Source organism: Micromonospora sp. ATLC16, from assembly GCF_057196645.1.
In genome coordinates this window covers 1-45,559 of the sequence record NZ_JBXUOW010000042.1, presented here as the reverse complement: position 1 = coordinate 45,559, position 45,559 = coordinate 1, and the positions used below count along the sequence as shown (strand labels likewise).

Genomic DNA, 45,559 nt, shown 5'->3' with positions numbered 1-45,559 from the left:
GGCGCGCTTCGCGGCGGCCAGGGCGCCGCGCGCCTGGCGGAGCCGTTCGCGGGCCGATGGTGAGCTGATCACGGCGAGCACCTGGCCCCGCTTGACCCGCTGGCCCGGTTTCACCCGCAGGCGGGCCAGGGTGCCGTCGGCCGGGGCGGTCAGGGTGGCCGCCGCCCGCGCGACGACCGTGGCGGGAGCGTCGATCTCCTCCGTCACGGCGGCACGTGCCGCAGCGGCGAGCGTGATCGACGGTTCGTCGCCACCGCACGAGGCGGCGGTGGTGACGGTCAGGACGGTGACGGCGAGCAGGACGGTGAGCAAACGGAGCCGCGGGGCTGGCAGCCGCGGCGAGTCGGAGCGGCGCACGCGACACATGCTACGAGCCCTTGTCGATGTCGGCCCGGCCAGGGCCTCTGGTCAGCGCACCGCGCCGCGGATGTACGCGACACACTCCTTGTGCAGGTCAGACCAGGGGGCGTCGAAGATCTCCTCGGCGGTCTGCCGTGGAATCCGGCGGTCGTGCAGCACGACCTTGGCGAAGGCCAGCAGGCGTTCCTCACCGAACCGCTCAAGGAAGTAGCGGGCGGCGAGGTACGCGATGCCGTAGCTGCCGGTCACCGCCTTGTCCGTGGTGTCCCCGTCGGGAGCGATCGTGTCGAGCTTGCCGTCCCAGTCCCCCTTGACCAGCCGCCGGGTGTCGCTCAGTCCGGCGTACCGGGCCAAGGGCTGGCCGTCGACCGCCGCGAGTTCCGCCAGGCCCTCGACCAGCCACCAGGTGGACTCGTCCGAGTAGTCCCGTTTCTGGGGCAACGTGGCGGCGTGGGCCAGCTCGTGCCGGAGCACCTCGTCGAGGCCGGTCCCGTAGACGAAGCTGTCGGGCGCGAGTACCAGCTCGTAGTGCCCACCACCGACGTTCACCGCGTACCCGGCGCTCCACTCCGGATGGTCTCCGCCGTACCAGCGCCTCCACTCCTTCTGCCCGGCGTAGAAGATCCGGTACCGGTCGGGTTTCGTGCCGCCCACCACGTACTCGTCGGCTACCTTGGCCGCGGCTTCGGCCCGCCGTGACAGGCCCGGCAGGCGGTGCCGGTGCGCCGGAGGAACGGCCACGATCGTCCGCTTTCCCGTCTTGGTGACCAGCGCGCTGACCTCCCAGGGCAGGCTGCCGGGCTGCCCGTTGGCCCGGTCGCCGACGGTCGGTGCGGGCTTCGACCTACCGATCGCGAGCAGCCGGGGCTCGGCTCCGTCGCGCCACCGGGTCTCGACGATGAGTGGGCTGGGCCGGCAGTCCGGCGTCACGAAGCAGTACTGGAACTCGACCGCCAGCCGCCACTCTCCGATCTTGCCGGCCGTCATGGGCAGGCCGCTCGGGCGGGCCGCCCAGCGGGTCACCCGCAACGCCCGTAGCGCAGCGAACCGTTGGCGCAGGTCGTCCCGGGCGGCGGAGCCCGCGATCTTCAGGAAACCGGACCGGTCGCCACTGAGCAGCGCCGCGGACTGCTTGTCGAGCTGTGCGGTGATCCGTTCGGCGAGCTGCCGGGCAGCGACGGTGGTCGGGTTCTCCGTCGGCGAGGCGGCCGTGGCCGGCTCACCGACCTCCACGTCGGACAGCAGCACCGCCGGTATGCCGCCGCTCAGCGTCAGCAGGACGGCACCAAGCGCCGCCCACATTGGCCACCGCCGCCGAGGTCGACTCGCGGGCACCGGAACGTCGACGGGCGCCGGGATCTCGGCGGGCGTCGCCGTCATCGGCGGATGCGTCGTCTCGGACGCCGGCATCGATTGGTCGTCGCCCGCAGGGCCCCCGTGATCCACCGGCGAAGGGTACGGCTTCCGGCGGCGGCAGCGAAAGAGTGATCGACCGGAAGTCGCTGCCGTACGCCGGGTCAGCCCGCGCCGGGCTCCCCCGGGGCGGGCCAGGACGAGAACGCCACGCCCAGCGCGGCGATCATCTGGTCGAAGGAACGATCGAGTTCGCGAGGCAGCCCGAAGTCGCCGGCCGCTTCCAGGGACACGAAACCGTGCACGGCCGCCCGGAACATCCGGACCCCGTCCACCGCGGCGTCACCGTCGATGCCGTAACCCCGCAGGATGGCGTAGACGACGCCGACCGCCCGCTCCCCGGCAGCCAGGTGTGCCGGGTCGGCCGGATCCGGTACCCGTTGGGTGGCGGGATAGCGACCGGGGTGCCGCCGGGCGTACGAACGGTAGGCGGCGGCGACGGCCCGCAGTGCGTCTTCGCCGCTCCGGCCGGCGGCGGCGGTGGTCATCTCGTCGGCGATCTCGGCGGTCGCCAGCGCGGACAGTTGCTGCGCGAGCGCCTCGGCGCCCTTGATGTGCTTGTAGAGGCTGGGCAGCGCCACGCCGAGCCGGTTCGCCAGCGCGGCGAGGGTGAGCCGCTGATACCCGACCTCGTCGACGAGCCGGGCCGCCTCGCGCACCACGACCTGCGCGTTGAGCCCGGCCCTAGGCATGGTTGGCCGCCGCCAGGAAGCCGACCAGTTCGTTCGCCATCGCCTCTGGACGGTCGGCGTGCGGGTAGTGCCCGGCGTCGCTGAGCATCCGCGCCTCGGCGACCGGAAAGAGCCGCCGGGCGGCCCGCGCCTCGGCACCCGGATCGGGGAAGTCGGGGTCCTTCGTGCCCATCAGCACCAGCACCGGCTGACGCACCTGCGGGGCACGGGCGGTCCAGTGCGGCTGCACCGGGTGGATGACGCCCCGCACGGGCGCCATCCGGCCGGGGCGACGCAGCGCCGCCACCAGGTGCCGGCGGTACTCCGCGTCGTCGGCCGGACGGTGCACCGGGAAGAGCGTGCGGTGGAACAGGCCGAACAACCGTGGACTGCGCAGCACCACGGGTTGCGCGAGCCGCAGGAAGGGGTTGAGCTTCGGCTGGTTGACGAACGCGCCGACCAGCACGATGCCGTTGACCAGGTCCGGTGCGTCGGCGGCGGCGAAGACCACGGCCGCGCCGCTGGACGAGTTACCGACCAGGACGGCCGGACCACCACCGAGGTCGCGAACCACCGCGAGCAGGTCGCCACCCACCTCCGCCGGGGCGTACGACGGCCAGTCGGCGCTGGAGTCGCCGTGCCCGCGTACGTCGATCGAGGCGACCCGGTAGCCCGCCGCCACCAGCAGCGGAATCAGATGCCGGTAGGAGTGCCGGTTCTCTCCCATGCCGTGCGAGAGCACCACCAGCGGCCCCTGCCCGTGCACCTCGTATGCGATCCGACCGCCGGCACGCTCCACCAAGCTAGCTGTCATAACCAGAAGGCTAATGGCATTAGCCAACGGCGTCAAGGCTGCGCCGCGTACCGCCGACCGGGTCGATCGGCGGTACGGGCGGGGGTTACTTCGTGGAGGCGAGCGCGCGGGCGAAAAAGGCCAGGTTGGCGGGGCGCTCGGCGAGACGGCGCATCAGATAGCCGTACCAGTCGTCGCCGTAGGGCAGGTAGGTGCGCACCGTGTAGCCCTCGCCGACCAGGCGAGCCTGCTCCTCCGGCCGGATGCCGTAGAGCATCTGGAACTCGAAGCGGTCGGGGTCACGGTCGTACCACCGCGCCCGGTCCACACCGATGGCGATCAGACGCGGATCGTGGGTGGCCAGCATCGGGTAGCCGTCGCCGGACATCAGGATGTTGAGGCACCGGACGTACGACTTGTCGACCTCGCGGGCCGACTGGTAAGCCACCGACTCCGGCTCCCGGTACGCGCCCTTGCACAGCCGCACCCGCGACCCGGCCGACGCCAACTCGCGGCAGTCGGACTCGGTACGCCGCAGGTAGGCCTGCAGCACCGCCCCGGTCGACGGGTGGTCCTTACGGAGCTTGGTCAGGATGTCCAGGGTCGAGTCGGTGGTGGTGTGGTCCTCCATGTCGAGGGTGACCGCGGTGCCCGCCGCCTCGGCGGCGGCGCAGATCGCCCGGGCGTTGTCGTAGGCGAGTTGCTCGTCGAACGCCTGGCCGAGCGCGGAGAGCTTCACACTCACCTCCGCCGCGGGCGTCAGCTTCGCCTCGGCGAGCATTCGTAGCAGCGTGAGGTACTCGTCCCGGGTGGCGTTGGCCTGTTGACCGGTGACGGTGTCCTCGCCGAGATTGTCGAGGGTGACCGCGAGACCGTCGTCGACGAGTTCGCGGGTCGCGCGCAACGCGTCGGCGGTCTTGGCGCCGGCGACGAACCGGCGGACGACGTCCCGGGTGAACGGGGCCGTCGCGACGAGCCGCTCCACCCGGGATGACCGGGAGGCGGCAAGGATGACGGAACGGAGCATGAGCCGAGCGTAACGCCCACCCGACCGCCAGGTACGGTCCCCGTCCGCCCCGGGCCCGGGACGGACGGGATGGCTTTCATCGGTTACAACCATGTCGTGGAACAACGCCCTCGCCGCCGACTCCGATCGGCCACCGTACAGCTCGGTGCGATCACCGCCCTGGCGCTCGCCCTCTCCGGCTGCAACATGACCTCCGACGACGACGATGACGACTGCGCCCTCGGCCCGACCGGTGGCGGCGAGACGGTGGCCCTGGCCCTGCGGGTGCCGGCCCCCGCCGCCGAGACCAGCGTCGGCCGGGTCGCGCCCGAGCCGGTCGGCGCGGCCGTGCCCGACCGCGGCGGCTTCGGCACCCACCTCGCCGCCTGCGGCGGCTGAACGTGCGTCGCGAACCGACCACACCGCGCCCCGACTGGGACACCACCATCCGGGAGCAGGGCCTGGTCTACGTCGACACGGAGCTACCCAACGGTGGGGTGATGTCGTACTGGGACGAGACCGCCGCGTACGCCTTCGAGCTGGACGAAGTGCTGCGGCTGGAGGAGGCAACCGAGGAACTGCACCGGATGTCGGTGGCCGCCGCCGAACACGTGGTGGCGCGCAACCGTCACGCCGAGTTCGGCATCCCGGCGTGGGCGGCCGAGGCGGTCGCCCGCTCGCTGCGGGAGACGCCACCGACCCTCTACGGCCGTTTCGACCTCTGGTACGACGGCAGCTGGCCGCCGAAGCTGCTGGAGTACAACGCCGACACCCCGACCGCGCTGGTCGAGGCGAGCATCATCCAGTGGTATTGGCTGGAGCACACCCGCCCGGACCTGGACCAGTGGAACAGCCTGCACGAACGGCTCGTCGGCAGCTGGACGAAGATCGGCGCCGGGCTGCACGACCGGCGGGTGCACGTGGTGTGGTCGAACGAGGAGGAGACCGGCGAGGACCACATGACCGCCGGCTACCTGGCCGAGACCGCCCGCCAGGCGGGGCTGGACGTCGAGCTGCTGCCGATTCAGGATCTCGGCTGGGACGGCCGACGCTTCATCGACACCGACGACCGTCCGGTCACCACCTGCTTCAAGCTCTACCCGTGGGAGTGGATGCTCGCCGAACCGTACGGTCCACTGGCGTTGACGCCGGGCACCCCGACCACCTGGATCGAACCGGCCTGGAAGCTGCTGTTGTCGAACAAGGCGTTGCTGGCCGTGTTGTGGGAGTTGTACCCGGGGCACGAGTTGCTGCTGCCGGCGTACCTGGACTCGCCGCGCGGGATGCGCGAGTACGTGGCCAAGCCGCTGCTCGGTCGGGAGGGGGCCGCGGTGCGGATCGTCACCCCCGGCGAGGAGATCAGCAATCCGGGTGAATACGGCGACGAGGGCTTCTGCTACCAGGAGTTCCGGGCGTTGCCCGAGTTCGCCGGGAGCCACCTGGTGCTGGGCAGTTGGATCGTCGACGGGGAGTCGGCGGGTGCCGGGCTGCGGGAGAGCGCAAGTCTGATCACCGACGGCTACGCGCGGTTCCTGCCGCACTACATCGATGCGCCACGCCCGGAGTGAGTCGTCTACCGTGGGAGCGTGAACTTCGACGCGTACGCCCGCACCGGGGTTGACCTCGTCAACGCGCGCCTGGACGATCTCGACGATCTGCGGGCCATCTTCTGCGACGACCAGGAGTGGATGCGCGACGAGGCCGCGGAGCGGGACCTGCCGGCCTTCCGGCGCGCGCAGAAGCGATTGCGTGACGTCTTCGAGTACGGCACCTCGGGGCGGGACGTCGAGGCGGTGAGCGAACTGAACTCCCTGCTGGAGGCGTTCCCGGTGCAGCCGCGCATCTCGGGGCACGACTCCAGCGACTGGCACGTGCATGTGACCAGCCGGGGCGCCTCGGTCAGTTCGGAGTATCTGGCCGGCGCGGTCTGGGGTCTGTCGGTGTGGCTTTGCGAGTACGGCAGCGCCCGATTCGGCGTCTGCGCCGACGACCGCTGCGGCAACGTCTACCTGGACACCTCGTCAAACTGCTGCCGGCGGTTCTGCTCGGAGCGCTGCGCCACCCGCTCACACGTGGCCGCACACCGGGCCCGCAAGCGGGCCGCCGTGCCCAACCAGCCGGATCCGCTGACACCGGTCTCCTGATCGGCCAACGGTCACGACGGTCAGGCGTCGACCGGGGACGGCGTGCTGAGGTGCTGACGGGCGAACGCCAGCGCCTCGCGTAGATCCGCCTCGCGGACCTGTCGGCTCTTCGCGCCCCGGGTGGTCACCTCCACCGCCACCGAGCCGGTGAAGCCCCGCCCGGCCAGCGAACGCAGCAGCTCGGCGCAGGGCTGGTTGCCGCGTCCCGGCACCAGATGCTCGTCGCGGCCCTCGCCGGTGCCGTCACCGAGGTGCACGTGCGCCAGACCGTCGCCCATCCGGTCGGCCATCGCCAACGCGTCGGTGTGCGAGGCCGCGCAGTGCGACAGGTCGAGCGTGTACGAGGCGTAACCGGCCTCGGTGGGATCCCAACCGGGCACGTACGGGACGAACTGGCGGCCGGCCATCCGTACCGGGTACATGTTCTCCACCGCGAACCGCAGGCCACCGAACTCGCCGGCCACCCGGTCGAGCCCCTCGGCGAAGCCTCGCGCGTACTCCCGCTGCCAGGTGAACGGCGGGTGCACCACGACGGTCGGCGCCTCCAGCGTCTCGGCCAGCACCGCTGCCCGCCGCAGCCGCTCCCACGGGTCGGGGCTCCACACCCGCTGCGTGACCAGCAGGCACGGAGCGTGCACGGAAAGCACCGGCACCCCGTAGTGATCGGAAAGTCCGCGCAGCGCGCCCGCGTCCTGGCTGACCGCGTCGGTCCACACCATCACCTCAAGGCCGTCGTAGCCGTGCGTCGCGGCCAGCTGAAACGCCGCCGCGGTCCGCTCAGGGAAGACCGAGGAACTGGACAGGAGCACCGGGACACGGGAAGTCACACCACCGAGGGTAGCCGCCGTGCGGTTCGAACACCCTGACGAGAGTTCGTGAACCGGGCAGCGAGGACGACGGGGATCACACCGGAGCGAGTCGATCCATCCGGCTGAGGATCACGCCCTCCCGCAGTGCCCACGGACACACGTCCACGGAGTCCACGCCGAGTCGACGCATCACCGACTCGGCGACCACGGCGCCGGCCAGCAGTTGGTGGGCGCGCCCGGCGCTGACCCCCTCCAACCCGACCAGTTGGACGGGTGGGATGTGCCGGATGAAGCCGAGCACCTGCCGCAGGCCGGACCGGGTGAGTCGACGTCGGGCCCAGAGCCCGGCCCCGCTGGGTGCCGCACCGGCCAGTCGGGCCAGCGTACGAAAGGTCTTGGAGGTGGCCACCGGCCGTTCCCAACCCACCTCGGTCATCCGCTCGACCACCGGATCGAGGTGGGCGTCGACGTACTGCCGCAGCCCCTCCACCGTCTCCGGTGCGGGCGGGACGGTGCTCTCCGGATCCACCCCGAGCCGGTCCCGGGTCAGCCGACCGGCTCCCAGGGGCAGCGACACCGCGACGTCCGGGTTCTCGTCGATACCGGCCGCGATCTCCAGCGAGCCGCCACCGATGTCCAGCACCAGCAGCCGCCCGGCGGACCAGCCGAACCACCGGCGGACCGCGAGGAAGGTCATCCGCGCCTCGTCGGCGCCGGAGAGCACTTCCAGCCGTACACCGGTGGAGTTCCGTACCCGGGTCAGGACGTCGGCCGCGTTGGTGGCGTCACGCACCGCGGAGGTGGCGAAGGCGATCAGGTCGTCGACCTCCAGACCGGCGGCCGACGCACGCGCCGCCTCCACCGCCTTGACCAGGGCGTCCGCGCCGGCCTCGCGGAGCGCGCCGTCCGGTCCGATCTGCTCGGCGAGGCGCAGGACAGCCTTCTCCGAATGCGCCGGCCACGGGTGTGCGCCGCGGTGGGCGTCGACCACCAGCAGGTGCACCGTGTTGGAACCGACGTCGAGGACACCCAGTCGCATGGGGAAACCCTAGGCCCATCCGGTTCGCGCCACTCGGCGACCTACCCGCCACACCACGCGTACGCTGGCCGGGTGACAGGGCAGATCGAACTCCGCGTGCTGGTGGACGACCCGGCCGACCCGCGCAGCCGGGAGGTGCCCCTCGACTTCCCCCGGGAGTGGGTCGAGTTCGTCGACCCGGCGGACGAGCAGCATCTGATCCGGGCCGACCTCACCTGGTTGCTGTCCCGGTGGACGTGCATCTTCGGCCGGGGCTGCCACGGCATCATCGCCGGCCGGTCGGCCGACGGCTGCTGCTCGCACGGCGCGTTCTTCACCGACTCCGACGACGAGTCGCGGGTACGGGCCGCGGTGAAGCGACTGACCCCGCAGACCTGGCAGCACTATCGGCGCGGGTTCAAGAACTGGACCGAGAACGACACCGTCGACGGGAAGAACCCGGCCCGGCGGACCGCCACCCAGGACGCCGACGGGCCCTGCGTCTTCCTCAACGACGCGGACTTCCCGGGCGGGGGCGGCTGCGCGCTGCATGCCCAGGCGCTGCGCGACGGGGCACATCCGCTGGAGTACAAGCCGGACGTGTGCTGGCAGCTGCCGATCCGCCGTGATCAGGAGTGGGTGAAGCGGCCGGACAACACCAAGGTGCTGGTGTCCACGCTGGCCGAGTTCGACCGGCGCGGGTGGGGCGCAGGCGGGCACGACCTCGACTGGTGGTGCACCTCGTCCACCGACGCGCACGTCGGTGCCGACCCGATGTACCTGTCGTACGCCCCGGAGTTGACCGCGCTCATCGGCGAGCCGGCGTACGCCAGGCTGGCCGAGCTGTGCGCGGCACGGACCCGGCAGGGCCTCGTCGCCCCGCACCCGGCCGACGGTGTCTGACGCGGAGCCCGCGTGCCGGTCACTGACCGGGCACGTCAGAGTAAGTCATCCGTCACGCTGGGTAGGCCGATGCGCCATTACCCAACGCGACCACGCCAAGCCAGTGACAGATCGTCACCAGCGATGGCAGTCACGAGCCGGTGCGGCTCGGCCCGATCAGGGTTCGAACTTGTAGCCGAGACCGCGCACCGTGACGATGTGGCGCGGAGTGGACGGCTCCGGCTCGATCTTGGAGCGCAGCCGCTTGACGTGCACGTCGAGCGTCTTCGTGTCGCCGACGTAGTCGGCGCCCCAGACGCGGTCGATCAACTGCCCCCGGGTGAGCACCCGACCCGCGTTGCGCAGCAGCAACTCGAGCAACTCGAACTCCTTGAGCGGCAGCTGCACCGCGCCGCCGTCCACGGTCACCACGTGCCGCTCGATGTCCATCCGGACCGGACCGGCGGCGAGCGTCGGCGCGCCCGACTCGGGTGCCTCCGGGCTCTGCCGGCGCAGCACCGCGCGGATCCGGGCGACCAGTTCCCGGGGGGAGTACGGCTTGGTCACGTAGTCGTCGGCCCCGATCTCCAGGCCGACCACCTTGTCGATCTCACTGTCCCGAGCGGTGACCATGATGATCGGCACGTGCGAGCGCTGGCGCAGCTGCCGGCAGACCTCGGTACCGGACATCTCCGGCAACATCAGGTCGAGCAGGACGATGTCGGCACCGGTCCGGTCGAACTCGGTGAGAGCCGAGGTTCCCGTGGCGGCCACGGAGACCTCGAACCCCTCCTTGCGGAGCATGTACGACAGCGCGTCCGAGAACGACTCCTCGTCCTCGACCACCAGAACGCGACTCAACGGCGTTTCCTTTCATCGGTCGGACCGGACGGCGCCCGGCCAGATCCAGGTGCGGTTCAGACCTGCCGGAGCTCGGCCGGCCCGGCCTCGATCCCAGCAGGCGGCAGTGTCGCCAGCAGGTCGTCCGGCGGGCGGGCGGGCAGCCGGAGGGTGAACGTCGACCCACCACCAAGAGTGCTCGCCACCTCCACCCGGCCGCCATGGTTGCTCGCGATGTGCTTGACGATCGCCAGCCCGAGGCCGGTGCCGCCGGTTGCCCGCGAGCGCGCCTGATCGGCCCGGTAGAACCGCTCGAAGATGCGGTCGACGTCGGTGGGGGCGATGCCGATGCCCTGGTCGGTGACCGCGATCTCCACCTGCTCTCCGGCGGCCCGGGCGGCGATGCGTACCGTCGTGTCCTCGCCGGAGTAGTTGAGGGCGTTCTCCACCAGATTCGCCACCGCGGTGGCGAGTTGGTTGTCGCTGCCGTACACGGTCAGGCCCCGCTCCGCTTCGACGGTCACCTCGATCCGGCGGGCGGCGGCGGCGGTCCGGGTGCGATCGATCACCTCGGAGATCACCCATTCCACCTCGACCGGCTCGGGAGCCGGCTGCGGTTCGGCGCCCTGGAGTCGGGTCAACTCCAGCAGTTCCTGCACCAGCCGACCCAACCGGGTCGACTCGTGCTGGATGCGTTCGGCGAACCGCCGGGCGGCGACCAGGTCCTCGGAGAGATCCGGGCGCCCCTCGTCGGCCGGCTCGGTGGCGTCCAGCAGTGCCTCGGCGAGCAGCTGCAACGCGCCGATCGGGGTCTTCAGCTCGTGACTGACGTTGGCCACGAAGTCTCGGCGCACCCGGGCCAACCGGTGCGACTCGGTCACGTCGGCCGCCTCCACCGCGATGTAGCCGTTGCCCAGCCCCATCGCTCGCAGGTGCACACCGAGCGGGTTCTCCCCGGCGTTGTCGCGGCCTCGGGGCAGGTCGAGCTCGATCTCGCGCCGCACGCCGGTGCGCCGGACCTGCCCCGCCAGGGTACGAATCAGCGGATGCGCCATGATCGAGCCCGGCCGCCCACCGGTCCGCAGCAGTCCCATCGCCCGCGCCGCCGGATTGACAAGTACGGGCACATCGTCCGCGTCGAGCACCACGACCCCCGCCCGCAGCGAATCGATCGCGCGGCGGCCGAGCCCGACCTGCACTTCGTCAACGATCGCGAGCCTCCCCTTGCCGAACCGGGACAACCACAGGCCGGCGACGACCCCGATCACCAGGGCCGCAGCCACACCCACCGTCACCGCCCACATCACTCAGCGATCGTATGGTCATTGTTAACCTGGCTATCGCTCAGAACAGGACGAAGCACTCTCACTTCCGGGAAAGTTCACTCGCGCGTCCGGCGTAGTTCATCAGCGTTCACCCCCGATCCGCCCGGGAGTCATAACTTAGCGGCGTACCAGCGCAAATGCCGCCGGCGGGCTCGCCGGCACCGACGGACAGGACGTGACAATGCGCGACGAGTTCCGGGCCGAACTTGAGGCCGTCAGCCAACTGCTTGTCGAGATGGCCGAGGGAGTTCGGGCGGCACTGCGGCAGGCGACCCGGGCCCTGCTCACCGCCGACCGCCGGGCTGCCGAGTCCGTGATCGAGCGAGACGCGGAGATCGACGGGCTGTACCGCCAGGTGGAGGAGCGCGTCTGTGACGTGCTGGCCCGCCAGGCACCGGTCGCCTCCGACCTACGCGCCATGATCACTGCGCTGCACGTGGCCGCCGATCTGGAGCGGATGGGCGACCTGGCCGACCACGTGGCCAAGACCGCGCGGCGGCGACACCCGTCGCCGGCCGTTCCGGCGGAACTGCGCCCGGTCTTCACGGACATGGCGGGCATCGCCGACCGGATGGCCGGGAAGATCGCCTCGGTGCTGGCCCACCCTGACGCCGATCTCGCCGCGGAGTTGGACCGCGACGACGACGCCATGGACGAGCTGCACAAGGGGTTGTTCGAAGTGCTGCTCGGCGCGGACTGGCCGTACGGGGTGGAGACCGCTATCGACGCCACTCTGCTCGGTCGCTTCTACGAGCGCTTCGCCGACCACGCGGTCAACAGCGCCGAACACGTGGTCTACCTGATCACCGGCGAACCGGTCACCTCCCCCTGAGCGCGGCGGGGGGCCCCGGCCAGCGCCGGGGCCCTCGGTCCGTCTCGACGTCCTCGGTCGGCTCAGCGGCCCTGGTTGGCGACGGCGGCGGCGGCCTCCTTGGCGGCCTCCGGGTCGAGGTAGGTGCCGCCCAACGTCTGCGGACGCAGCAGCGGGTCCAGGTCGTAGCGCAGCGGAATTCCGGTGGGGATGTTGAGCTTCGCGATGGCCTCGTCACCGATCTGGTCCAGGTGCTTGACCAGCGCCCGCAACGAGTTGCCGTGCGCGGCCACCAGCACCGTACGGCCGGCCAGGATGTCCGGCACGATCGAGTCGTACCAGTACGGCAGCATCCGCTCGACGACGTCCTTCAGGCACTCGGTACGCGGCATCAGCTCGGTCGGCAGCAGCGCGTAGCGCGGATCACCAACCTGCGACCACTCGTCGTCGTCCTCGATCGGCGGCGGCGGGGTGTCGTACGACCGGCGCCAGAGCATGAACTGCTCCTCGCCGTACTCATCCAGGGTCTGCTTCTTGTTCTTGCCCTGCAACGCCCCGTAGTGGCGCTCGTTCAGCCGCCACGACCGACGCACCGCGATCCAGTGCCGGTCGGCAGCGTTCAGCGCCAACTCGGCGGTCCGGATGGCGCGGCGCATCACGCTGGTGTGCACCACGTCCGGCAACAGGCCGTGCTCGCGCAGCAGCTCGCCGCCGCGGCGCGCCTCGTCCTCGCCCTTCGCGGTCAGGTCGACGTCGACCCAGCCGGTGAAGAGGTTCTTGGCGTTCCAGTCGCTCTCGCCGTGCCGCAGCAGGACCAGCGTCCCGACGGTGGGCCCCTCGCTAGCTGTCATGCCGATCATCCTGCCGCAACCCGCAATGACCCGCGCGAGGAGGGTGGTGACGACCACCACGTGGAAATGCGGGTGACCTTGATTCCGGCACGCCACTAGGTTGGCAAGGATCAATTAGATCACCATGCATTACGAAACGGGGGCGCGGGCGTGCGCGCGATGCGGGGTTGGTTCCGGGACACCACAGGCGGGCTACCGAGGACCTTCTGGTACCTCTGGACGGGCACGCTGATCAATCGACTCGGCTCGTTCGTCCTGGTCTTCCTCGCCATCTACCTGACCCAGGAACGCGGCTTCTCCGCCGCGCAGGCCGGGCTGGTGCTCGGCGCGTGGGGCGTCGGCGGTGCGGTCGGCACCACCGCCGGCGGCACCCTGACCGACCGATGGGGTCGCCGACCGACCCTGCTCACCGCCCACCTCGGCGCCGCGACCATGATGCTCGCCCTGGGCTTCGCCCGCGACCTGTGGACCGTCGCGGCGGGCGCGTTGCTGCTCGGTCTCTTCGCCGAGGCGGCTCGCCCCGCGTTCGGCGCCATGATGATCGACGTGGTGCCGGAGCGGGACCGGCTGCGTGCCTTCTCGCTCAACTACTGGGCGATCAACCTCGGTTTCGCCTGCGCCGCCGTGCTCGCCGGGTTCGCCGCGCAGGCCGGCTACCTGCTGCTCTTCGTGGTCAATGCGACCACCACGGTGGCCACCGCGCTGATCATCTTCTTGAAGGTCGGGGAAACCCGGACGGTCACCGTCGGCATGCCGCGCGGCGGCGTCTCGGCCGGCGCCCTGCGGAGCATCCTGACCGACCGGGTCTTCCTCGGCTTCGTCGCGCTGAACCTCCTCGGGGCGCTGGTCTTCCTTCAGCACATCTCGATGCTGCCGATCGCGATGGCCGACTCCGGCCTGAGCCCCGCCACGTACGGATCGGTGATCGCGCTCAACGGCGTGCTGATCGTGGCAGGCCAGCTCTTCGTGCCCCGGCTGATCAAGGGGCGCAACCGCTCACACGTGCTCGCCCTGGCCGCGGTGGTGATGGGCGTGGGCTTCGGGCTGACCGCGTTCGCCGAGGTCGCCTGGTTCTACGGGCTGACGGTGCTGATCTGGACCCTCGGCGAGATGCTCAACTCGCCGTCCAACGCCACCCTCATCGCCGAACTCTCTCCCGCCGAGCTGCGTGGTCGCTACCAGGGCGTCTTCTCGCTCTCCTGGCAGCTGGCCGGAGCGGCGGCGCCGATCCTCGGCGGCCTGGTGCGGGAGCAGGCCGGCAACGCGGCCCTCTGGGCCGGCTGTGCAGCGATCGGCCTGGTCATGGCGGTGGGCCACCTGCTCTCCGGACCCGCGCGGGAACGGCGTGCCCTCGTGTTGCGTACCGCCGGCGCCGCACCGGTGGTGACGGTGCAGTCGACCGCACCGCAGCCCGCCGCACCGCAGGCGGCCGAGCCGGTGGCCACCTCCCGGGGGTGAACCCCGCCACCCCGAGTCTCTCCCGCCGACCGGCCCGGGCAATATCTGTTAGGTGTCCGAACAGATTGGAAAGGTCGCGGTGCCGGCCGAGCAGCAGCCCGAGCCGCCACCGACCGGGGCACTTCGTCGCTGGCTGACCGACACCGCGGGTGGCCTGCCCGCGACCTTCTGGTACCTCTGGGCCGGCCTGCTGATCAACCGGGCCGGCGCCTTCGCGATGCTCTTCCTGTCGCTCTACCTGACCGCCGCCCGGGGTGCCAGCGAGGCGCTGGCCGGAGTGGTGGTTGGTGGGTTCGGCGCGGGTGGTGCGGTCGGAGTCCTGCTCGGTGGGGTGCTGGCCGACCGGTGGGGTCGACGCTCGACCCTGGTGGCAGCTCACCTGGCCACCGCCGCCCTGATGGTCGCGCTGGCTCTCAGCCATCACCTGGGCGTGATCGCGACGCTCGCCCTGCTGGTCGGGGTGACGCACTCGATGCCGAGCCCGGCCTTCGTCGCCGCGATCGTCGACGTGGTACCGGAGCATCGTCGGTCCCGCGCCTTCAACCTGCAGTTCTGGGCGTTCAACCTCGGCATGGCCGTCGCGTCGCTGCTGGCCGGGCTGCTGGCCGAGGCGAGCTACGTGGCCCTCTTCCTGGTCGACGCGGTCGCCACGGTGGCGACCGCCGCGCTGATCGCCTGGAAGGTTCCGGAGACGCTGGCCTGCCAACAGATGCGGGCGAGTCCGGCCGCTGGCGCCCGGCACCCGCGTCGCCCCGGACTGCACACCGCGTTGACCGATCGACACTTCCTGATCTTCGTCGGGCTGACCTTCGTACTCGCCGTCATGACCATGCAGGCGTCGACGATCATGCCGTTGGCCATGCGTGCCGACGGGTTGGGGCCGTCGTCGTACGGCGCGGTGGTGGCCATCGGCGGCGTCCTGATCGTGCTCGGGCAGTTACTCGTACCCCGGCTCATCGACCGCCACCGGAAGGCCCACGTGCTGGCCCTGTCGACGGCGCTGCTCGCCGTCGGCTTCAGCGCACTCGCCGTCTCCGACGACCTCGTGTTCTACCTGGGCGCCTGCCTGATCTGGACGGCCGGCTCGATGTTGGCCGCGCCACCCAACGCACAGATCAACGCGGACCTGGCCCCACCGGCGCTGCGGGCCCGCTACCAGTCGGTGTTCTACCTGGCCTTCCCGGCGGCGTCGTTCCTCGCGCCGACGCTCGGCGGCTTCAGCCTGCAACGGTGGGGCGACGGGCACTGGCTGCTGGTCGGCGCGCTGGGTCTGCTGGCCGCCGGTGCGCACCTGCTCGCCGGGCCAGCACGGGAGCGACACGTGGCCACCCTCCGGCATCAGGGCGAACGGGCCGAGCCGTCGCTGGCCGGGCGTTCCTGAGCGCACGAGTAATGCCCGGCACGAAATCGTGCCGGGCATTTCACGTCGTACGACCGGCGGCGGCGGGCGGCACTCACCCCCGTAAGCGACGCCCGCTCGCGCCGCCGGTCCAAACAGGTGGGCCACCGTCCCCCAACGGTGTCGGTCCACCTGTCCCCCGCGTCTCACCCGGCTGCACAGATCTGATCGATCCGCCGCTCCCCCGAACGGTACCGAGCATGACGCGGTGCAATAAAGTTAGTGCGGCCCGACCTCGCGATTCAACCTGAGCAGCTGTCTCGCCCGTCACAGCGCGATCCCTTCGAGACGGCGCTTAGGCCCTCGGTCAAGGCCAACTGCGGGTACCCGAGCACTATTCCCGCAAACCTCAGCCGTCCTCCCGATCGGGTGATTCGGTCCGGAAAAAGTTGCTCTGCCGGCCGTCCCGCATCTGCTCCTGATAGATCAGGTTCAGCCGACGCAGGTCAAAGGTGTGAAACCACTGGTCCCAGGTGATCTCGCGGATCCGACTGCTCTCCCGGTAACCCGGCATGTTGAACGTCAGCACCCCGGCCCGACCCGCACGCTCGGTACCGCTGATCGTCGCCGGCTTGGCGCCCCGCTCCCGCGCCCACCGTCGAATGACGTCATGGTTGGTGGTGACCAGACTGCGGCCGGGGCGCTCCGGCCGATCCTGGAGCGAGGAGATCAGCTGCGACGATCGGACCGACCGCGACGTCGACCGACCGGTCCGAGCCGCGCCGCCACGGGCCGGTCGCGCCTCGGCCGGACGGCGGGTGGGTGCCGCCTTACCGGCGCGGGTGGCCGTCGTGCCGCTCGTGGCCGATTTGCGCGTCCGGCCGGAAGCCGCCTGTTTCGTGCCGGACGCCTTCGTGGCGCCGGCCCGTCCGGCCGGACCGCTGCTGCGACGCCCGGCGCCACTGGATCGCAGCGTCTTCGCCAGTGTCTTCACCAGCTCCGGCTTACGCAGGGCCGAGATGCCGGAGACCCCGTGTCGCCGCAGCTGCCCCCGAATGTCGTCCACCCGCATGCGGGAGATCTCCGACTCGGAGATCCGTGGCGTATTCGGGGACTGGTTGCCACCCTGCCGCCTGGTCCTGGTCGCGGTCCCGCCGCGACCCGAGCTGCTTCGCTGAGCCATGGATGCTCACGCTCCTCGCCACTCGCCGTCTCGGCGCGGCGGGTCCCAACGCCGCACCGCGCGCCGCGGCTTACCCGTCAGGAGCGGTCCGAACCTCCGGCTGCCGTCAAGAGGCGTCCGAGTCCCCGGCGGCGGTCGGCGGAGCCGACCGGGTGACCTCCGAGGGATCGAACATATGTGCGAAGGCGGCCAGGTTGGCGGTCGACTCACCACGCTTCACCCGCCACTCCCACTCACGGCGGATCGAGCTGCCGAAGCCGATCTCCAGCATCGTGTCGAAGGACTCGTCGGCGTAGGTCAGTACCGCGCCGAGCAGCCGGTCCAACTCGTCGGCATCCACAGCGTCCGGATTGACTCGACCGGTGAGGTAGACGTCGCCGACCGCGTCGATGGAGAACGACACGGCGTACATCTTGGCGTTGCGCTGCAACAACCAGGCCCACAGCTCCTCGCGCCGCTCGTCCGGCTGACGCATCACGAACGCCTCGATCCGCAGCGCGTGCTCACCGACGATCAGGTTGCAGATCGTCTTGAGCTTGCGCGTACCGGGCAGGGTCACCGCGTACGACCCCGGGCCGGTGGACTCGCAGGCGATTTCCCGCTCCGCGCAGACGGACTCGACAAGTGCACCGAGGTCGCTCATCCGGACAACTCTACGGCGATCATCACCGCGTCGCCCGGCTGCCGGGCAGTCACGGTGCAGGTCCGCACCGCCGGGCGACTTCGGTGCGGCGCCGGGTGGGGCGACGCCGCGCCTCCCCGTGGGGACCGGGCCGGAGCGCCTGGCCCGGTCCCACGGTCAGCAGCAGGAGGCGGTGAGTGCGGCGGTCAGGCCGGCCCGGTGGTCGGCGATCGCCTTACCGTAGACGCTGAGCAGGCCGGCGGCCGTGCGATGCCAGGAGAAGGCCCGGGCATGCTGGGCGGCACCGACGGACATTTCCGCCCGTCGGGCCCGGTCGGGCAACAGGCGGGCCAGCGTACCCGCCCAGTCCGCCGGGTCGTGTCCGTCCACCAGCACCCCGCTGACCTGGTCACGCACCGCGGTGACCAGTCCGCCGACGGCGGCGGCCACCACGGGCGTACCGCAGGCCTGGGCCTCCAGCGCGACCAGGCCGAAGGATTCGTTGTACGACGGCACCGCGACCAGGTCGGCCGCCTGGTAGAGGAGGGGCAGTTCCGCTCCGGTGCGCGGCGGCAGGAAGTGCACCCGGTCGGTGACGCCGAGTGAGGCGGCCAGCTCGATAAGCGCGGTGGGCCGGTCCAGCCCGGTGCCGCTGGGGCCGCCGCAGATCACCACCGCCACCTCGCGGGCCAGATCGGGATCCCGCGCACGGAGGGCGGCGATCGCGCGGATGAGGACGTCGGGTGCTTTCAGCGGCTGGATCCGCCCGACGAAGGCGACCAGATGACCACGGGTCGGCAGGCCGAGCCGAACCCGTGCGGCCGTGGTCGCCACGTCCCGGTCGCCGACGGCGGGACGGAACCGCTCCAGATCCACCCCAGGCTCGACCACCGTGACCCGGGTTGGGTCGGCGTCGTACCGGCCGATCAGATCCCGCGCCTCGACCCGGGTGTTCGCCACCAACCGGTCCGCCTCCGCGACCACCTGTTCCTCACCGATGACCCGGGCCTTCGGCTCCGGCCGGTCACCGGTGGCGAGCTGCGCGTTCTTCACCTTGGCGAGGGTGTGCGCGGTGTGCACCAGCGGTACCCCCCAACGGTCCTTGGCCAGCCAGCCGACCTGCCCGGAGAGCCAGTAGTGGGAGTGGATGAGGTCGTAGTGGCCCGGCGGGCGGGCCGCCTCGGCGCGCAGTACACCCGCGGTGAACGCGCAGAGCTGGCCGGGCAGTTCCTCCTTGGTCAGGCCCTCCAGCGGGCCGGCCATCACGTGCCGAACGTGCACCCCGGGGGCCACCTCCACCACCGGCGGCAGGTCGCCCGAGGTGGCCCGGGTGAAGATCTCGACCTCGACGTTGGCCTCGGCCAGTCGCCGGGAGACCTCCAGGATGTAGACGTTCATGCCGCCCGCGTCCCCGGTGCCCGGCTGGTGCAACGGTGAGGTGTGTACCGACAAGGTCGCGATCCGCCGGGGTCGCGGCCACGGCAGGGCACCTCGCTGACGACCGACACCGGTGTGCTCTTCCGCCACGTCCGCTCCCTTTGCCACGGTTGATGCCGTCCCCGCACGACCGGCGCTCCTGCGTCAACACTCCACGCCGAATGCCATCTTCCCGATCGGCGACGGGTAATACGTCAGGCAGGCCTTCGGGCGTGACCGACCTCATGGCGACCGTGCCGCCCGCCGCCGTCCGGTGGCAGGGGGTGAGAATGGCCGGATGAGTCGTGTCGCGATCGTCACCGGAGCATCCAGCGGGATCGGCGCCGCCACCGCGCGGCGGCTCGCCAGCGAGGATTTCCACGTGCTCGCCGCGGCACGGCGTACCGACCGGCTGGTCGAACTGGTCGCGGAGATCACCGCAGCCGGTGGTTCCGCCACCGCGGTGAGCTGTGACGTCACCTCCGACGAGTCGGTGGCCGACCTCGCCCGGGCCGCGCAGCAGGCCGGCGGGCCGGTGACCCTCCTGGTGAACAACGCGGGCGGAGCACGTGGGCTGGATCCGGTGGAGTCCGGCGCGATCGGTGACTGGCAGTGGATGTACGACGTGAACGTGCTCGGCACGCTGCGGGTCACCCAGGCGCTGTTGCCAGCGCTGCAGGGTTCGGGTTGCGGCACCATCGTCGTCGTCTCGTCGACCGCCGGCTTCACCGTCTACGAGGGTGGCGGCGGCTACACCGCGGCGAAGCACGCGCAGACCGCGATCGCGGGCACGTTACGGCTGGAGTTGTGCGGGCGCCCGGTGCGGGTGATCGAGATCGACCCGGGCATGGTGAAGACCGACGAGTTCTCGTTGACCCGCTTCGGCGGGGACGTCGAGCGGGCGGAGGCGGTCTATGCCGGTGTCGCCGAGCCGCTGCTCGCCGAGGACGTCGCCGACTGTATAGCCTGGTGCGCCACCAGACCGCAGCACGTGAACGTGGACCGTCTCGTGGTCCGGCCGCTGGCCCAGGCCGCCCAGCACAAGGTGCACCGGACGGGCTGACGGTGGTGCCGGCGTCCCGGCCGCTCGGCGCGGCGACCCGGGGGACCACGCATCCCAACCGGCTCCGCCGGGTCGACAACTGGATCGTGGATACCTGTGCCGATCCGCTGCGCGCCGCACCGGACCCGCTGGTGGTGGACCTCGGCTACGGCGCGACCCCGGTGACCGCGGTGGAGCTGCGGGCCCGGCTCGCCGCCCGGGTCCGCGCGGACGTGCGGGTGGTCGGGCTGGAGATCGATCCGGTACGCGTCGCCGATGCGCAGCCCGCCGCCGATCCACCCGGGCTCAGCTTCGCCCGTGGCGGCTTCGAGCTGGCCGGTCTGCGTCCCACTCTGGTCCGCGCGTTCAACCTGCTGCGCCAGTACGACGAGGGCGAGGTGGCCGACGCGTGGGCCACGATGTGCGCCGGGCTCGCGTCGGGCGGGCTGCTGGTGGAGGGGACCTGTGACGAGCTGGGACGCCTCGGCGGGTGGGTGCTGCTCGATGCCGCCGGACCGCGCTCGCTGACCCTGGCCGCCCGGCTGACGACGCTGGGCAGTCCGGCCGAGTTGGCAGAGCGGCTGCCGAAGGCGCTGATCCACCGCAACGTACCGGGCGAGCGGATCCACGACCTGATCCGGGCCCTGGACGACGCCTGGCGTGCCGCCGCCGGCTACGCCCCCTTTGGTCCCCGCCAACGTTGGTTGCACACCGTGTCGGCCGTCCGCGCCCAGGGCTGGCCCGTCCTCGACCGCCCCCGACACTGGCGCCACGGCCGCCTCACCGTCCCCTGGCCCACCGTGGCCCCCACCCGTCTGCCGCGTCGATCATGAAGTTGTCGCCCCGGGCAGGGGCTTGCCGGAGACAACAACCTCGTGATCGACGGGAACCACGGGCGAGAGTGTTAGAGGGCGCAGTTGACGAGGACCGGTTCGGGGTGGAGGGTTACGCCGAAGCGGGACTGGACGCCGTCGCGGATCTCGCGGGCCAGGGTGAGCAGGGCCCGGGTGCTGGCGGTGCCGGTGGGGTTGGTCAGGGCGAGGGTGTGCTTGGTGGAGATGGCGGTGCCCTCGGGGCCGGGATGCCCCTTGCCGAAACCGGCCTTGTCGATCAGCCAGGCGGCGCTGACCTTGACCAGGTCGTCGGCACCGGGCCAGGCCGGCGGCTCACCCAGCCCGGTGGCCCGCTGCCGCAACTGTTCGTAAGCCGCGGCGTCGAGGACCGGGTTGGTGAAGAACGAGCCGACGGAGCGGGTGTCGGGGTCGCCCGCGTCGAGCACCATGCCCTTGCCCGCACGCAGCCTCAGCACCGTGGACCGGGCCTGGGCCAGCGGCACCCGGTCACCGACCTCGACGCCGAGCGCCCGGGCGAGTTCCGCGTAGCGCACCGGGCCGGACAGCGGCGAGCGGGCCAGCCGGAAGTCCACCGAGAGCACCACCCAGCGCTCGTTGTACTTGAAGATGCTGGACCGGTAGGCGAAGCCGCAGTCGGCGGCCTCGATCTGCCCGACGGCGCCGGCCGTCCGGTCGTAGACCTGCACGGCGGTGATGGTCTCGGCGACCTCCTGCCCGTACGCCCCGACGTTCTGGATCGGCGTGGCGCCGGTCGAGCCGGGGATGCCGGACAGGCACTCCAGCCCCGACCAGCCGTTGCGTACGGTCGCGGCGACCAGATCGTCCCACGGCTCGCCGGCCTCGACCCGTACGGTCACGGTCTGCTCGTCCTCGGTAATCACCCGTAGCCCCCGGGAGCGGACGAGGACCACCGTGCCGGGGAAGCCCCCGTCCCCGATCACCAGGTTGCTACCGCCGGCGATCAGGAGAATCTCGGCGTTCGCCTCGCGTACCCGGCTGACGATCTCGTCGGCGGTGGTGGCGCTGACCACTCGGGCGGCGGGTCCACCCAGGCACAATGTCGTGTATTGCGCCAGATCGTCCGTGCTCGCGGGTTGCGCGGCGGCTGTCGGCTGGGCGTAGACGTCAGACACGCCTCTCACCCTAGGCTGAGGGGTAGCCGTGGCACCCACTGGTGGCCCGGTCACCCCCGGGAGGATGGCAATGAGCAGATTGCACGGCACCAAGGATTTCTGGATCGGCGCGCTCCGGGCGGAGGGCCCGGCGTTCGCCGCCGCGGTGGCCGAGGCGCCACCCGAGACACCTGTGCTGTCCTGCCTCGGTTGGACCGTGACGGACCTGACCCGCCATCTCGCCGGCGTCTACCGGTGGGTGCATGCCGTGGCCGGCTCGGGCGATCCGTCGGCGCCGCAGCAGCGCCGGCCACAGCCGGTCGAGCCGGCGGCGGGCGTCACCGCCGTGCAGCAGTGGCAGCAGGCGTACGACGAGCTGATGGCGCTCTTCGACTCCCTCGACCCGGAGGCGCCGGCCTGGAACTGGGCTCCGCAGCCGAAGAAGGCGGGCTTCTGGCCGCGCCGGATGGCCCACGAGACGGCGGTGCACCGCTGGGACGCCCAACTCGCCATCGCCGCGGGTGAGCCGGTCGAGGCGAAGCTCGCGGCCGACGGGGTGAGCGAGGTACTGGACACCTGGCTGCCGGCGGGCCGGCGCAAGTCGGGCGGCCCGTGGGCGGGCGTGGTCCGGTTGACCGCCACTGACGCGGACCAGGAATGGTATCTGCGGCTGCGCGGCGAGGGGGTGGCCCTGCTCGACACCGGCACCATCCTCGATCACGACGACCACCACGCCCGGGTTCAGGTCACCGGCACCGCCAGCGACCTGCTGCTGGCGCTCTGGGGGCGAGTCAGCTTCGACACCCTGACCGTCTCCGGTGACCGCACCCTGCTCGACGGAGTACGCACCGGCTGATCCCGATTCCCTCCCAACCTCGTTGATCATGAGGTTGGCGGCAGAGTCGATCTCCACCGTCGCCGCCAACCTCATGATCAATCGGCGTAGGTGGACGGTGGGACGGGCGTGTGGCCATTTTGTGACGGGTGCTGAGAGAGCGCTCTCTTGACATCGGTCCAGAGCGGACCGCAGGCTACGAGAGAGCGCTCTCAGAACCTTTCACCACCACCCCGACCTGAGAGGGGTCACCAGACAATGGGCACATTCCCGCGTCACCGCCTCGCGGCGGTCGCCCTGGCCGCCACCGGCGTCCTGCTCGTCACCAGCGGCTGCGGCGGCGAAGACGAAGCCGCCGGGGACGGCAAGATAACGCTCACCGTCGACGTCTTCGGGCAGTTCGGCTACGAGCAGCTCTACCAGCAGTACATGGACGCCAACCCGAACATCAAGATCGTCGAGCGGGGCACCGGCGGCAACCTCGACGAGTACTCGCCCAAGCTGACCCAGTGGCTCGCCGCGGGCAAGGGGGCCGGCGACGTGGTGGCCATCGAAGAGGGCCTGATGGTCGAGTACAAGGCCAACCCGGACAACTTCGTGAACCTGCTCGACCACGGTGCCGCCGACCTCAAGGGCAACTTCCTGGAGTGGAAGTGGAACCAGGGGCTCACCGCCGACGGTCAGAAGCTGATCGGGCTCGGCACCGACGTGGGCGGCATGGCCATGTGCTACCGCACCGACCTGTTCGAGAAGGCGGACCTACCGACCGACCGGGAGCAGGTCTCCGCGCTCTGGCCGACCTGGGAGGACTACATCGCCACCGGTGAGAAGTTCAAGACCGCCGACACCGGCGCGTCGTTCCTGGACGCGGCCACCAACACCTTCAACACCATCGTGCTCCAGACGGCCGGCAACGCGCAGGGCTACCACTACTACGACACCAGCGACAACCTGGTGGTGGACACCAACCCGGCGGTCAAGCAGGCCTGGGACATCACCATGAACATCGTCGACGCCGGCCTGTCCGGCAAGTACGGCTCCTGGTCCGAGGAGTGGGTCTCCGCCTTCAAGCAGGCCAAGTTCGCCACCATCGCCTGCCCCGCCTGGATGACCGGCGTGATCGAGGGCAACGCCGGGCCGGAGGCCAAGGGCAAGTGGGACATCGCCCGGGTGCCGGGCAACGGCGGCAACTGGGGCGGCTCGCACCTGGCCGTACCGCAACAGAGCAAGCACCAGGACGAGGCAATCAAGCTGGTCAAGTTCCTGACCAGCGCCGAGGGCCAAATCGGCGCCTTCAAGGCCAAGGGTCCGCTGCCGTCCTCGCCGCAGGCGCTCGACGACTCCGCCATCACCGAAGCCACCAACGCGTACTTCTCCGACGCACCGGTCGGCAAGATCTTCGGCGAGGGCGCGAAGACCCTGAAGCCGGTCTACATGGGCCCGAAGAACCAGGCCGTCCGCACCGAGGTGGAGAACGCGGTCCGCACCGTCGAGCTGGGCCAGCGCAGCCCGGACCAGGGCTGGCAGGACGCGGTCGGCAACGCCAAGAAGGCCGCCGCCAAGTAACCGGCCCGACGGCCCCATTCCCCGCCGCCGGTCCAGGGTCCGCCGCGTATCGACGCGTACGGCGGGCTCGCCCTGGGCCGGCGCGGGGCGGGGGGCGTGGAAAGGAGTCAACGGGTCATGGCGTTGCAGCTCGACGCGCGACCGCCGGCCAGACCGGCGCCGCGGGGCACCCGCCCGTCCCGGGCCGGCCGGCTGAGCCGGATCGACGCGAAGTACTCGCCCTATCTCTACATCGCCCCGTTCTTCGTGATCTTCGCGATCTTCGGGGCCTGGCCGTTGGGGTACACCTTCTGGGTATCCCTGCACGACTGGGACCTGCTCGGCAGCAATCCCACGTTCGTCGGCACGGACAACTACACCCGGCTGCTGGCGGACAGCGACTTCTGGCACTCGGTGGTCAACACCCTCGGCATCTTCGTCATCAGCACGGTCCCCCAACTGCTCGTCGCACTCTGGCTGGCGAACCTGCTCAACCGGCAACTCCGGATGCGTACCGGTTGGCGGATGGCGGTGCTGGTGCCCAACGTCACCTCCACGGCCGCCGTGGCGATCGTGTTCGGGGTGCTGTTCGGCCGCGAGTTCGGCATGGTCAACTGGCTGCTCGACCTGATCGGCGTCGACGGCATCGAGTGGAAGTCCAACCGGTTCGCCTCCTGGGTGGCCATCTCCACCATGGTCGACTGGCGCTGGACCGGCTACAACGCGCTGATCTTCCTGGCCGCCATGCAGGCCATCCCCCGTGACCTCTACGAGGCGGCGGCGATCGACGGCGCGAACCGGGCCCGGCAGTTCTGGGCCATCACCGTGCCGCTGCTCAAGCCGACGATCATCTTCTGCGTCATCATCTCCACCATCGGCGGGCTGCAACTGTTCACCGAGCCCCGGCTGTTCCACTCCGGCACCAACGCGATCCGGGGTGGGCCGATGCGCGAGTCGCAGACGATGACCATGTACATGTTCGAGAACGCCTTCGCGCCGTACTACAACTTCGGCTACGGGTCCGCTGTCGCCTGGCTGCTCTTCGCCCTGATCGCCGTCGTCGCGGCGATCAACGTACTGATCATCCGCCGGCTCGGCGCCGGCGCCCGGCCGGACACCGGCAAGCGGAAGGGAGGTTCGCGATGAGCGAGCGCAGCGAGGTGGCGCGATGAGCCGGTTGTGGCGGGCGAGCCCGCTCACCTACTTCGCACTCGTCGCCGCCGGGGTCCTGTCGGTCTTCCCGATCTACTGGATGTTCGTGGTGGCCAGCCGGTCCAGCGACGCGATGGGCCAGCTGCCACCGCCGGTGAGCCCCGGCGGCAACCTGGGGGCGAACATCTCCCGGCTGTTCGGCAACACCGACGCCTACTTCCTGACCGGCCTGATCAACTCGGCGATCGTCGCGATCACCGTCACCGTCTCCGTGGTGTTCTTCTCCACCCTCGCCGGGTTCGCCTTCGCCAAGCTGCGGTTCCGGGGCAGCAACGCACTGCTGATGACCATCATTGCCACGATGATGGTGCCCACCCAACTGGGCGTCATCCCGTTGTACATCCTGATGACGAAGCTGAACCTGAACGACCGGCTGCCGGCCGTGATCATGCCCGCCCTGGTCACCGGATTCGGGGTGTTCATGATGCGGCAGTACGCCGGGCAGGCGGTCAGCAGCGAGCTGATCGAGGCCGCCCGGGTGGACGGATGCGGCACCGCCCGCATCTACTGGAACGTGGTGGTGCCGGCACTGCGGCCGGCCGCCGCCGTGCTCGGCCTGCTCACCTTCATGACCACCTGGAACGACTTCCTCTGGCCGTACGCGGTGCTCAACGACCCGGAGAATCCCACCGTGCAGCTATCGTTGCGGGCCCTGTCTGACGGCTACTACCAGGACATGTCCCAGGTCTTCACCGGCACGGCCATCGCCACGCTGCCCCTGCTGCTGGTATTCGTCCTGTTCGGCCGCCAGATCATCGGCGGGATCATGGAAGGTGCGGTCAAGGCGTGACTGAGTTGAGATTTCCGGACAACTTTGTCTGGGGTGCGGCCACTGCGGCGTACCAGATCGAGGGGGCGACCCGCGACGACGGGCGCGGCGAGTCGATCTGGGACACCTTCAGCCGTACGCCGGGCAAGGTGCACGCCGGCCACACCGGTGACGTCGCCTGCGACCACTACCACCGGTACGCCGACGACGTCGCGATGATGGCGGAGCTGGGGTTGCAGGCGTACCGCTTCTCGGTGTCCTGGCCCCGCATCCAGCCCGACGGCAGCGGCCCGGTCAACCCGCGTGGCCTGGACTTCTACGACCGACTGACGGACGCGCTGCTGGGCCGGGGCATCGATCCGATCGTCACGCTCTACCACTGGGACCTGCCGCAGACATTGCAGGACCGCGGCGGTTGGACCAGCCGGGACACCGCCGAGCACTTCGCCACCTACGCCGCCGCGTTGTACGCCCGCCTGGGCGACCGGGTCGGCACCTGGACCACGCTCAACGAGCCATGGTGCTCGGCGTACCTCGGCTACGGCAACGGCGTGCACGCCCCCGGGGTACAGGAACCGGGCGCGGCCTTCCGCGCCGTACACCACCTGCTGCTGGCGCACGGCCTGGCGAACCAGGCGTTGCGCGCGGCCGGTGCCGGCCGGGTCGGGGTCACGCTCAATCCCGCCGACGTGCGCCCCGCCGACCCGGACAGCGCCGCCGACGCCGCCGCCGTACGCCTGGTCGACGGTCTGCACAACCGGATCTTCCTCGATCCGCTGCTGGTCGGCGGCTACCCGGTCGACGTCCGGGAGCATGTCGCGCGGTTCGTCGAACCCACCTTCGTCCAGGACGACGACGAGAAGATCATCGCGGCGCCGATCGACCTGCTCGGGATCAATTACTACGCGCCGACCTACGTCGCCGGCCGGCCGGACGGTGCCGGTGGCGGCGGGGCATACCCCGGCACCGAGGGGCAGGTGCAGTTCCTGGCACCGGTCGGGCCGCTCACCGACATGGGCTGGATGATCGAACCGGCCGGACTGACCCGGCTGCTGGAGCGCATCGCCACCGACTACCCGGCGGTGCCGCTGCTGATCACCGAGAACGGTGCGGCTTTTCCGGACAAGACCGCCGACCCGACGACCCCCCTCCACGACTCGGACCGGATCGCCTACCTGGACGGCCACCTGCGGGCCGCGCACGAGGCCATCGCCCGGGGCGTCGACCTGCGCGGCTATCTCGTATGGTCATTGCTTGACAACTTCGAGTGGGCCGAGGGGTACCGTAAGCGATTCGGCATCGTGCACGTCGACTACCTCACTCAGCGGCGTACACCGAAGTCCAGCGCCCGGTGGTACCAGGAGGTGATCTCCCGGAACGGGCTGTGACGAGGTGGTGGTTTCTCCGATGACGGGGGCACAGCGGCCCACTCTGGAGGCGGTGGCACGACGGGCCGGTGTGTCCCGGGCAACCGTTTCCCGGGTGGTCAACGGCTCGACCACGGTCGCCGAGCCGATCCAGGAGGCGGTCCGCCAGGCGGTCGCCGAGCTGGGGTACGTGCCGAACCTGGCCGCACGCACCCTCGTCACCCAGCGGACCGACTCGATCGCCCTGGTGATGCCGGAGGAGGCCACCCGGGTCTTCTCCGACGACCAGGTCTTCCCGGGGATCATCCGGGGCGCCGCGCAGGAGTTGGAGGCCGCGGACAAACAGCTGGTGCTGATGCTGGCCGGGTCGCCGGCCGGGCATGAACGGGTCGCCCGGTACACCACCGGCCGGCACGTCGACGGGGTGCTCTTCGCCTCGCTGCACGGGGCCGATCCGCTGCCCGCCCGGCTGGCCGCGCTGGGCATCCCGGTGGTCTGCAGCGGCCGACCGCTCGACGGGGCGGACGTGCCGTACATCGACGTCGACCAGGTCGGTGGGGTCACCCGCGCGGTACGGCACCTGATCGACGGCGGCCGACGGCGCATCGCCACCATCGCCGGCCCGCAGGACATGGTCGCCGGCATCGAGCGGCTGGCCGGGTACCGGGACACCGTCGCCACCGCCGGGCTGCCCGAGATGGTGGCCGTCGGCGACTTCACCCGCGAGTCCGGAGCCGCGGCGATGCGCGAGCTGCTCGCCGCCCACCCCGATCTGGACGCCGTCTTCGCCGCGTCGGACCTGATGGCGCACGCCGCCCTGCGGACGCTGCGCGAGGCGGGGCGGCGGGTGCCCGAGGATGTGGCGGTGATCGGCTTCGACGACATCGAGACCGCCGCGTACACCGATCCGCCGCTGACCACCGTCCGGCAACCGATAGTGGAGCTGGGCCGGCAGGGCACCCGGTTGCTGCTCCGTCTCGCCGCCGACGAACAGGTGGAGCCGGCGCTCATCCTGCCCACCGAGCTGATCATCCGCGAATCCGCCTGAGCCACGTCGGCGCCCCCGACGCCCCGGAGCTGCGCGGACTGTGATGTTCGGCATTGCGTCCTTATTACGCCTCACGGCCCATTGACGGGGCGGGCCTTTCTCAGCAGGGCGCCGAGACTCCCGATCACCGCCCGACCGGCCGTCGATCCCGCCCGGACCGGGCACGTCCGGCATTGTCTGCATTGATATCCGGTATGTACCGTGGGCGCGTCACGCACAGTGGTTCGTGGCTCGATCCGTGGGGGAGTCGAACGGTGCCCACCGAAACGCCGTTGGATGCGGCCGATCCGAGTCGTCGCATTCTCGGCGGCGTACCAGATCGCTCGACCCGCACCTGGCAATTGGTGGGAGTATCCATCCTGGCCGGCGTGATCACACTGACCGCGATCGCGGTCCCCTGGCTGCTCGCCCCGGACGACAACCGGCAGGACGAGGCCGCGGCCCCGCCCGCGACGGGCAACCTGACCGTTGCCCCGCCGGCCTCCGTCGCCAGCACCTATCCGGCCTCGGCCGGGCCGACCACCCAGGTCACGGCAACGGCCGCCGAGCCGACCGCGCCGAGCAGCGGACCGACCCCGGACCGGTCGGTCGGGTCGGTGACGTCCGCACCGCCGCCGGTCGCGCCAGCGTCGCCACCGGTGTCATCGTCGGCCGCCATCCCCGCCCGCTCCGGCAAGGCGGCATCGTTCAGCCCGGTCAGCGTGGAGGCCGAGGATCCGGCCAACCTGCTCAGCGAAGGCGCCGGCATCGCCGCCTGCGCCGCCTGCGAGAGCGGCGCCCGGGTCCGCTACGTCGGCAGGCTCACCGTCTACCTGACCACGGCCACCGCCGGCAGCCGGACCATAACCGTCAGTTACACGGTCAAGGGGGACCGCACTATCAAGATCTCCGTGAACGGTGCCCCACCGACCGCGCACCACCTGACCGGGACCAACTGGGACGTCCCGCGCACCTTCCGGTACACCGCGATGGTCCCGGCGGGGCGGGTCAGCATGTCCTTCTACAACGACACCGGCCCGGCTCCGGACATCGACAAGATCACCATAAGCTGACTCCGCGCGGATGAGCCGATTCGTCGCGTACGTCGCGCTGTGCCGAGCCATGTTGCTCGGCAGGTTGGCGTTGACGCTGGCGGCGGTCGGCGTCGGTATCGGACTTGCCGACGATCCCTGGCAAGCGGGTGGCGCGCTGGTGCTCGTCGCCGTCACCACCTGCGTGCAGGTCACCGTGTTGGGTAGCTGGCCGAGCGTCATCCGATGGCGGTTGGGCTTTCTGGTCGTCGACGCTGCCGCCATGATCGCGGTACTGGTGGTCAGTCAGGGAAATGTGGCCTTCTTCTGCTATGCCGCCGGCTTCGCCGCGCTCACCGGCGCCCTGTTGGGGATCCGCGCACTACCCCTGTGGATCGCCGACGCCGGGCTCGGGCTCGCCGTGGCGACCCACCTGCTCCGGACCGACGGAACGGCGGACTCCATCGCGGCGCCGTTCGTACTGGCTTTTCCGATGATGAACATCGTCTGCGGGTACGGTGCGGCCGTGCTGACTGCGGCTCTGACCCGCTACCTCGACGCATCGATCGCAGCGGTCGCCGGTGCCTACCACTCGGCGGCGGCCTCCGAGCGGGCACGGTTGGCACGCGAATTGCACGACTCGGTCGCGAAGACGCTGCGCGGTGTTTCGTTCGCTGCCGTCGCCCTTCCCACTTTGCTCCGCCGCCAGCCCGACCTGGCCGAGGAACTCGCCAGCACCGTCTCCGCCGGAGCCGACACCGCAATCCGCGAGGCCCGCGAACTGCTCACCGGACTGCGCCGGGACGCACTCGACCGGCCGTTCCCGGAGCATCTGCGCCAGGTCTGCCGCGCCTGGACGGAGTGGAGCGAGGTGCCCACGCGACTCGATGTCAGTGCCATCGACGAGCCGACACCGGCGGTCAGGTACGAGATGACCCAGATCCTGGACGAGGCATTGGAGAACGTGGCCCGGCACGCGAAGGCGACCGTGGTCCACGTCGCCCTACGACAGCGGGAGGACCGAATGGTCCTGACCATCCAGGACGACGGTGTGGGCTTCGTCCCGCCAGACGAGTTGACCGCGTTGTCCACCCAGGGCAGTTTCGGGATCATCGGCATGGCCGAGCGCGCCCAGACGGTCGGCGGGGCCCTGCGGCTCGACTCACGCGAAGGAGCGGGCACCACGGTGGTGGTTCAGGCGCCACTGACGGTGACCGCCGGCTCCGCGGCTCGCCACGGCAGATGGTCATCATGATCGAAGTTATGATTGTCGATGACAATCCGATCGTCCGGATGGCCCTGCGCGGCTACCTCGCCAGCGCCGAGGATATGACGGTGGTCGGTGAGGCACCGGACGGACGGACCGCGGTGACCGTGGCCCGGCGGCTACGACCGGGCGTGACCCTGTTGGATCACCGGATGCCTATCGCCGACGGCCTCAGCGTGGTCAGCCAGCTCGCGCAATGCACTCGTGTCCTCGTCCTGACCAGCGACGACGCCGACGAGTTGATCGCCGGGATGCTGCGCGGCGGTGCCCACGGATACCTGGTGCACGGTGAGTTCGACCCGGCCGAACTGCTGCGTGCGGTGCGAGCGGTGGCCGCCGGCGAGGGCTGGCTGTCGGCGCGCGGCGCCTCCGTCACCATCTCCATGCTTCGCGAGCAGGCGGCCCGCGAGCAGCAGGACGCCGACCGCACAAAGGAGGCCCGGGCGCGGCGCGAGAAATTCGGCCTGACCCGGCGTGAGCAGGACGTGATGGCGCTGCTGTGCGCCGGGCACGCGAACGCGGAGATCGCCCGGCAACTGCTGCTGACGGAGAAGACGGTCAAGAACCATCTCGCGAACATCTTCACCAAGTTGCAGGCCACCAACCGAACCGAGGCGGTGGTGCGGTGGACGGGCCAGCAGTAGCCGGGCCACGCTACGCAGGGGGCGGCCACCCTGCCGAGCTGACGGCCCGAACGGATCGCGCCTGGACCGGCTGAACGCCACCGCCCGTGCCCGCGTCGTATGGACGACGGGCCCTACCGCCCGCCACAGACCCCTCGGATGGGACGGTTATGGGCGACGGATCGGCGGCGGGCCGATGACCAAGGGACCAGCCGATCGACGGATGAGGGACGCCAGCGAACAGCCGACGATCGGCACCGACCTGGTGACCGCCCTGATCGTGCACCCCGACGCGGCGGAGCGGGCCGCTCTTGGCGCGGTACTCGACACCGGCGAGCGGATACAGGTCGTCACTCTCACCGATGACGGTGACGCGGCGGTGACCTTGGCACACCGGCAGCGCCCCGCTGTCGTCCTGCTGGACGACCGGGTCACCGCGCCGGGCAACCGGGAGCTGATCCAAGCCTTGGCCCGATGGTCGCGAGTGATCGTGCTGACCGGTGCCGCCGAACACCACGCGATCACGGCACTGCTCTGTGCACCGGTGCGTGGCTGTCTGGTGTACGGCCACTTCGAGGCAGCCGACCTGATCTGCGCCGTCCGTGCGGTCGCCGCCGGCCTGGCCTGGCTCTCGCCGGTGGCGGTGGCCGCGGCGACCTGGCGGCTACGGACCGCGCAGTAGGCCCCGGGGTCGTACCGCGCGGTCGCCTTCGCACCGGGTCATGGCATCGCTGTGTCGACCTGGTCGAGGGCTCCCCGCGCGGCCCGCAGCGCGTAGAACGACCGCGACCGGACCGTCCCCTCCGGAATCCCGATCCGGGTGGCCACCTCGGCCACCGAGGCACCGCCGTAGTAGAGCTCGACGAGCACGGCACGGTGCTCGGGGGTGATCCTGCGGAGCGCGTCGGCCAGGGTGATCCGGTCCACGATGCCTTCGAAGGCGTGGTCCGACGACGGCATCCAGCCGACGTCGATCCCGTAGATCTCGGTCGGTCGGGCGGCGCGGGCCCGAGCGGCATCGATCATCAGATGTCGGGCAACTATGAAAAGCCACCGGCGTACGGTGTCCGCCTCCGCCGGCAGCTCCGCCAACCGACGCCACGCCCGCAGCATGGTCTCCTGCATCAGATCCTCGGCGAGCTCGCGCTGGCCTCGGGTCAGGCGAAGCAGAAAGGAGTACAGCGGTTGGGAATTCGCCGCGAAGATCGCCTGCATCCGGCGCGCAGCCTCGGTGTCGGTGCCGACCGATCTCGTCGGGCAGACGTCGGTGGACAGAGCGATCGCCTCCTGCGGCCGGGATGATGTACGCGGCGTACCGGACGCTAGCGACTGACAGGGCCGGGATGCCTGAGGCAAAGGACCCAGGACGTGGCTCGTCACCCGGGCACTGGTTCAACCGACCAGGAAGTCGTCCTCTTCGACCTCGGGTCGCTCCTTCGGGCGGTGCGAGCCGCGTTTGCAGCCCGCGAACGGCCCGTTGGGACTGCGCAACGCCTCCATGGTCGGCCAGAGGTAGCTCTGGTGCCACAGCGCCGGGTCGGACGGCTGCGCTTGCGCGCCGGTCCGCTCCTGCCAGGCGAGCCAGAGTCCGTGCAGATAGGCGATCGCCTCCGGGTGTTCTCGCCACCGGGGACACCACGGCGAGTTGGAGCTGACCTCCCCGCCGTACACCGGAAGCAGGAGGTCTTCCACCCACGTCGAGAGCCGACCGAGTTCCTCGACGTACTCCGCCCCGTCGAGGTACAGGATGAAGAAGGGTTTGTCCTGGCTGGTGGCCTCAGCCTCGTCGCCGTCGGTCGGCGGAGCCGCCGGCGTCGAGGCCGCCTCGTCGGTCGGGATCGTCCGCGTCATGGTGTTCGCTCCACATCGCACTCGTCGGTGTCGGAAACGTCGGCCCGGCCTCCGCTGGGACCCAGCACGTGAGGGTGCCCTCGCTACCCGGATCGACGCCCGGGGTGGCGGTGAACCGCTCGTACGCGTCGACCCGGGCCTGCACCTGTGCGGTGTTCCGGCCGCCGCGCTCCAGGGGGCCGTCGATGGTCCTGATGGAGGGCGGTCTGCCAGGCCACCGAGACGTCGTTGCGGACCAGGTCGGGCTCGTTGAGCAGGTCCAGGCATGGCACCGAACGTGCACTCACCGAGCAACGCTGCGCCTTCGACATCCGGGTCGTCCGCCGAGTCGTTGTCCGGGTCATCGTTCCGAACCGCCGTCCGGATCGTCGTTCGAGGCGTCCTGCGTCGGAGGATCCGTCGGGGAGTCGGACCCCTCGCCGTCGCGGCTGTACTTCGCGAAGAGCCCCCGGATCTGGAACGGGTAGCTGCCCAGGGCGAGGACCGGCATGCCGCCCTGCGCCTCGACCGTCTCCAGGCCCATCTCCCAGGCCATCAGGGTCAGGGTGAGGTGATCGCCGACCACCTTGTCCTCGGACAGCAGCCGGTCGGTCTCCTCAGCCAGGTGACAGAAGTATCGGGCGTGGGCGTGGATCGAGTCCTCGTCGTCGAGTACGGAGGCTTCGCCGCTGTCGTCGTCGTCCTCGCCGTACTCGTCGAACACCTCGGGCGTCAGTTGCGACAGCCCCTTGCGACCCTCGGTGCCCTCCTGGTCCGCGTCGAACCCGGATGCGTACTCGATCTGCGCCGCGATGATCACAGGTGTCAGCAGATCGCACTTGCCGGCGGCGGACCTGATCGGCGCGACCAGATCCTGATCCGGCACACTCGTGGCGTCGAAGCTGCCCCGGCCGTCTCCGCCGGACAACTCGATCAGGGCGTTGGTGTTCGATGCCGATCCACCGCCGGCGGACGAGTCGGGCGAGGACGAGGACGAGGTCATCTGCGACCCGCCGGCCATCGCGAAGATGACGATCAGCACGATCAGGGCCAGCATCGCCAGCATTGCCAACGGCAGCGTCCCGATCATCGAGATGACCATCCATGCCAGCTGCGCCGAGTCGAACTTGGTCAGCGGCTGCGTCGCCCGCCCGGCCGCCTGTACCTTCTGCACCGCCACGCTGCTCAGCCGACCTGGCGGGACTCGCGGCGGCTCCACCGCTCCGCCGCACGTTCGGTGATGGCCTGCACCTCGGCCCTGGCCGCCGCGGAGACCATCTCGGCGTTCGCCTCCTTGTACCAGGGACGCAGCCGGATGAGCGCCGGCCGGACACCGGTGGCCAGCAGCAGTGCGGTGCCCTTGGGCAGGGCTCGGATCTTGTCCGCCGGCAGCACCTGCTCCTGTCGGTACGACACCGACCGGGAAGCGCCGTCCCTGGACCGGGAGTAGGTCGGGGTACGCACGTCGTGCTGGCCAACCAGACGGGCGACCTTGTCGACGAAGTCGGCGTCGTCGAGCCCGGCACCGAGCAGCTTGATGGTGGCGGCGCTCCACAGCGCGTCCATCCCCGCCTCGCCCCAGACCCGTACCCCCTGCCGATAGCTCTGCAACAGGGTGACCACGCTGATGCCTCGGGAGCCAAGGTGGCTGTAGAGATCCGGAAGGTCGGAGATGCGGCAGACGTTCGCGGCCTCGTCCAGCACGGCGGTCATCGGTGGATCCAGCCGCCCGCCCATCCGCTCGGCGGCCACCACTCCGGCACGGATCACGGCATCCGCCAGCCCGGCGATCACCCCGGCGGCGGAGCCGCCACCGTCCTTGGAGAGCAGGTAGAGGGTGTCGCGGCCGAGGACGTGTTCGTCCGGGATGAACTCCGGGCGGTCCGGGTCGGGGCTTACCCAGGCCACGATCTCCGGATCGAGCAGGCAGGCCACACACTGCCGGGCGGTCTCGTAGATGCCGTCGCGGGTCTCGACGGCCCCGCGTACCGTGCCCTGCAACTGGTCAGCCATGGCCGGCATGCCGACGTCGCGGAGCAGGTCCACCGGCGTACGGTCGGCCGGGTCCGCGAGCCAGCCCAGCAGCTCGTTGACGGACTCGCCGCTGCGGGAGGCGGCGAGGAACAGTGCCGTCAGAGTGTTCTGGGCCGCCGCGATCCAGAAGTCCTTCTTCGACGAGTCGTCGTTGACGGAGCTGACGAAATGGCCGGCCAGCCGTCGGGCGCCTTCGATGGTGTCGCAGCCACTGAGCATGTCCCACCACATCTCGCGCTCGGTGTACGCGATGCCCTGCGGGTCGAAGGTCCAGACCCGGCCGACCTTCGTGCGCTCCTGCCGGGTGACGGTGAAGACGTCGGACTTGTTCGAGGTGAGCATGACCGCGCCGGGGGCCCGGAGCACCCGTGGAACGGCTATCCCGGTGGACTTCCCGGCCCGTGGCGCCATCAGGTCCAGCTCCACGTCCTCGTAGGAGGAGCGCAGCTCGGGACCGGCGGGCATGAGGTCGCCGAGCAGGTTTCCGGTGTCGTCCGGGCTCAGCCGGGGACGGTCCTTGAGCGACGGGCGCAGGTCGCGGGCGCGGGACTCACGTTCCTTGCCGATCAGGCCGCTGAGTTCGCCGGACCGGGCCAGACTGCGGGGCTCCCGCAGCCGACGCACCAGCCTGCCCGCGAGTACGACCGCCGGGGTGCTACCGAGCAGGACCAGCGTGACCGCCCCGCCATAGACCAGGTACGGCGGCACCTGCGGCCAGACCTTCCCGGTGGCCCCGCTGATCAGGCTGAGGTAGACCTCCAGGGTGAACGGTGCGGGTTGCCAGCCGTGCCCGGTAACCGCGACGGCGATCGCGCCACCCAGCCACAGCAGGGCGAAGACCACCAGGTTGGCCAGTGCGAAGCCGGGAATCAGCCACGGCAGGTACTCGTTCCCGACTCCACCCGGGCGGCTCATCGGTGCCCCGTCCCCTGCTGCTCGTGGCCGTCTCGGTGCCCGGTGGGACCGGGCGTACCGGGCAGGTCACCGCCGGTCACCGCGCGCACCACGGCGGCCCGCTCGGCCAGCAGCCGTTCCGCCTCACCGTTGGCGATCCAGCGGGTGTTCGTGTCGTGCAGGTGGCGTTCGGTGTCGGTGATCGCGACCCGGATCGGAATGCCGGGTCGACCGCCAACCTTGATCAGGAAGCGGCCCCGGCCGGGCGGCTCCTCGTTGCCACCGTCCTGAGCCCAGCCCGGCGGCGACGACCAGGACGAGACCAGCTCGATCTCGCGCCGGGACAGCCCCACCACCCGCCCCAGGTCCTCCATCTCCGCCCTGGGCAGCCCGGCGCAGGCCACCATGCCGGCGCGCTCGACGAAGCCCCGGGCCTTGGCCTTGTCGGCCTCGTTGCCGATCGCCTCGGCGTCCTTGAGGGTGTGGGTGATCTTCGCGTCGGCGAGGCCGAGGGAACGGTTCAGCCGGGTGAGGGCATCGATGCGATCGACGATGCCGGAGGCGGCCCGCAGCGGTCGCCACAACTCGTCGAGCACGGTGAAGAACCAGCGCCGGGGCGCCAGTCCCGCGTCGGCCAGGGCGTGCGACGCGGCCACCGTACCCAGCCCGTCCGACCATGCCGCGAGCATCGCGGCGGCGGTCAACTGCCCGTCGGCCTCACCGATGCGGGAGATGTCGACGCAGACGGCGGTGGCGTCCGGGTCGATCCTGGTCGAGGTCTCCGCGGCGAAGGTGTCGCCCAACGGACCGTCGAGGATGCCGAGCAGTGATCGGTGCAGCGGGTCCACGGCGTCGCGGTAGCGTGCCTCCTGACCACGGTCGAGCGTCACCTGCCGCACCCGTGGCGGCCCCTCCTCGATCACGTTCAGCAGGTCGGGCAGCCGGAAGGTCCGCCCCACCGCGGTGCGCTCGCGCAGGTGGCGCAGGCAGGCGGAGAGCACCGACTGCTCGTGGTCACTGATCGGCGTGCCCCGGACGATGGTGAGCAGCGCCGCGACCATGTTGAGGACCCGGCCGTGGGTCTCGGCGACCAGCGCCTGCCCCGCCTGCCCGCCGATCCGCGCCGCGGCCATGCCCATCGCGCCCGGGTCCAGGATATTCAGTCCCCCGACGCCACGGGCGATGGAGATGACCTGTCCGCCGAGGGCACGGACGGTGTCGGCGTAGTCGGGTTTCAGGTCACCGAGCACCAACGGCACCACGCCCTGTGCACTCAGTCCGATCAGCATCCGGTTGATCAGCGTCGACTTGCCGAGACCGGGCATGCCCAGCATGAACAGCGACGGGTTGGAGATGTACCGGGCACGGGTGAACCAGTTGAGCGGGTCACCGCAGACGGTGGCCCCGGTGTGCAGGTGCTGCCCGAGTGGGATGCCGGTCATCGGTGCGCCGGATCCGGAGGCGAAGGGCCAGAGCCCGCAGGCCTGCACGGTGGTCGCCCGCCACATGGTGGGCGGGTCCAACGGTGCCACCCGACCCCCGCCGAGGATGTACGAGCCACGGTGCGGCACGCTGTCGTCCGCGTTGGCCTTGGCCAGCCGCCGCAGGTACCGCTGCTCGGCTGCCTCCCGCTGGGCCTGCTGCCGGCGTGCCCGCCGCAGCGCCCGGGGAGTCTGCTTGCCTGTCTCGTCGGGTTCGCGGTCCTGTGCCTCCGCGGCCGGTACCACCACATCGGACATGGCCGTGACCGGACCGGAGGCGTGCCTCGGCCAGCCGGCACCGAGATCCAGCGGCCGGGCACCGCCGGTGGGCGTCACAACGCCTCCCGCAACTCGTGCGGCACCATCGTCTGCTCCCAGGGCAGGATGCCGACCGGAAGGGCGCAGGCGAACGCGGCAGCCTGCATCCGGTCGGCCGGGCGCATCGCGATGCGGGTGGCACCCAGCAGGTTCCGCATGGTCACGTCGGCGTCCCGGGCGTCGGCGACCGAGTCGACGGTAAGCGTCACCAGCATCGAGAACTCCACCAGACCCGCACCGGAGGCCTCTTCGGCCGCCGTCTGCTCGGCGGCCTCGATCTCGGAGAGCGCGCGGGCCCGGACCAGGCCACGGGTCGAGTTGGCCATGAACTGGGCGTTCCGACGGTCCGACTCGACGATCTTGGCCGAGGTCGCCGGGTCGATCGGGCGGTAGACCAGCGCCACCCGTTTGCGGCGGACGCCAAGTGCCGGGTCCAGCAGGCTACGCAGCACGCCGGATCGCACGGTCCCGCGTGGTGCAAGGGTCAGCAGCCAACTGCGGGACACCCCGGAGTCGTGCTGGTAGTGGGTGACCGTCTCCACGGTGGCGGCTGGGCCGGCATCGGCCCACTCCAGGCCGGTGCCGCCGTGCTGGGCCCGTACGTCGAGCACCTCCGCGGCGACGGCCGGGTCGTAGGCGACCCGGACGACCTCGGCGATTCGCTCGGCCGACAGTGGTTCCGCCGACCCGCCGCCCGCCGCGATCAGCCCGCCCAGCACGCCGGGCAGCCGCAGCGCCAGGTCGGCGAGCATGGCGTCGTGGTCCCGCCGGGCACCGCCGGGGGCCGAGTAGGTGAGGGTGAGGAAGGTGTTCATCTCCGACGACGCGTCCGGGTACGTCTGCACGACCTCCTCCATCACGGCCCGCGCCGCGGCCGGCGCGTTCGGGGAGATGCGACCCAGCACCTCGGTGGCGAGGCGGGTGCCCGGGTCCGGCGCTGTCTCGATCACCACGGAGGCTCCCCGCAGTCCCGGCTCGTGCGACAGCCGGGACAGCCACTCACCCCAGAGCGCCACCCAGGTGTCGACCTGGTCCGGGTCGACGAGGGAGCCACCGTCCGGCTCGCAGCCGAGCACGATCGTGTACTGGTTGCGGTTGCGGTGATGGAGCACTCCGAACGGGCGGTCGTACGGGTCGCGGCCCTCGATCATGGTCACCCGGCTGAGCAGCCCGGGTGGACGGAACCGGCCACCCGGGCGCGTCGACAGCGGTCCGGCGGCGTACAGGTGCTGCCGCTTGGACCTGCGGCGCAGCCAACCGATCCGGACGGCCGCCATGTCGTAGACGTTGCGGCCGTCCTGGGTACGGACCGCGAGCGGCGCCAGCAGCAGCGCGAACGGCAGCCCCACCACCAGGGCCGCGTTCAGCGAGACCATTGAGGAGATCAGGACCAGCACCAGCGCACCGAACAGGACGACGGTCCCGACCAGGCCCAGTGAGCCCAGGCCCGCCTTGCGGGGGCGACGCCAGTTGCCGTACGTCGGTGTCTTGAGGGATTCCGCTGTCGTACTCACGATGAACCTTCTCCTTCGTCCCGGGCGTCAGCTAGCCGTCTGAGTCGGGCAGGGCGCCGCTGGCGATGTTCCTGGCGTGCCGGTGGGTGCTGGTCGCGGCGCGGGCGCCCACCTGCACCGCCGAGGCCGCGGCACCGACCGTCGCGGCCGCGACGCCGACCGTGCCCCGGGCGATCTGCCCGGCTCTCGACCGACCGCCGGACCCGCTGGAACCGCCGCTGTCGCCGGAGCCACCGGACGGGCCGCCACCGGAACCGCCGCCGGAGCCACCGGATGAGCCGCCACCGGAACCGCCGCCGGACCCACCGGACGGGCCGCCACCGGAACCGCCGCCGGACCCACCGGCCGGGCGACCGCCGCCCGATGCGCCGCCCGGTGACGAACTGCCGCCGCTCGGCCCCTTGGACCTGCCGGAGCGAGCAGCCGAGCCCGCACCGCCAGCGATCTTCTTCGCCCCACTCGCGACCGCTCCGGCCCCGGCGGCACCGGCGCCGGCACCCGCGCCGACGCCGTCGCGCGAGCCGAGGCTCGACATCGCGGGTACGACCAGACGCATCAGCGCGGGGAGCGCGACCGCGGCCATCAACAGGACGGCTACACCGGCGAGCTTGTAGTGCTTGGCGCTGTCCGCGTCTGCCACGTTGTCGGCGGCACCGATCATGGCGGCACCCGAATACATGATCAGCCCGACCACCGGTTTGAAGGCCAGCCAGGCGACCATCCAGGCGATGTGCTTACGCCACCACCCCCCGCCCCATTCGGACATCGAGGCCGCCGCGGCCAGCGGCAGGGTGCCGGTGAGCAGAACCATCACCCCGAGCCGGATGTACATCAGGATGACGTGGATGCAACCGGCGATCAGCAGGAGCAGCCCGATGATGATCAGCAGAAAGGCGGTGAGGCCGTCCGTGCCGCAGTTGGCGATCAGCTTGAGCTGCGCCTTGATGCCCTCTTCGTAGAGATGCTGCGAGTAGGCGTCCGCCTCGCTGGCGAGCCAGTTGACCACCCACCAGGCGGCCATCACGGTGAGCACCATCCGGACCAGGCCCATGAGCGCCACCACGAGGGGTTGCCCCTTGCGTTCCAGTGCCGTCCGGAAGGCCGCCGCCAGCAGCGACGCCACCGCGATAGTCACGACCAGCCAATCGGTCTGCAGGTGGATGCTGTCACTCAGGCTTTCGTCGCCGACGGTGGGGATGTCGCCGAGGTTGGCGAAGAGTTCGACCGCCGCACCCAGGATGGCGGCGGCGATGTCGCTGAGAATGCCGTCGATGCCCCGTTCGAAGAAGCCGACGACCTGGCCGATGGTGCCGATGTAGACGGCGTCACCAGTAGCGCACTCCGCCATGTCACACCTCGTTCCACAGCACGAAGCCGACGAGGGAGACGACGGGGTTCACCTGGCTGTACAGGCCGCCGGAGTTCAGCGGCCGGAGTTGCCAGTCCACCCCGTCCCAGTCGACGATGTAGTCGACCGAGGCATAGAGCGCCTTCGCCTGCCGGACCAGCACCCGGATGCTGGCGGTGCTCGGCGAGTACTTCAGCACGAGAAACCCGGCCAGGGCGTTCGTGGTCTGCACCGGTCCGGTCTCCGGCATCGAGGCCCGCATCGCGTCGAAGTAGTCCCGCCCCAACCCTGGCACGAGTTGCTGCTGGCTGACCGTCCGCCAGTCAGGTCCACTCATCTGGCGGGAGATGGTGTGCGCCGCCATCACCGCCCCCATCGGGGTGTGCGCGAAACACCACAGCAACGGACCGGTGGTCTTCAACGGACCTGCCGAAGCGGAGACCGGAGTCTGCGCGCCGTTCAGCGGCCGCCAGGTGATGTCCCGTGGTGCCTCGCTCGGCAACCGCTGTGCGGAGTCGTCGGTACGGCAGTCCTGCGGCCGGGAGCCGTCCGGACCGAGTGCGCCGATCACCGGCCCAGCGGGAGCCGCGACGCTTGGGTCGGCGTCGCGGCCGCCGCTCAGCGCCGCGACGGTGCCGGTACAGAGGGCAAGGGCGAGAAAGGCGGCCGACAGCTGCCAGCGACGGTGCTGCCAGAACGGCTTGTCCTCGTCCGTCTCGTCGTCGGATGCGTATCTCAGTCTCATGGCACCTACCGTGTTGGACGGATTCGGGTACGCGGTCGATGGGTGGCGCCCTGGCTCGACCCGGCCGAGCCGGGCGGGGTCAGTTGCTTTCGCCGCCGCCGCCATCGCCGAAGACCCAGGTGACGATCGGCCCGGCCAGGGCCACCAGGATGCAGCCGCCCAGCACCATGCCGAGGCGGCTCATGTGCTCCGAACTCTCGCCACGCTTGTGCGAGATGGCCATGACCGCACCGGTGGCCAGGATGCCGACGACACCGGCCGCCGTACCCACCCAGGCGATCAGGCCCAGCGCCTGCTCGACCTTTGCGGCGAGACCGCTCGGCAGTGATCCACCGGTCTTGGGCTGCGGAACCGTCCCGCCATCATCGGGTTCGGCGGGCGCCCGGAGCACGGTCAGAAGCAGAAGGCTCCGGTAGTAGACGTCGGGGAGGATCATTGGGTCTCCTTCAGAGATCAGGACAATCGTTTCGGTCACGGCTCGGGCTGGTGCCCGCACGGGCGTCATCCGGTCACGTCGAGCCACGCGATGATCGGGCCGGCAGTGGTCGCCAACAGGCACGCAACCAGCACGAACGCGAGGTGCTTCACGTATTCGGTCCGCTCTTCGAGTGAGCCGCGCCGCACCTGCGACGCCATCGCGGCGGCGGTGATGAGCGTGCCGGTCACGGCGGCGGCGCTCACCAGCCACGCCATGAAGTCGAGCAGTTTCGACACTGCCCTGTCCGAATTGGTGTTGATCGTGTACGGATCGATGGCCGGCGGTGAGAACTTCACGCTGTTGATCGGAGTGTCACACTCGAACTTTCCGGCGTGTACGACGCCCGAAATCGTGCAGCTCGTCGCCCCGGTGATCTCGACGTTGTCGTTGGTGACCGACTCGCCGGCGAGACCGGTGTGCATCTCGATGTCCATCTTCACCGTGTCGCCCGACGTGTACGGGGCGGACAGGTCGTAGGACCCATGCGTCGAATTCTTCTGTCCGGTGCAGATGCGGTCACTGCCGTTGCCGCGCGGCCTGGCCATGGTGGTGGTCGTCTTGAGGCAGAGGGTGTAGATGTAGACGGCATGGCTGCCGTGGATCCTCACGGTGTAGGTGTCCTCGGCCGCCAACGCCGCCGAGGGTGCCAGCAGGCCCATCCCCAGCAGGCTGACGATGACGGCCGCCGCGCTCCGGGCAGCCCTGGTCACGGCTGCCTCCGTCGCTCGCCGTGAGCACCCACCACGGTGGACAGGCGGGACAGTTGCCGGGGCGGTCGCTTCGGCTCCGCACCCACCCGGTACGACGGGATCCACGGCAGCCGGTGCACCGGGGCGATCGACCGCAGCAGCCGGATCCGGCCGAGCAGCGGCGACGGAAGCCGCCCCGGAGCGTCCGCGATCAGCACCACGCCGAGCAACCGCATCCCGGCCGGGTGCCGACCTTCACGCATCGCGTGCAGCGCGCGGGAGACCGCCCGCAGCCCGTCCAGGTTCGTCCGCCCGACCACCATGACCTGCGCGGGCTCGGCGAGGGCCGGGTCCGGCCACCGGCAACCGATGTCGGTGCCGCCCAGCAGCCGGGTGAGCGTGGTCGCGCCGGCACCACCGTGGGCACCGATCCACCCGACGCCGTCCCCGGAGAGGCCGTCCCGCCGCCAGGCGGGGACATCGTCGTACGCCCGGGTACCGGATGGCTCGTCCGGCCCCGCGCCCACGATCCGCCGCAATGCCACGGACCCGTTGCCCATGTTGCCTCGCCTCCCTCCGCTGCTCGCCTTTCCGGTCACCGGCGGATCCCAGGGCACCAGTGACAGCCGCTTAACGGCGCGGTAGGTCCCTCGGTTCAGGGCGGGTTCAGACTTTTTCCCGGCCCCGCTCGCGGCCGGCCACGAGCGGTCCACCGCGCCGGCCGGCCAGCAGGCGACCGGTTCTCAACACCACGGATGACTGCGGACCTGGGCGGATTCCGCTCCCGCCGGCGCGCTTCGCCGAACGGACGGGCACCCATGAGTCCGGGGGTCTGCACGGACGACCTCGGGCCGGCGGTTGGTCCACCGGCCCAAGTGCCCTTCCCGGTCCGCGTACCGGGTAGATGATGACCCCGTTCGCTACTTCCTACCCTTGCGCTGTTGACTGCCGCTGCCCTGGCCCGGGCCGGCTCCGGGCCCCCAGGCCGCCTGCGGATTCTGCTGATATCCGTAGCCGCCACCCGACGGGTGGCTCACCGAACTGGATCGCCCCACCGAGGGCCGTTTCACGCTACCTTGTGACTGCACTGCGGCGGCTGTGGCCCGAGCCACTCTCTTGTCATGGTTCTGGTAGAACTTCCTCAGTGCCTTCTGCACGTCTCTCGGCATAGCCGTCCAGGAGTCCATACTGAGGATCTCCTCCCGGTGCTGGATGAGGAAGTGGTTGCCGGTCTTGCCGGGATCCTCGCGTCCGGCGTTGATGGTGTTAAGGGCGGCAGCGGCGGCGGAGATCACGGTGCCGGCGAAGGCGATGTCCGTCCGTCCCGCCGCCAACGCCGCTCCAGCACTGACCAGCCCGCCGCTGGCGGTGAACAGGTTCGCCGCCAGCTGCACCGCCGGCTTGCTCCCCGCTTTGGTGAGCGGGTGAACCTTCGGGGCTGACAGACCGGTCTGCGGGTCGATATGCCCCCGCTCCATCGCCTTACGGGCGTCTTCGAACGTGTTGTACAAGCCACCGACAACGGTCATGACTCCGCCGGCACCCTGTACGTAGGACGCGGCTGATGCCGTAGCGGGATAGGCGCCCTGCATCGCGGCACCGGCGAGGCTCGTCACCATCCCTGCCGATTGCAGCCAGTAGAACGTCCGCTTGCCGAACTTCGCCAGCAGCGATCCGTCCTCGGCCTGGGCGACCACATCCGCGCCCGGCACGTCGTACAGCGAGACCGAACTTGTGGAGTCGTTCGAGCCGGTCGGCGATGGCGGTGAGTCATACATGACGCCTTCTTGGATCGGATCGAGCGGGTTTCCGAAGAAGGACGCGCGCTGGGTGTAAGAGCTGGAGGGCAGGGGCCCCTGCGCCTCGACGTCATAGTCCACCGGCGGCTCCGAGCCCCGCCGCCGCCGATCGGTGAAACTCAGATCATTGAACTCGCCCGACAGATCAGACACGGTGTGCTCCTTGCGTCATCGACGATTTCCGACGCCAGCAGGACGTGCCGCACATCCCGCCGGTTCAGTTCCGACAGGCGGAACTTGAAATCGTCGTCAGAGCGGCGGGAGCTACGGGAGCAGCCGATGGCCCGGGCCCGCCGGGCAGGCCCTCTCGCTCCAGCGGACGTCGATCTGCACGGAGTGAGGCGGAGGAGACCTACGGTCAGCGGGGTGCGGCGGGATCCCGGGCGATCGGCGCGGTAACGATCGCGGAGCCGTCGACCAGTCCGACGGTGATGAACGACAGTTCGTCGATGGGCAGGGAGGTCTCGCCGGCCACCTCCTGCGGCCCGGACGAGGCGGTCCAGTCGCGCACCACGTGGGTGACGCCGTCGCGGGTCACCGCGAACAGCCGGTACCGGATGCCCTGCCGCAGACCGGTGGCGGTGATCCGGATGGTGGCGCTACCTCCCTCGCCGGCGATGACGGCGACGGAGAGGCTGGCGCCGTAGCCGGGCGCCTCCCCCGAGGCGGTCAGCACCGGGTCCGGGCCGGCGGTCCATTCGTTGACCGCCACCGCCCCGCCGGCCAACGCCAGGACGACCACCGCCGCGGCGACCCACAGGCCCCGCCGTCGACGCCGCGGGCCGGCCGCCGACGGCGGACGCC

At 70.7% G+C, this 45,559-nt stretch carries 44 protein-coding genes and 2 pseudogenes; 19 read left to right on the top strand and 27 right to left on the bottom strand.

The window, feature by feature from the left end; genetic code table 11:
* The 5 genes and pseudogenes from AC2CHE_RS18205 to AC2CHE_RS18185 form a co-directional block, all read right to left on the bottom strand.
* Positions 1 to 366 (bottom strand): annotated as a pseudogene (locus AC2CHE_RS18205) (efflux transporter periplasmic adaptor subunit); the annotation flags it as partial.
* Between the two features lie 42 nt (positions 367 to 408).
* Positions 409 to 1,662 carry a hypothetical protein gene (locus tag AC2CHE_RS18200; RefSeq protein ID WP_484506091.1) on the bottom strand — a complete coding sequence of 418 codons (1,254 nt, stop codon included), beginning with the start codon at positions 1,660 to 1,662 and terminating at the stop codon, positions 409 to 411.
* Between the two features lie 215 nt (positions 1,663 to 1,877).
* On the bottom strand, positions 1,878 to 2,465 hold the full coding sequence (locus AC2CHE_RS18195; RefSeq protein WP_484506090.1) for a TetR/AcrR family transcriptional regulator: 588 nt from the start codon (positions 2,463 to 2,465) through the stop codon (positions 1,878 to 1,880).
* Positions 2,458 to 3,258 carry an alpha/beta fold hydrolase gene (locus AC2CHE_RS18190; protein ID WP_484506089.1) on the bottom strand — a complete coding sequence of 267 codons (801 nt, stop codon included), beginning with the start codon at positions 3,256 to 3,258 and terminating at the stop codon, positions 2,458 to 2,460. Before AC2CHE_RS18190 ends, AC2CHE_RS18195 begins: the two co-directional genes overlap by 8 nt.
* Before the next feature lie 85 nt (positions 3,259 to 3,343).
* Complete coding sequence (locus tag AC2CHE_RS18185; protein WP_484506088.1) at positions 3,344 to 4,264, bottom strand: proline dehydrogenase family protein; 921 nt, start codon at positions 4,262 to 4,264, stop codon at positions 3,344 to 3,346.
* A gap of 69 nt (positions 4,265 to 4,333) precedes the next feature.
* Between AC2CHE_RS18185 and AC2CHE_RS18180 the strand changes: the two genes are divergently transcribed.
* The 3 genes from AC2CHE_RS18180 to AC2CHE_RS18170 are packed head-to-tail and all read left to right on the top strand — an operon-like array spanning position 4,334 to position 6,387.
* Positions 4,334 to 4,642 (top strand): hypothetical protein, encoded by a 309-nt coding sequence (locus AC2CHE_RS18180; RefSeq protein WP_484506087.1) that lies wholly within the window; start codon positions 4,334 to 4,336, stop codon positions 4,640 to 4,642.
* A 2-nt stretch (positions 4,643 to 4,644) separates the two neighbouring features.
* Positions 4,645 to 5,811 carry a glutathionylspermidine synthase family protein gene (locus AC2CHE_RS18175; RefSeq protein WP_484506086.1) on the top strand — a complete coding sequence of 389 codons (1,167 nt, stop codon included), beginning with the start codon at positions 4,645 to 4,647 and terminating at the stop codon, positions 5,809 to 5,811.
* An 18-nt stretch (positions 5,812 to 5,829) separates the two neighbouring features.
* Entirely contained in the window at positions 5,830 to 6,387 is a 558-nt protein-coding gene (locus AC2CHE_RS18170) for a CGNR zinc finger domain-containing protein (RefSeq protein ID WP_484506085.1), read from the top strand.
* A 20-nt stretch (positions 6,388 to 6,407) separates the two neighbouring features.
* Here AC2CHE_RS18170 and AC2CHE_RS18165 read toward each other — a convergent pair whose 3' ends face one another.
* Together AC2CHE_RS18165 and AC2CHE_RS18160 are read right to left on the bottom strand one after the other, a co-directional pair.
* Positions 6,408 to 7,214 carry a sugar phosphate isomerase/epimerase family protein gene (locus tag AC2CHE_RS18165; protein ID WP_484506084.1) on the bottom strand — a complete coding sequence of 269 codons (807 nt, stop codon included), beginning with the start codon at positions 7,212 to 7,214 and terminating at the stop codon, positions 6,408 to 6,410.
* Between the two features lie 76 nt (positions 7,215 to 7,290).
* Positions 7,291 to 8,235, bottom strand: coding sequence for a Ppx/GppA phosphatase family protein (locus tag AC2CHE_RS18160; RefSeq protein ID WP_484506083.1), 945 nt, complete (start codon positions 8,233 to 8,235; stop codon positions 7,291 to 7,293).
* A gap of 72 nt (positions 8,236 to 8,307) precedes the next feature.
* Between AC2CHE_RS18160 and AC2CHE_RS18155 the strand changes: the two genes are divergently transcribed.
* The gene (locus AC2CHE_RS18155; RefSeq protein WP_484506082.1) at positions 8,308 to 9,117 is read left to right on the top strand and encodes a DUF3109 family protein; all 810 of its coding nucleotides are present in this window, start codon (positions 8,308 to 8,310) and stop codon (positions 9,115 to 9,117) included.
* A gap of 156 nt (positions 9,118 to 9,273) precedes the next feature.
* Here AC2CHE_RS18155 and AC2CHE_RS18150 read toward each other — a convergent pair whose 3' ends face one another.
* On the bottom strand, positions 9,274 to 9,957 hold the full coding sequence (locus AC2CHE_RS18150) for a response regulator transcription factor (protein WP_093403456.1): 684 nt from the start codon (positions 9,955 to 9,957) through the stop codon (positions 9,274 to 9,276).
* 56 nt (positions 9,958 to 10,013) lie between these two features.
* Positions 10,014 to 11,243, bottom strand: coding sequence for a sensor histidine kinase (locus tag AC2CHE_RS18145; RefSeq protein ID WP_484506081.1), 1,230 nt, complete (start codon positions 11,241 to 11,243; stop codon positions 10,014 to 10,016).
* Positions 11,244 to 11,442: 199 nt separating this feature from the next.
* Between AC2CHE_RS18145 and phoU the strand changes: the two genes are divergently transcribed.
* Complete coding sequence (gene phoU, locus AC2CHE_RS18140) at positions 11,443 to 12,093, top strand: phosphate signaling complex protein PhoU (RefSeq protein WP_484506094.1); 651 nt, start codon at positions 11,443 to 11,445, stop codon at positions 12,091 to 12,093.
* A gap of 62 nt (positions 12,094 to 12,155) precedes the next feature.
* Here the strand turns inward: phoU and AC2CHE_RS18135 are convergent, their stop codons facing one another.
* Entirely contained in the window at positions 12,156 to 12,923 is a 768-nt protein-coding gene (locus tag AC2CHE_RS18135; RefSeq protein WP_484506080.1) for a phosphoglyceromutase, read from the bottom strand.
* Between the two features lie 150 nt (positions 12,924 to 13,073).
* On the opposite strand from AC2CHE_RS18135, the gene AC2CHE_RS18130 reads away from it, so the two are divergent.
* Both AC2CHE_RS18130 and AC2CHE_RS18125 read left to right on the top strand, forming a co-directional pair.
* Positions 13,074 to 14,381: an MDR family MFS transporter gene (locus tag AC2CHE_RS18130; protein ID WP_484506079.1), complete on the top strand. Its 1,308-nt coding sequence runs from the start codon at positions 13,074 to 13,076 to the stop codon at positions 14,379 to 14,381.
* Positions 14,382 to 14,460: 79 nt separating this feature from the next.
* Positions 14,461 to 15,762 (top strand): MFS transporter, encoded by a 1,302-nt coding sequence (locus tag AC2CHE_RS18125; protein WP_484506093.1) that lies wholly within the window; start codon positions 14,461 to 14,463, stop codon positions 15,760 to 15,762.
* Positions 15,763 to 16,129: 367 nt separating this feature from the next.
* Here AC2CHE_RS18125 and AC2CHE_RS18120 read toward each other — a convergent pair whose 3' ends face one another.
* The 3 genes from AC2CHE_RS18120 to mshA form a co-directional block, all read right to left on the bottom strand.
* Positions 16,130 to 16,903, bottom strand: coding sequence for a hypothetical protein (locus AC2CHE_RS18120; protein WP_484506078.1), 774 nt, complete (start codon positions 16,901 to 16,903; stop codon positions 16,130 to 16,132).
* Between the two features lie 106 nt (positions 16,904 to 17,009).
* A complete protein-coding gene (locus AC2CHE_RS18115) occupies positions 17,010 to 17,546 on the bottom strand; it encodes a type III secretion system chaperone family protein (RefSeq protein ID WP_484506077.1) in 537 nt (178 codons plus the stop codon).
* A 156-nt stretch (positions 17,547 to 17,702) separates the two neighbouring features.
* Positions 17,703 to 19,052 (bottom strand): D-inositol-3-phosphate glycosyltransferase, encoded by a 1,350-nt coding sequence (gene mshA, locus AC2CHE_RS18110; protein ID WP_484506076.1) that lies wholly within the window; start codon positions 19,050 to 19,052, stop codon positions 17,703 to 17,705.
* A 187-nt stretch (positions 19,053 to 19,239) separates the two neighbouring features.
* Between mshA and AC2CHE_RS18105 the strand changes: the two genes are divergently transcribed.
* Positions 19,240 to 20,004, top strand: a complete 765-nt coding sequence (locus tag AC2CHE_RS18105) for an SDR family oxidoreductase (protein ID WP_484506075.1) — start codon at positions 19,240 to 19,242, stop codon at positions 20,002 to 20,004.
* On the top strand, positions 20,001 to 20,816 hold the full coding sequence (locus tag AC2CHE_RS18100) for a class I SAM-dependent methyltransferase (protein WP_484506092.1): 816 nt from the start codon (positions 20,001 to 20,003) through the stop codon (positions 20,814 to 20,816). The genes AC2CHE_RS18105 and AC2CHE_RS18100 overlap by 4 nt, the downstream gene beginning before the upstream one ends.
* A gap of 71 nt (positions 20,817 to 20,887) precedes the next feature.
* Here AC2CHE_RS18100 and AC2CHE_RS18095 read toward each other — a convergent pair whose 3' ends face one another.
* Complete coding sequence (locus tag AC2CHE_RS18095) at positions 20,888 to 21,970, bottom strand: UDP-N-acetylmuramate dehydrogenase (RefSeq protein WP_484506074.1); 1,083 nt, start codon at positions 21,968 to 21,970, stop codon at positions 20,888 to 20,890.
* Between the two features lie 70 nt (positions 21,971 to 22,040).
* Between AC2CHE_RS18095 and AC2CHE_RS18090 the strand changes: the two genes are divergently transcribed.
* The 10 genes from AC2CHE_RS18090 to AC2CHE_RS18045 all read left to right on the top strand — a co-directional run bounded on the left by AC2CHE_RS18090 (position 22,041) and on the right by AC2CHE_RS18045 (position 32,307).
* A complete protein-coding gene (locus tag AC2CHE_RS18090; protein WP_484506073.1) occupies positions 22,041 to 22,805 on the top strand; it encodes a maleylpyruvate isomerase family mycothiol-dependent enzyme in 765 nt (254 codons plus the stop codon).
* Positions 22,806 to 23,042: 237 nt separating this feature from the next.
* Positions 23,043 to 24,350, top strand: coding sequence for an ABC transporter substrate-binding protein (locus AC2CHE_RS18085; RefSeq protein ID WP_484506072.1), 1,308 nt, complete (start codon positions 23,043 to 23,045; stop codon positions 24,348 to 24,350).
* Between the two features lie 117 nt (positions 24,351 to 24,467).
* Positions 24,468 to 25,475, top strand: coding sequence for a carbohydrate ABC transporter permease (locus AC2CHE_RS18080; protein WP_484506071.1), 1,008 nt, complete (start codon positions 24,468 to 24,470; stop codon positions 25,473 to 25,475).
* A gap of 22 nt (positions 25,476 to 25,497) precedes the next feature.
* Entirely contained in the window at positions 25,498 to 26,331 is an 834-nt protein-coding gene (locus AC2CHE_RS18075; RefSeq protein ID WP_484506070.1) for a carbohydrate ABC transporter permease, read from the top strand.
* Positions 26,328 to 27,698 carry a GH1 family beta-glucosidase gene (locus AC2CHE_RS18070; protein ID WP_484506069.1) on the top strand — a complete coding sequence of 457 codons (1,371 nt, stop codon included), beginning with the start codon at positions 26,328 to 26,330 and terminating at the stop codon, positions 27,696 to 27,698. Before AC2CHE_RS18075 ends, AC2CHE_RS18070 begins: the two co-directional genes overlap by 4 nt.
* A 19-nt stretch (positions 27,699 to 27,717) precedes the next feature.
* The gene (locus AC2CHE_RS18065; protein ID WP_484506068.1) at positions 27,718 to 28,725 is read left to right on the top strand and encodes a LacI family DNA-binding transcriptional regulator; all 1,008 of its coding nucleotides are present in this window, start codon (positions 27,718 to 27,720) and stop codon (positions 28,723 to 28,725) included.
* 368 nt (positions 28,726 to 29,093) lie between these two features.
* Positions 29,094 to 29,777, top strand: a complete 684-nt coding sequence (locus AC2CHE_RS18060) for a carbohydrate-binding protein (RefSeq protein WP_484506067.1) — start codon at positions 29,094 to 29,096, stop codon at positions 29,775 to 29,777.
* Between the two features lie 10 nt (positions 29,778 to 29,787).
* Complete coding sequence (locus AC2CHE_RS18055) at positions 29,788 to 30,990, top strand: sensor histidine kinase (protein WP_484506066.1); 1,203 nt, start codon at positions 29,788 to 29,790, stop codon at positions 30,988 to 30,990.
* A gap of 8 nt (positions 30,991 to 30,998) precedes the next feature.
* Positions 30,999 to 31,646, top strand: coding sequence for a LuxR C-terminal-related transcriptional regulator (locus tag AC2CHE_RS18050; RefSeq protein WP_484506065.1), 648 nt, complete (start codon positions 30,999 to 31,001; stop codon positions 31,644 to 31,646).
* 202 nt (positions 31,647 to 31,848) lie between these two features.
* Positions 31,849 to 32,307 carry a response regulator gene (locus AC2CHE_RS18045; protein ID WP_484506064.1) on the top strand — a complete coding sequence of 153 codons (459 nt, stop codon included), beginning with the start codon at positions 31,849 to 31,851 and terminating at the stop codon, positions 32,305 to 32,307.
* 38 nt (positions 32,308 to 32,345) lie between these two features.
* Here the strand turns inward: AC2CHE_RS18045 and AC2CHE_RS18040 are convergent, their stop codons facing one another.
* The 13 genes and pseudogenes from AC2CHE_RS18040 to AC2CHE_RS17980 form a co-directional block, all read right to left on the bottom strand.
* Positions 32,346 to 32,840 carry a sigma-70 family RNA polymerase sigma factor gene (locus tag AC2CHE_RS18040; RefSeq protein WP_484506063.1) on the bottom strand — a complete coding sequence of 165 codons (495 nt, stop codon included), beginning with the start codon at positions 32,838 to 32,840 and terminating at the stop codon, positions 32,346 to 32,348.
* A 177-nt stretch (positions 32,841 to 33,017) separates the two neighbouring features.
* Positions 33,018 to 33,476 (bottom strand): DUF4913 domain-containing protein, encoded by a 459-nt coding sequence (locus AC2CHE_RS18035; RefSeq protein ID WP_484506062.1) that lies wholly within the window; start codon positions 33,474 to 33,476, stop codon positions 33,018 to 33,020.
* A 340-nt stretch (positions 33,477 to 33,816) separates the two neighbouring features.
* Positions 33,817 to 34,629: a lysozyme family protein gene (locus AC2CHE_RS18030; RefSeq protein WP_484506061.1), complete on the bottom strand. Its 813-nt coding sequence runs from the start codon at positions 34,627 to 34,629 to the stop codon at positions 33,817 to 33,819.
* 11 nt (positions 34,630 to 34,640) lie between these two features.
* Complete coding sequence (locus tag AC2CHE_RS18025) at positions 34,641 to 36,404, bottom strand: type IV secretory system conjugative DNA transfer family protein (protein WP_484506060.1); 1,764 nt, start codon at positions 36,402 to 36,404, stop codon at positions 34,641 to 34,643.
* On the bottom strand, positions 36,401 to 38,200 hold the full coding sequence (locus AC2CHE_RS18020) for an ATP/GTP-binding protein (RefSeq protein ID WP_484506059.1): 1,800 nt from the start codon (positions 38,198 to 38,200) through the stop codon (positions 36,401 to 36,403). The genes AC2CHE_RS18025 and AC2CHE_RS18020 overlap by 4 nt, the downstream gene beginning before the upstream one ends.
* Positions 38,197 to 39,696: an SCO6880 family protein gene (locus AC2CHE_RS18015; RefSeq protein ID WP_484506058.1), complete on the bottom strand. Its 1,500-nt coding sequence runs from the start codon at positions 39,694 to 39,696 to the stop codon at positions 38,197 to 38,199. The genes AC2CHE_RS18020 and AC2CHE_RS18015 overlap by 4 nt, the downstream gene beginning before the upstream one ends.
* Before the next feature lie 31 nt (positions 39,697 to 39,727).
* Positions 39,728 to 41,044 carry a hypothetical protein gene (locus AC2CHE_RS18010; RefSeq protein ID WP_484506057.1) on the bottom strand — a complete coding sequence of 439 codons (1,317 nt, stop codon included), beginning with the start codon at positions 41,042 to 41,044 and terminating at the stop codon, positions 39,728 to 39,730.
* A gap of 1 nt (position 41,045) precedes the next feature.
* Positions 41,046 to 41,789, bottom strand: a complete 744-nt coding sequence (locus AC2CHE_RS18005; RefSeq protein ID WP_484506056.1) for a DUF8175 domain-containg protein — start codon at positions 41,787 to 41,789, stop codon at positions 41,046 to 41,048.
* 79 nt (positions 41,790 to 41,868) lie between these two features.
* The gene (locus AC2CHE_RS18000; protein WP_484506055.1) at positions 41,869 to 42,294 is read right to left on the bottom strand and encodes a hypothetical protein; all 426 of its coding nucleotides are present in this window, start codon (positions 42,292 to 42,294) and stop codon (positions 41,869 to 41,871) included.
* Positions 42,291 to 42,899 carry a hypothetical protein gene (locus AC2CHE_RS17995; RefSeq protein ID WP_484506054.1) on the bottom strand — a complete coding sequence of 203 codons (609 nt, stop codon included), beginning with the start codon at positions 42,897 to 42,899 and terminating at the stop codon, positions 42,291 to 42,293. The genes AC2CHE_RS18000 and AC2CHE_RS17995 overlap by 4 nt, the downstream gene beginning before the upstream one ends.
* A gap of 74 nt (positions 42,900 to 42,973) precedes the next feature.
* Entirely contained in the window at positions 42,974 to 43,516 is a 543-nt protein-coding gene (locus AC2CHE_RS17990) for a hypothetical protein (protein WP_484506053.1), read from the bottom strand.
* A 360-nt stretch (positions 43,517 to 43,876) separates the two neighbouring features.
* Positions 43,877 to 44,908 (bottom strand): hypothetical protein, encoded by a 1,032-nt coding sequence (locus AC2CHE_RS17985; protein WP_484506052.1) that lies wholly within the window; start codon positions 44,906 to 44,908, stop codon positions 43,877 to 43,879.
* 205 nt (positions 44,909 to 45,113) lie between these two features.
* A pseudogene (locus AC2CHE_RS17980) lies at positions 45,114 to 45,559 on the bottom strand (hypothetical protein); the annotation flags it as partial.

Excerpts from the sequence above, each read along its gene's own strand:
- AC2CHE_RS18200 (WP_484506091.1), bottom strand. The coding sequence starts at position 1,662 with ATGTGGGCGGCGCTTGGTGCCGTCCTGCTGACGCTGAGCGGCGGCATA.
- AC2CHE_RS18195 (WP_484506090.1), bottom strand. The coding sequence starts at position 2,465 with ATGCCTAGGGCCGGGCTCAACGCGCAGGTCGTGGTGCGCGAGGCGGCC.
- AC2CHE_RS18190 (WP_484506089.1), bottom strand. The coding sequence starts at position 3,258 with ATGACAGCTAGCTTGGTGGAGCGTGCCGGCGGTCGGATCGCATACGAG.
- AC2CHE_RS18185 (WP_484506088.1), bottom strand. The coding sequence starts at position 4,264 with ATGCTCCGTTCCGTCATCCTTGCCGCCTCCCGGTCATCCCGGGTGGAG.
- AC2CHE_RS18180 (WP_484506087.1), top strand. The coding sequence starts at position 4,334 with ATGGCTTTCATCGGTTACAACCATGTCGTGGAACAACGCCCTCGCCGC.
- AC2CHE_RS18160 (WP_484506083.1), bottom strand. The coding sequence starts at position 8,235 with ATGCGACTGGGTGTCCTCGACGTCGGTTCCAACACGGTGCACCTGCTG.
- phoU (WP_484506094.1), top strand. The coding sequence starts at position 11,443 with ATGCGCGACGAGTTCCGGGCCGAACTTGAGGCCGTCAGCCAACTGCTT.
- AC2CHE_RS18135 (WP_484506080.1), bottom strand. The coding sequence starts at position 12,923 with ATGACAGCTAGCGAGGGGCCCACCGTCGGGACGCTGGTCCTGCTGCGG.
- AC2CHE_RS18120 (WP_484506078.1), bottom strand. The coding sequence starts at position 16,903 with ATGGCTCAGCGAAGCAGCTCGGGTCGCGGCGGGACCGCGACCAGGACC.
- AC2CHE_RS18115 (WP_484506077.1), bottom strand. The coding sequence starts at position 17,546 with ATGAGCGACCTCGGTGCACTTGTCGAGTCCGTCTGCGCGGAGCGGGAA.
- AC2CHE_RS18105 (WP_484506075.1), top strand. The coding sequence starts at position 19,240 with ATGAGTCGTGTCGCGATCGTCACCGGAGCATCCAGCGGGATCGGCGCC.
- AC2CHE_RS18090 (WP_484506073.1), top strand. The coding sequence starts at position 22,041 with ATGAGCAGATTGCACGGCACCAAGGATTTCTGGATCGGCGCGCTCCGG.
- AC2CHE_RS18085 (WP_484506072.1), top strand. The coding sequence starts at position 23,043 with ATGGGCACATTCCCGCGTCACCGCCTCGCGGCGGTCGCCCTGGCCGCC.
- AC2CHE_RS18080 (WP_484506071.1), top strand. The coding sequence starts at position 24,468 with ATGGCGTTGCAGCTCGACGCGCGACCGCCGGCCAGACCGGCGCCGCGG.
- AC2CHE_RS18075 (WP_484506070.1), top strand. The coding sequence starts at position 25,498 with ATGAGCCGGTTGTGGCGGGCGAGCCCGCTCACCTACTTCGCACTCGTC.
- AC2CHE_RS18065 (WP_484506068.1), top strand. The coding sequence starts at position 27,718 with ATGACGGGGGCACAGCGGCCCACTCTGGAGGCGGTGGCACGACGGGCC.
- AC2CHE_RS18055 (WP_484506066.1), top strand. The coding sequence starts at position 29,788 with ATGAGCCGATTCGTCGCGTACGTCGCGCTGTGCCGAGCCATGTTGCTC.
- AC2CHE_RS18050 (WP_484506065.1), top strand. The coding sequence starts at position 30,999 with ATGATTGTCGATGACAATCCGATCGTCCGGATGGCCCTGCGCGGCTAC.
- AC2CHE_RS18045 (WP_484506064.1), top strand. The coding sequence starts at position 31,849 with ATGAGGGACGCCAGCGAACAGCCGACGATCGGCACCGACCTGGTGACC.
- AC2CHE_RS18040 (WP_484506063.1), bottom strand. The coding sequence starts at position 32,840 with ATGCAGGCGATCTTCGCGGCGAATTCCCAACCGCTGTACTCCTTTCTG.
- AC2CHE_RS18035 (WP_484506062.1), bottom strand. The coding sequence starts at position 33,476 with ATGACGCGGACGATCCCGACCGACGAGGCGGCCTCGACGCCGGCGGCT.
- AC2CHE_RS18025 (WP_484506060.1), bottom strand. The coding sequence starts at position 36,404 with ATGAGCCGCCCGGGTGGAGTCGGGAACGAGTACCTGCCGTGGCTGATT.
- AC2CHE_RS18010 (WP_484506057.1), bottom strand. The coding sequence starts at position 41,044 with ATGGCGGAGTGCGCTACTGGTGACGCCGTCTACATCGGCACCATCGGC.
- AC2CHE_RS18005 (WP_484506056.1), bottom strand. The coding sequence starts at position 41,789 with ATGAGACTGAGATACGCATCCGACGACGAGACGGACGAGGACAAGCCG.
- AC2CHE_RS18000 (WP_484506055.1), bottom strand. The coding sequence starts at position 42,294 with ATGACGCCCGTGCGGGCACCAGCCCGAGCCGTGACCGAAACGATTGTC.
- AC2CHE_RS17990 (WP_484506053.1), bottom strand. The coding sequence starts at position 43,516 with ATGGGCAACGGGTCCGTGGCATTGCGGCGGATCGTGGGCGCGGGGCCG.